This window comes from Marinoscillum sp. 108 (assembly GCF_902506655.1).
In the GTDB taxonomy this organism is placed as follows: domain Bacteria; phylum Bacteroidota; class Bacteroidia; order Cytophagales; family Cyclobacteriaceae; genus Marinoscillum; species Marinoscillum luteum.
The window spans coordinates 576,714-634,384 of record NZ_LR734808.1 but is presented as its reverse complement, the minus strand read 5'-3'; the positions used below and the strand labels follow the sequence as shown (position 1 = coordinate 634,384).

The 57,671-nt window shown below is 45.7% G+C and carries 45 protein-coding genes (2 of these 45 cut by a window edge); 27 read left to right on the top strand and 18 right to left on the bottom strand.

The genetic code is table 11. The features are described 5' to 3' along the window. On the top strand, positions 1 to 764 hold the 3' portion of the coding sequence (locus GV030_RS02660; RefSeq protein WP_159579530.1) for an efflux RND transporter periplasmic adaptor subunit. 436 nt of this gene lie to the left of the window's left edge; only the last 764 of its 1,200 coding nucleotides appear in the window; its start codon lies off the left edge, out of view; the stop codon is at positions 762 to 764. A gap of 81 nt (positions 765 to 845) precedes the next feature. Here GV030_RS02660 and GV030_RS02655 read toward each other — a convergent pair whose 3' ends face one another. Then, the gene (locus GV030_RS02655) at positions 846 to 2,111 is read right to left on the bottom strand and encodes a sodium:proton antiporter (protein ID WP_159579528.1); all 1,266 of its coding nucleotides are present in this window, start codon (positions 2,109 to 2,111) and stop codon (positions 846 to 848) included. Between the two features lie 310 nt (positions 2,112 to 2,421). On the opposite strand from GV030_RS02655, the gene GV030_RS02650 reads away from it, so the two are divergent. From GV030_RS02650 to GV030_RS02640, 3 genes are all read left to right on the top strand, one after another. Then, positions 2,422 to 4,269, top strand: coding sequence for an ATP-binding protein (locus tag GV030_RS02650; RefSeq protein WP_159579526.1), 1,848 nt, complete (start codon positions 2,422 to 2,424; stop codon positions 4,267 to 4,269). Between the two features lie 97 nt (positions 4,270 to 4,366). Beyond that, positions 4,367 to 5,908 (top strand): SDR family NAD(P)-dependent oxidoreductase, encoded by a 1,542-nt coding sequence (locus GV030_RS02645; protein WP_159579524.1) that lies wholly within the window; start codon positions 4,367 to 4,369, stop codon positions 5,906 to 5,908. Position 5,909: 1 nt separating this feature from the next. After that, a complete protein-coding gene (locus GV030_RS02640; protein WP_159579522.1) occupies positions 5,910 to 6,704 on the top strand; it encodes a tRNA pseudouridine(38-40) synthase TruA in 795 nt (264 codons plus the stop codon). A gap of 16 nt (positions 6,705 to 6,720) precedes the next feature. On the opposite strand, the gene GV030_RS02635 is transcribed toward GV030_RS02640, so the two are convergent. The 6 genes from GV030_RS02635 to GV030_RS02610 are packed head-to-tail and all read right to left on the bottom strand — an operon-like array spanning position 6,721 to position 12,359. Further along, positions 6,721 to 7,452: an outer membrane lipoprotein-sorting protein gene (locus GV030_RS02635; protein ID WP_159579520.1), complete on the bottom strand. Its 732-nt coding sequence runs from the start codon at positions 7,450 to 7,452 to the stop codon at positions 6,721 to 6,723. 32 nt (positions 7,453 to 7,484) lie between these two features. After that, entirely contained in the window at positions 7,485 to 8,759 is a 1,275-nt protein-coding gene (locus GV030_RS02630) for an ABC transporter permease (RefSeq protein ID WP_159579518.1), read from the bottom strand. Continuing rightward, a complete protein-coding gene (locus tag GV030_RS02625; RefSeq protein WP_159579516.1) occupies positions 8,756 to 9,913 on the bottom strand; it encodes an ABC transporter permease in 1,158 nt (385 codons plus the stop codon). Before GV030_RS02625 ends, GV030_RS02630 begins: the two co-directional genes overlap by 4 nt. After that, positions 9,910 to 10,623 carry an ABC transporter ATP-binding protein gene (locus GV030_RS02620; protein ID WP_159579514.1) on the bottom strand — a complete coding sequence of 238 codons (714 nt, stop codon included), beginning with the start codon at positions 10,621 to 10,623 and terminating at the stop codon, positions 9,910 to 9,912. Before GV030_RS02620 ends, GV030_RS02625 begins: the two co-directional genes overlap by 4 nt. A gap of 12 nt (positions 10,624 to 10,635) precedes the next feature. Further along, positions 10,636 to 11,769: a hypothetical protein gene (locus GV030_RS02615; protein ID WP_159579512.1), complete on the bottom strand. Its 1,134-nt coding sequence runs from the start codon at positions 11,767 to 11,769 to the stop codon at positions 10,636 to 10,638. After that, complete coding sequence (locus tag GV030_RS02610; protein WP_159579510.1) at positions 11,766 to 12,359, bottom strand: TetR/AcrR family transcriptional regulator; 594 nt, start codon at positions 12,357 to 12,359, stop codon at positions 11,766 to 11,768. Before GV030_RS02610 ends, GV030_RS02615 begins: the two co-directional genes overlap by 4 nt. 119 nt (positions 12,360 to 12,478) lie before the next feature. Between GV030_RS02610 and GV030_RS02605 the strand changes: the two genes are divergently transcribed. The 5 genes from GV030_RS02605 to GV030_RS02585 all read left to right on the top strand — a co-directional run bounded on the left by GV030_RS02605 (position 12,479) and on the right by GV030_RS02585 (position 18,507). After that, positions 12,479 to 12,856, top strand: coding sequence for a hypothetical protein (locus tag GV030_RS02605; RefSeq protein WP_159579508.1), 378 nt, complete (start codon positions 12,479 to 12,481; stop codon positions 12,854 to 12,856). A gap of 339 nt (positions 12,857 to 13,195) precedes the next feature. Continuing rightward, a complete protein-coding gene (locus GV030_RS02600) occupies positions 13,196 to 14,230 on the top strand; it encodes an SMP-30/gluconolactonase/LRE family protein (protein WP_255465039.1) in 1,035 nt (344 codons plus the stop codon). A gap of 10 nt (positions 14,231 to 14,240) precedes the next feature. Further along, positions 14,241 to 15,368 (top strand): redoxin domain-containing protein, encoded by a 1,128-nt coding sequence (locus tag GV030_RS02595; RefSeq protein ID WP_159579506.1) that lies wholly within the window; start codon positions 14,241 to 14,243, stop codon positions 15,366 to 15,368. A gap of 116 nt (positions 15,369 to 15,484) precedes the next feature. Then, on the top strand, positions 15,485 to 16,009 hold the full coding sequence (locus tag GV030_RS02590; protein ID WP_159579504.1) for a hypothetical protein: 525 nt from the start codon (positions 15,485 to 15,487) through the stop codon (positions 16,007 to 16,009). Positions 16,010 to 16,095: 86 nt separating this feature from the next. Then, positions 16,096 to 18,507 (top strand): TonB-dependent receptor, encoded by a 2,412-nt coding sequence (locus tag GV030_RS02585; RefSeq protein ID WP_159579502.1) that lies wholly within the window; start codon positions 16,096 to 16,098, stop codon positions 18,505 to 18,507. A gap of 41 nt (positions 18,508 to 18,548) precedes the next feature. Here the strand turns inward: GV030_RS02585 and GV030_RS02580 are convergent, their stop codons facing one another. From GV030_RS02580 to GV030_RS02560, 5 genes are read right to left on the bottom strand one after another with little or no spacing between them, the layout of a single operon-like run. Continuing rightward, positions 18,549 to 19,289 carry a LytTR family DNA-binding domain-containing protein gene (locus GV030_RS02580; protein WP_159579500.1) on the bottom strand — a complete coding sequence of 247 codons (741 nt, stop codon included), beginning with the start codon at positions 19,287 to 19,289 and terminating at the stop codon, positions 18,549 to 18,551. Between the two features lie 35 nt (positions 19,290 to 19,324). Further along, positions 19,325 to 20,332 carry a sensor histidine kinase gene (locus GV030_RS02575; protein ID WP_159579498.1) on the bottom strand — a complete coding sequence of 336 codons (1,008 nt, stop codon included), beginning with the start codon at positions 20,330 to 20,332 and terminating at the stop codon, positions 19,325 to 19,327. Continuing rightward, positions 20,329 to 20,958 (bottom strand): hypothetical protein, encoded by a 630-nt coding sequence (locus GV030_RS02570; RefSeq protein WP_159579496.1) that lies wholly within the window; start codon positions 20,956 to 20,958, stop codon positions 20,329 to 20,331. The genes GV030_RS02575 and GV030_RS02570 overlap by 4 nt, the downstream gene beginning before the upstream one ends. Position 20,959: 1 nt before the next feature. Then, positions 20,960 to 21,379 carry a DUF2141 domain-containing protein gene (locus GV030_RS02565; protein ID WP_159579494.1) on the bottom strand — a complete coding sequence of 140 codons (420 nt, stop codon included), beginning with the start codon at positions 21,377 to 21,379 and terminating at the stop codon, positions 20,960 to 20,962. 4 nt (positions 21,380 to 21,383) lie between these two features. Beyond that, a complete protein-coding gene (locus GV030_RS02560; protein ID WP_159579492.1) occupies positions 21,384 to 23,531 on the bottom strand; it encodes a carboxypeptidase-like regulatory domain-containing protein in 2,148 nt (715 codons plus the stop codon). Positions 23,532 to 23,814: 283 nt separating this feature from the next. On the opposite strand from GV030_RS02560, the gene GV030_RS02555 reads away from it, so the two are divergent. The 3 genes from GV030_RS02555 to GV030_RS02545 all read left to right on the top strand — a co-directional run bounded on the left by GV030_RS02555 (position 23,815) and on the right by GV030_RS02545 (position 28,645). Then, positions 23,815 to 25,623: an acyl-CoA dehydrogenase family protein gene (locus GV030_RS02555; protein ID WP_159579490.1), complete on the top strand. Its 1,809-nt coding sequence runs from the start codon at positions 23,815 to 23,817 to the stop codon at positions 25,621 to 25,623. A 105-nt stretch (positions 25,624 to 25,728) separates the two neighbouring features. Further along, positions 25,729 to 27,171: a TonB-dependent receptor gene (locus GV030_RS02550; RefSeq protein ID WP_255465038.1), complete on the top strand. Its 1,443-nt coding sequence runs from the start codon at positions 25,729 to 25,731 to the stop codon at positions 27,169 to 27,171. 82 nt (positions 27,172 to 27,253) lie between these two features. Next, on the top strand, positions 27,254 to 28,645 hold the full coding sequence (locus tag GV030_RS02545; protein WP_159579488.1) for a sodium-dependent transporter: 1,392 nt from the start codon (positions 27,254 to 27,256) through the stop codon (positions 28,643 to 28,645). Here the strand turns inward: GV030_RS02545 and GV030_RS02540 are convergent. Then, positions 28,642 to 29,427 carry a hypothetical protein gene (locus GV030_RS02540; RefSeq protein WP_159579486.1) on the bottom strand — a complete coding sequence of 262 codons (786 nt, stop codon included), beginning with the start codon at positions 29,425 to 29,427 and terminating at the stop codon, positions 28,642 to 28,644. The genes GV030_RS02545 and GV030_RS02540 overlap by 4 nt on opposite strands. A 159-nt stretch (positions 29,428 to 29,586) precedes the next feature. Between GV030_RS02540 and GV030_RS02535 the strand changes: the two genes are divergently transcribed. The 4 genes from GV030_RS02535 to GV030_RS02520 all read left to right on the top strand — a co-directional run bounded on the left by GV030_RS02535 (position 29,587) and on the right by GV030_RS02520 (position 32,821). Next, positions 29,587 to 30,489, top strand: coding sequence for a hypothetical protein (locus GV030_RS02535; protein ID WP_159579485.1), 903 nt, complete (start codon positions 29,587 to 29,589; stop codon positions 30,487 to 30,489). A gap of 122 nt (positions 30,490 to 30,611) precedes the next feature. Next, a complete protein-coding gene (locus tag GV030_RS02530) occupies positions 30,612 to 30,812 on the top strand; it encodes a hypothetical protein (RefSeq protein WP_159579483.1) in 201 nt (66 codons plus the stop codon). 18 nt (positions 30,813 to 30,830) lie between these two features. Further along, positions 30,831 to 31,412, top strand: coding sequence for a DUF4136 domain-containing protein (locus GV030_RS02525; protein WP_159579481.1), 582 nt, complete (start codon positions 30,831 to 30,833; stop codon positions 31,410 to 31,412). Beyond that, complete coding sequence (locus GV030_RS02520) at positions 31,409 to 32,821, top strand: Na+/H+ antiporter NhaC family protein (protein ID WP_159579479.1); 1,413 nt, start codon at positions 31,409 to 31,411, stop codon at positions 32,819 to 32,821. Before GV030_RS02525 ends, GV030_RS02520 begins: the two co-directional genes overlap by 4 nt. A 1-nt stretch (position 32,822) precedes the next feature. Here the strand turns inward: GV030_RS02520 and lysA are convergent, their stop codons facing one another. Genes lysA through GV030_RS02500 form a run of 4 tightly spaced genes read right to left on the bottom strand, consistent with a single transcriptional unit; the run spans position 32,823 to position 36,276 of the window. Continuing rightward, on the bottom strand, positions 32,823 to 33,962 hold the full coding sequence (lysA, locus tag GV030_RS02515) for a diaminopimelate decarboxylase (protein ID WP_255465037.1): 1,140 nt from the start codon (positions 33,960 to 33,962) through the stop codon (positions 32,823 to 32,825). Positions 33,963 to 33,975: 13 nt separating this feature from the next. Then, the gene (locus GV030_RS02510) at positions 33,976 to 34,566 is read right to left on the bottom strand and encodes a lipopolysaccharide assembly protein LapB (protein WP_159579477.1); all 591 of its coding nucleotides are present in this window, start codon (positions 34,564 to 34,566) and stop codon (positions 33,976 to 33,978) included. 32 nt (positions 34,567 to 34,598) lie between these two features. Next, complete coding sequence (locus GV030_RS02505; protein ID WP_159579476.1) at positions 34,599 to 35,402, bottom strand: DUF3108 domain-containing protein; 804 nt, start codon at positions 35,400 to 35,402, stop codon at positions 34,599 to 34,601. A 55-nt stretch (positions 35,403 to 35,457) separates the two neighbouring features. Then, positions 35,458 to 36,276, bottom strand: a complete 819-nt coding sequence (locus GV030_RS02500; RefSeq protein WP_159579474.1) for a 2,3,4,5-tetrahydropyridine-2,6-dicarboxylate N-succinyltransferase — start codon at positions 36,274 to 36,276, stop codon at positions 35,458 to 35,460. A 292-nt stretch (positions 36,277 to 36,568) separates the two neighbouring features. Between GV030_RS02500 and GV030_RS02495 the strand changes: the two genes are divergently transcribed. From GV030_RS02495 to GV030_RS21470, 4 genes are read left to right on the top strand one after another with little or no spacing between them, the layout of a single operon-like run. After that, positions 36,569 to 37,261 (top strand): metal-dependent transcriptional regulator, encoded by a 693-nt coding sequence (locus tag GV030_RS02495; RefSeq protein WP_255465036.1) that lies wholly within the window; start codon positions 36,569 to 36,571, stop codon positions 37,259 to 37,261. A gap of 16 nt (positions 37,262 to 37,277) precedes the next feature. Further along, positions 37,278 to 38,294 (top strand): metal-dependent transcriptional regulator, encoded by a 1,017-nt coding sequence (locus tag GV030_RS02490; protein ID WP_159579472.1) that lies wholly within the window; start codon positions 37,278 to 37,280, stop codon positions 38,292 to 38,294. A gap of 5 nt (positions 38,295 to 38,299) precedes the next feature. Beyond that, positions 38,300 to 39,073, top strand: a complete 774-nt coding sequence (locus GV030_RS21475) for a FeoB small GTPase domain-containing protein (protein WP_185155804.1) — start codon at positions 38,300 to 38,302, stop codon at positions 39,071 to 39,073. Between the two features lies 1 nt (position 39,074). Beyond that, on the top strand, positions 39,075 to 40,502 hold the full coding sequence (locus GV030_RS21470; RefSeq protein WP_185155803.1) for a ferrous iron transporter B: 1,428 nt from the start codon (positions 39,075 to 39,077) through the stop codon (positions 40,500 to 40,502). Between the two features lie 70 nt (positions 40,503 to 40,572). Here GV030_RS21470 and GV030_RS02480 read toward each other — a convergent pair whose 3' ends face one another. Next, on the bottom strand, positions 40,573 to 52,380 hold the full coding sequence (locus GV030_RS02480) for a choice-of-anchor D domain-containing protein (protein ID WP_159579470.1): 11,808 nt from the start codon (positions 52,378 to 52,380) through the stop codon (positions 40,573 to 40,575). A gap of 346 nt (positions 52,381 to 52,726) precedes the next feature. Here GV030_RS02480 and mnmE point away from each other — a divergent pair, with 346 nt between their 5' ends. From mnmE to GV030_RS02445, 7 genes are all read left to right on the top strand, one after another. After that, positions 52,727 to 54,082 carry a tRNA uridine-5-carboxymethylaminomethyl(34) synthesis GTPase MnmE gene (gene mnmE / locus GV030_RS02475; protein WP_255465035.1) on the top strand — a complete coding sequence of 452 codons (1,356 nt, stop codon included), beginning with the start codon at positions 52,727 to 52,729 and terminating at the stop codon, positions 54,080 to 54,082. Between the two features lie 242 nt (positions 54,083 to 54,324). Then, on the top strand, positions 54,325 to 54,678 hold the full coding sequence (locus GV030_RS02470) for a helix-turn-helix domain-containing protein (protein WP_159579466.1): 354 nt from the start codon (positions 54,325 to 54,327) through the stop codon (positions 54,676 to 54,678). Continuing rightward, positions 54,675 to 55,769: a site-specific integrase gene (locus tag GV030_RS02465; RefSeq protein ID WP_159579464.1), complete on the top strand. Its 1,095-nt coding sequence runs from the start codon at positions 54,675 to 54,677 to the stop codon at positions 55,767 to 55,769. The genes GV030_RS02470 and GV030_RS02465 overlap by 4 nt, the downstream gene beginning before the upstream one ends. Continuing rightward, positions 55,766 to 56,791, top strand: a complete 1,026-nt coding sequence (locus tag GV030_RS02460) for a DUF6617 family protein (RefSeq protein WP_159579462.1) — start codon at positions 55,766 to 55,768, stop codon at positions 56,789 to 56,791. The genes GV030_RS02465 and GV030_RS02460 overlap by 4 nt, the downstream gene beginning before the upstream one ends. Before the next feature lie 198 nt (positions 56,792 to 56,989). Then, positions 56,990 to 57,289, top strand: a complete 300-nt coding sequence (locus tag GV030_RS02455) for a helix-turn-helix domain-containing protein (RefSeq protein ID WP_159579460.1) — start codon at positions 56,990 to 56,992, stop codon at positions 57,287 to 57,289. Then, positions 57,286 to 57,582 carry a helix-turn-helix domain-containing protein gene (locus GV030_RS02450; protein ID WP_159579458.1) on the top strand — a complete coding sequence of 99 codons (297 nt, stop codon included), beginning with the start codon at positions 57,286 to 57,288 and terminating at the stop codon, positions 57,580 to 57,582. Before GV030_RS02455 ends, GV030_RS02450 begins: the two co-directional genes overlap by 4 nt. Continuing rightward, positions 57,569 to 57,671: the 5' end (the start) of a BT4734/BF3469 family protein gene (locus GV030_RS02445; RefSeq protein WP_159579456.1), read on the top strand. It continues 818 nt past the right edge of the window; only the first 103 of its 921 coding nucleotides appear in the window; it begins with the start codon at positions 57,569 to 57,571; its stop codon lies off the right edge, out of view. Before GV030_RS02450 ends, GV030_RS02445 begins: the two co-directional genes overlap by 14 nt.

The following is a 57,671-nucleotide window of genomic DNA, read 5'->3' as shown; positions in this document are numbered from 1 at the left end:
ATGAAAAAGTGGCCTCAGGAAAGAGTTTCCAGCAAGCCAAAAGTGCTTACCTATCCAATGAAGCCAGGATCAAGTCTATGGAAGCCCGTCTAAAGCTCATTGGGTTTGATCTCCAAAAGGTGCAGGCAGGTGAGATCTCTTCCAGTGTAAGGATCTACTCTCCAGAGAATGGCTCAGTCCGGGAGGTTTTCACCAATGTGGGCAAATATGTAGGCCCTCAGGATGCCATTATGAACATCACCAACTCCGAAGATCTCCATGTAGAACTCTCCGTCTTTGAGGATGACATTCCCCTGGTGGCAAAGGGTCAGCGTATCCGCTTCTCGCTGGCCAACAATCTCAATACCTGGCGCGAGGCCCAAGTATTTCTCGTTGGCAGTGGAGTCAGAGAAGATCGCACGGTGACGGTGCATGGTCACTTAAAAGAAGAATCGGCGGATTTACTGCCGGGCATGTATGTATCAGCCCGAATAGAAACGGGCACTCATGCGGTGTGGGCTGCTCCCGATGAGGCCATAGTGCGCTTTGGAGGCAGGCATTATGTCTTCACCTTCCTGGAAAAGAAAATGGAAAATGGTGAGCCGCATTATGCCTATGAGATGATCGAGGTGAATAAAGGAATCAGTGAAGATGGTTTTTCAGAAGTCTCATTGGCTGACCCTACGCTGGACCTCAGCACCATCGATCTGGTGACGCAAGGAGCCTTCACCCTGCTGGCTAAAGGTAAAAACAGTGAAGAAGACGGTCATGGACACGGGCATTGACTTCAAAACACCTGCCCCATAAATAAAACAGGCCGCTCAAAAGCATTTGAGCGGCCTGTCTTGTTATGTTTATTTCAAACGTTATGCTACCCGATTGACGAAGCGCTCTCTCATCATAATTGGTAAAGTGAACCCCTGAAACAGAATAGAGCACACCACCACCACATAAGTCATGGTGATCAGTAGTTCCTTTCCCGGAAAGTTATGCAGGGCCAATATCAGGGCGATAGGTAAACCACCTCTGAATGCACCCCAGGTCATTACTGGAATAGTGTTTTTATCAAAATCGAATCTGCCAGACATCAGTTTCACCGGAATGAAAATGCTCACCCACCGGCCGAACAACACCACATTCACTGCGATAAAACCAGCCGCAAAGAACTCCATACGCCAGTCCAAAACCAGCATTTCCAGCCCCATCAACACAAAGAGCATCACCGCCATGGTCTCTTCCATCAGGTTCCAGAATTTATAGACATAAGACCCCACAATTTCCTCACCTTTTTTCACCGGATTGGCGCCTCCTCTGCTGAGATAACCAATCAATAGACCCATAATCAACGAAACCATTTTAGAATAGATGCTAAAGAAACCTGAGATAAAGGATCCCACAAGAACCAGCGCAATGGTGATCAAAACCTCAATATGCACATCGTCATTATCGATGAATTTTAAGAGCCTGAAACCAATAAAGCCCATCAACACCCCGATGGTGATTCCTCCCAGAATCTCCAATAGTAAGATTTGGGCAAATGTGACGAACGTGATGTCCTGATCCCCGGTGACGATAGCCACGTGGTAGAGCACAAATGCCAATACCACAGAGAATGCCCCATTGAACAGTGACTCGCCTTCCAGCTTGATCTCAAGTATTTTTGGCAATGAAAACCTTTTGGTGGTGTTAGAGGATGAAATGGGGTCTGTAGAAGAAATCACCGCTCCAAAAACGAGGCTGTACATGTAGCTAATCTCTATATTCAGCCCATTGAGTACATAGTAGAGTATGGTCCCTATCACCAGAGTGGATATGATGGCACCAACAATGGACAGAATGATGATCGGAAGTTTTTGGGTTCCTAGCTTATTGATGTCCATGTTTAATCCTCCCGCAAAGAGAATCACACTAATGACCATTTGATTGAGAACATCCCGAAAATCAAAGGACTTAATCTCTGTCGCAATTTCCCACTGCGGAAACAAAATTTCAGTCATCAGTATTACCACTGAAAGGATAAGGGTGAGAATCATCAGTCCCAGGGACGAGGGCAATTTCAGGTAAAGCGTATTCAAAAAGATGAATAAGCCTGAAACGAAAATGATCAGGGCTATTAAATCGAATATGTGCATTTCACTAAATTTTTACAATTTTAACCTATAAACCCACAGCTGGCATTCAGAATATTTTTGTAAAGCAGACTCAGTAATAATACGCGCTATCCAGTACTTTTAATAGACTTATTTGATGAAAGGCGGCACATTAATAAGCTTCTTTTGCAACAATAGCACTTTTTTCATTCATAATATATACTAAGGTCGCTCAGGAAGGGTTCTTTCATACCATTATGGCCTATCTATAAGACCCTTTCGTATGGCTTCTATTTGAAACAATCATACCTTATATTGTCCTTTTTTCCTGACCAATCTAACCCAACCACCCATGCTCACTCAATTAGAGGAGGAACATAACCTGGAGGATATCCAAAACAAGATTATAGAATTAGCCCTCATTATTTTTTCTTCTCTGGGTATCATTTCTCTCATATTGAATGTAATCAGGGCTGTATACAAAAACATGACGGTGGTGCTCACCATTCATACCAGTGTGGTGATCCTTTTAGTACTTTTACTGATCTTCCGCAACAAGGTCAGCCACAACCTCAAAGCCGCAGGCCTACTCATTGCCATTTATGTGGTCATCACCGTGGGATTGTATCAGCTTGGCTTTGTCGCTTCAGCAAAAGCCCTCATTGTGGTACTACCAGTCCTCACCTCTTTTGTGCTTTCACATCAGAAGGCCATTCTGGTCTCACTCCTCCTGCTGATCACTTACGTCATCTTCGGAGGTCTTTTCGTTTCGGGGGTCTTCACCGATATCACTTATCAAACCAACTACACCTCACACAATGCAGTTTGGCTGTTGGACGGAGCAGTCATTTTTCTGGCCTCATTTACCCTTTTATTTGGGAGTCAGATTTACCGAAAGGCCATCTTGCACAACTTTTCGGTGATCCGCAAGCACAGTGCCGAACTGATCACCAAGGAGCAGAAATATAAAATGCTCTTCGAAACCTCTAATGACGCCATTCTGCTGTTTGATGAGGGGGTCTTTGTGGACTGCAACCAAAAGGCACTGACCTTATTTGATTGTACAGCTCGGGATATAATCGGAAAAACTCCGATTGACTTTAGTCCGGTGGAGCAACCCGACGGTCAGCTTTCAAAGGAAAAGGCACCAAAATTTATTCAGAAGGCTTTCGAAGGCGTATCACAGTCTTTCGAATGGCAGCATTGCAAACTCAATGGAGAAGTCTTTGAGGCCTCTATAAACCTTAGTCTGGTAGCGCTGGAGGAAGAAAATTATATCCAGGCTGTGATCAGAGATATCACCAATCAGAAAAACGCAGAACGAAAAATAGTAGCTTACCAAAAAGGTCTTGAAGAACTGGTGAAGGCACGAACGCAAGAGCTGGAAGCCGCCAACGAAGACTTTAGGCGTGCCAATCAGGAACTCACTACTCAGAAAGAAATGCTCAGCAAGACGCTTTCTGAGCTTAGGCGAACTCAGGAACACCTGGTGGAAACAGCCAAAATGGCCTCTATTGGTACACTTACTGCCGGAGTGGGGCATGAAATCAACAACCCACTAAACTTCATCATGGGTGGCCTGCATAACCTGGAATGTGCCATCAGGCAGCCGGAATCATTTGAGGATGATAATGAGCTCTGTGCCGTCCAGGAAGAAGGTCTTCAAACCATCAAAGAAGGGATCGGGCGCATTCACGAAATCACAAAAAGCCTGGATCATTTCAATAGGTCCAATCAAAAAAAATTGGGACTATGTAACCTTCACGCCATTATCAATAACTGCCTGCAAATCCTCAATCATGAAATCAAGTACAAGGGTAAGGTGCTTAAAACCTATCACCAACAGGACATTCTTTTTGTAGGAAATGAAGGTCAGTTGCATCAGGTTTTTCTCAACATCATCAGCAATGCCATCCAGTCCTTTGACAAAAATGGCTTGATTACCATCACCACGAAATTGCTTACAGAACAAAACCTCATCGAAGTGGACATCTCCGATAATGGAACAGGCATCTCTCCCACCGATCTGGACAAGGTTTTTGATCCATTTTTCACCACCAAAGATCCGGGACTGGGAAAAGGTCTCGGTCTGTCTATGGCCCATCGGATCATTCAGGAGCACAGTGGCCAGATCAACATCAGTTCCACCACCGATGGCACCCGCGTGGTGGTTCAGTTCCCTTCGAAATCAACGGCTTAAACCTCATTAAGAGAATCAACTATGCTGACGCAGATAGCTTCATATTTATGATCTAGCACTACCTTTGCGCCCATAAACTTCAACAATCCAATTACTTATGCGAGCAGACGCTGCTGCACCCATCACTCAGGAACAGATCAATCAGTGCATCACTGTGCTGGAGAGCCTTTTGGGAGATACCACCCAACTATTTGAACTCCCCGAAGAACAACGCATTGCCCTACTAAAAGCAGCTGGCGCCCTTACACGACCAGACAGGGCAGAATTTGACAAGCGAAGAAAAGATGCCAAAAAAGCCGCCAAGAGAAAAATGGTGGAACGGGATAAGCACATCCGTAAAACCACCGGTATTCGCAGTGCCCGGGAGTCTGTAGTTTTTGAGGCGCCCAAACTAATTTCCCTTACGGGGAAAGAGCACGAGGCAGCACCCGAGCTGGAATCACCCAGAAACTGCTACGTATGCAAAGCAGTGTACACCAAGGTCCACCATTTCTATGATGCTATGTGCCCGGAATGCGCAGATTTCAACTATGCGAAGCGTTTTCAGACCGCCGACCTCACGGGTCAGGTAGCCATCATCACGGGCTCCAGACTGAAAATCGGGTATCACATTACCCTCATGATGCTCAGAGCCGGGGCTACGGTAGTGGCTACCACCAGGTTTCCGGTGGACTCTGCCCTCAGATTTGCCAAAGAGAACGATTTTAAATCCTGGAGTCACCGCCTCAAAATCCACGGGCTGGATCTGAGACACATTCCCTCCGTGGAGATTTTCTGCAACTTCATAGAGCATCAGTATGACCGTCTGGACATCCTGATCAATAATGCCGCACAGACTGTGAGAAGACCGGCAGGGTTTTACAAACACCTAATGGCCAATGAGGAAATGAATACGAATGAATTGCCTCTGCTCACCAGAGGGCTCCTTTCCGACCACCTCTATTGCCTCTCTGAGCTGCAGGAACTGGCCCCTTCAAAAACTAAAAACCAGAACCTACCGGTGGCCTGGAATGCTCCGGAGCCTGGTATAGGGCTGCGTGCTTCGGCAAAACTCTCGCAGATTCCCTATAGCTTCGACAACTCCCTTCAGACCCAGGAAGTATTCCCTGAAGGCAAGCTGGATGCAGACCTGCAACAGGTAGACCTACGCAAAACCAACAGCTGGCGGTTAAAACTGGGCGAAATAGAAACCCCGGAAATGGTCGAAGTGCAGTTGGTCAACGCAGTAGCTCCATTTGTGCTTTGCAACAGGCTTTCCCGATTGATGCGCAAAGAAAACACCGGCAAAAAGCACATTGTGAACGTATCAGCAATGGAGGGCAAATTCCATCGATTCTATAAGGAAGACCGGCACCCGCACACCAATATGGCCAAAGCTGCCCTCAACATGATGACTCACACTTCAGCATCGGATTTTGCCAAAGATGGCATCTATATGAATGCTGTGGATACGGGGTGGGTGACGGACGAAGATCCGGCAGAATTGGCCAGACATAAAACGGAAGTTCATGACTTCCAGCCACCATTAGACATAGTGGATGGTGCCGCCCGGGTACTCGACCCGCTGTTTGACGGAATCAATACGGGCAAGCACTGGTGCGGGAAGTTCCTGAAAGACTACCGACCGATCGACTGGTAAAATGGCCTCCTGGACTCATTTCTATTTGATCAGAATCCAATTTCTGGGCCATAACTACCATGGCTGGCAAAAACAACCCTCGCTCCCGAGTATTCACGGGGCGATAGATGATACATTGAAAGTCATTTTAAAGAGTGCTCCCTTCAAAACATTGGGCTGCTCACGAACAGATGCCAAAGTATCCGCCGAAGATTATGTACTGGAGCTGTTTCTGAATAAAGCCATCGTCCCGGAGCAGCTTCTGCATCAACTCAGTAAACACCTCCCTGCGGATATTTCTGCCAGATCGGTAGCTCCTACACATCAGGGGTTCAACATCATTCAGGGCGCCAGAAGCAAAACGTATCACTATTACTTCAGCTTCGGAAGAAAGCCACACCCCTTTTCCTCGCCCCTCATACACCATGTGAGGCAAGACTTGGATATTGACAAGATGAAATTAGCCGCGAGAAAATTTGAAGGCAATCACTATTTCGGAAGGTATACCCAAAAACCTTCCGCGGAAACGGAACTCCAAAGGGAAATCTTATCTGCTCAGATCATACCCAACGAGTATGTAACTGGCAGTTTTATTCCACAGGATTCTTTTGCGTTTTCGGTCAAAGCGCACGGTTTTATACGCTATCAGGTACGGATGATGATGAGCGCTCTATTCGAAACCGGAAGAGGATTATGGAGCATGGATGACTTAGACCAGTCATTATCTATGGAAACAGACCACACGCACAAGGTCATGCACGTAGCTCCGCCCTCAGGGTTGGTACTCCATAAGGTAAATATGGACGAAACTTTTTAGCTCCATAGAGATACTCCTATTTCTTCAATGAGGCCTTACTGAAAATGTAATCCGGAATTTCAGGATTAATCTGAATACTCTTCACGATAAAATCCGTACCCTCCCCATCCTTCAGCACGTCTTTATAATTCATTTTTTTAGGAAACCATCGGTCCCCAATCCTCTCTACATTGGAGAGGGTTACGCGCTTCAGCAACTGACCACTTTTAGCATACATTTCTTCTTTCAGCGGCACAAACCTTTCCTGATCTATCCATAGTTTCTGCTGCTCATAGGTGGCATCATCCACTTTGGCCACCAGATCGAGTACCCAGGCGCTCCGGCCTTCCACCTCCTCTTCGTCAATCACTTTGGCGTCATACATCTCTATCAGTTTGCGGTCATCCATCATGTCCTCATAAGACAGGTCGGAACCCATGACCGATTGCTTCAGCATATGACCGGAAAGCTGGATCGTACGGTCTGTAGCGGGTGAGTAAATCCATAACCGATCGTCCATTCTTAGCATTTTGGTTCCCTTTTCCCTGTCAGGCGCCAGATATTCCGTAAAGGATTGATCATTTCCCTTTGAATACCCTTTGGAGGTCACAGTACGACTATTTCTCCTTCCGTGAATGACCATATCTGACTCCACAATCTGGGTGTCAGAAGTCATGTTGTAATCCACTTTCTCAAGGATTTTACCGGCATCCGGATTTGTCTGCAGAAATGCACTGCAAAGAATAAGTATTGCAAACGCTAGCTTCATTGTGATGTCTTCATTTTGTCTTAAAAACCATTTCAAACTTCTAGTTCTTTGAAAAGTGTGGCTGTTTCTCTTCTGTAAATGCCAATTCCGGAAAGCGCATTTCCCAGAACCATTGCCACCAACCCCGGAATAAAGCCAATATAGAGCAAGTCGGAGGTGAACGATGCTCGAAGTACGGAGGGCATCATCATGGTACTATCATCCAGCATACCTGTGATATCAATCCCTACCACCTGCAGGTAATACACCCCACCAAGGCCCACGATGGTACCGAAGACTGATCCTATGGCCCCGATTAGAATTGCCTCATAGATCAAGGTTCGATAGATATGGCCTTTTTCCTCACCCAGTGCCAGTCGGATTCCAAACTCCTGATATCGCCGCAATCCCCCCAGTAGGCCCGTATTCCACAATACAATGGACATAGCAAAAACGAAAATCACCACAAACAGGGTAGAAAAAGAGTCCACATAATCAAGGAAACTCGAGAGGTTATTTTGTGTCCTCAAGGGAAACATCTCCGGAGCAAATTCATCAGAATCATCAGCATACTGACCATTGAATGTTTCGCTCATGGCAATGGCGCGTGAGTCATCGTAAGCTCCACTCTTGAAATAGCCCAGCACCTCTCCTGCTCCATCTTCCATATCAAGCATTCGTCGGGCGTCGGTAATATCTACAATGATGGCTCCCCTGTCCAGCGCAGTGGTGCCAAACTTCACCGTGCCACTCACCACAAAGTTTTCGAAAGCCATGCTGCCATTCATAGTAGTGCCCATGTAGGTCACTTCGTCCCCAATCTGAATGTGCAGCTTTTCAGCAAAGTCGTGCCCAACCAAAGTCTCACCAGAGTGGCTGGGCATACTTCCCTTCACTATCGAAGAGGAAATGTTCATCCGCACGTCTTCACCACTCTCTGTGGAAAACAACGCCACGGCCGTCCCAGCTGCAGGACCCTGACCTTTGGATCCTCCCAGGTCATCAGGCACATCAATCAATCCTCCAAATTTGATCCTGTTCACCCATTGCATCTCAGGAAATTGCTTCGCCAGAGATTCATTCAACTCGCCTACTCCCAATAGCGCCAGATCATTGGGTAGCTGATCTTTATTTTCAGCGTAGGCACGAGACATTACTTTTACATGCCCGGTTTCAAATCGAGCATTTTGATCGATCATATCTCCCATCACTCCGCGCATATAACCACTCAGTAAAATGGTCAAAGCCACTCCGATGGTGATAATCATGACGGGTAAAACACTTCGTGTTTTATCCCCAAGGATTCCTTTTAAGAGAAATTTTATCATTGTATTTTACCTTTTAAGGCATCTACAGGGTTCATTGTCGAGATTTTCCTGGCGGGCAGAAAACTGACAATGGTAGCAGAAACCACCACCAGAGCCATTGTACCTAAAATCAGTCCTGCTCCATAAACAGGGAATATTCTTGCCGCCACTATTACTCCCGAGTTTTGAGAAGCAGTGGGCATGCCGATACCAGCCGTGGCCATATAAATGAATAAGGGAATGCCATAAATGCAACCTACAGCAGTTGCCAGCAGGCTGTACATGCTCCCTTCAATGGTGAACAGCCAAACCACCCTCAGACGAGTCATTCCCAGAGCGATGTAGGTTCCTATCTCCCTTTGCCTTCTGAAAATGGAAAGCACCTGAGTATCGAAAATGGCCAGCAGGGCAATGGCCAGCAGCAGCAAGTACATAATAGATCCACTCACTTTTTTCATTTCTATGATATCGCTCAGGTCCTGCAGAAGCTCCCCCTGCGACTTAAATTCCCAGCCTTCTACCTCCATCGAGTTTCTGGCTGTCTCTGAGATGTAAAGTGTTGCGTGATTTTGCAATCCGGTCATTTGCCAGAGCTGATGAATAGAAATCCACATCTGGCCATTATCTACTGCTGGCACATTGGTATCAAAAACATCAACCACTGTCGCCCTCCCAGCATCATAAGTTCCATCCTTATCCCGCCACCGGATGAGCACTTCATCACCCACTTCCAGATTGGTAGCCTCAGCCATCCGTTTCCCAATAATTACCGGGAGGTCGGCGCTACGCTCAGCAAGAAGCTGGGTAGGCAGTTTCAGGGTGGTTTGGCCCGGATCAATTCCCTTAAGGATCACCGACATCATGCGTCCTTCGGGATAAATGGAAGCCTGCCGCATCAGTACGGGAATCAAACCCTTATTTTCGTTGGTCTGTAAAGTATCATGACCGTCCTGCAAAGTGAATGGGTCATAGGGATCATAATCACCATTGAGTAGGTGTCCGCCACCGTACTCCCAGGCAATACCATCACGTCTCGCCTGCTCGTTCCACCCATCGATCATGCCATTGTAAAAAATGATTAAGACAAAGGCAAAGGACAATACGCTCACATTGAGCCAGGTACGCAGACCAGATCCAACAAGGTTTTTATAAGCTAATATGAAGGCTAGTTTCATGGCTTTGACATCTGGTGAGAAATGTGTTCGTCCTGATCGATTTTACCATCTTCCAGATGAATCATTCGATCCAGATAGCTCATTACTTTTTCATCGTGGGTAGAAAAAATAAAGGTCGTTTGGAGGGCTTTATTCAAATCCTTCATGGTCTGAATGATGGCATGAGCATTTTTCGCATCCAGATTGGCTGTAGGCTCATCGGCCAAAACGATATCCGGTTTTTTCACCATTGCTCTGGCAATGGCCACACGTTGACCTTCGCCACCCGAAAGTTTCGAAGGTTTCTTGTCTGCCATATCCTGAAGACCTACCCATTCAAGGGCTTGCATGACGGCCTTCTTCCGTTCCGCTGATGTTTTATTTTGGAGCAAAAGGGAGAATTCTACATTTTCATAGACCGTATAGACCGGCAGCAGATTGTACACTTGAAAGATGAAACCAAGGTGCAAATTCCTCAAAAGGGCTGATTCCTTATGGGAAAGATCAGAAATATTCCTTCCCATTACGATGGCTCTTCCTTCAGACGGACTATCCAATGACCCGATAATGTTGAGCAGGGTGGTTTTGCCAGACCCACTAGGTCCTACCAGTCCCGCAAATTCTCCCTTTCGAAACTCAAGGTTAATGTCTTTCAAGGCCGTAAACTCACCATCCCCCACGGGGAATCTTTTGGTGACATTTTCAATCGATATGATCTTTTCTTCGCTCATTTTAGTGATTGTTTAATGATTGTAAACCAACATCAGCCTTAGACCAGGGCCTGATATGGAATTTACCAGGTCATTTTCTTGTATGCCTTTTTGTATCCTGGGACTATAAAAGGGCATGATATACCCAACAAGGGCCTTGAATTGGTGTTCGTAATTCAGAAAAAAGGTAGGATCACCTGCTGCCCAGTTGTAGAAAAACAAGGCACTCAACTGATCAAAAAAGCCAAGTGGATATGCCATCATAGCTGCAGTGATATGCCCTCTGTGACCAAACCCAAGCAAACGCGAATCATACCCCGCTATGAGGTGCTCCACCACCATGTTCAGCCCATTCCCAATTCCAAAGGTGTAATCAGCCCCGAGGTTGAGGAAGGTTTGGTTGGTAAGGTCACCCAAATCCTTCTGTTTTCGAATGTGTGACACCTCAAACCACAACCCAACATTCACGTCCCATTTACCATCAACTCCCCACCTGTCTTCCGGAATCTGGGCAAATTGTGGTGCGTCCATTAGCAGCCGGGCGTCAGCTGTCCGATGATGATACGAAAGAGCAATCTCCCCTCGGGAAACAGGATATTGTACCCTGCCCCCAAACTCAGGATGTTGGGCATAAGTCCCGGAAGCATCCAACCCTCGTGCTTTTTCATTTCCATACAAACCCCAAAGCCAGATATTGGCATTATTGAGAAAATAATACCTCCCCAAAACCCCATAAACTCCATTGGTCAGCCGAAGAGGATCACGTGGATCGATCTGATTGAACCACTGAAGTGGCCTAAGCATGGTGGCAACCCCAAAATCAATTTTCTGTAAGCCTACCCGTACCTCAAATTGCTTGCCGGTATACCTGGCCCAAAGTCGGTAAGCGTTGATGCTGCCATTCCAGCTGCCAGTGTCGAAAGGCTGGAAAAATACCGAACCAGCTATATTCACTGAAGCTTCCAAATCGAAGGCTTTCCCTGAATCTAACTCAACCCCATAACCCAGCTCGGGGATATATCGTCCTCCTGAGAAAAGTGGGAATTGATTCTCCGGACTATAGCTCCCAACAGCAGAAACCTGCCCATCAAATTCAAGCCTGGGCTGTGCCAGAGCTATCTGCAGCGCTAATAGATAAACCCAACAAAAGAGTAATTTGCGTCTCATTCTGGTTGCTCGGAGGGGAATATCCCGTAAAAGAAGAAATTGGTAAGATCCATTATGGCGTCATGCTTATCCTCATACATGGAAAGAAACCTTTCGTCCATCATCTTGTCGTTGAGGCTATTGAGCATATAAAGGATGAATTCTAACTTGGTATCCCGGCGAATCCATCCATTTTGTTGAGCCATAAACAAATCATACATGATTTCGCTTAGCATCTCTTTCCGGCTTTCTTCAATATAAGCACTTAAAACTGAGTCTGTAGACTGGTAAATCTCTTGAATGAATTCCTGACTGATGTCAACAGACTGTTGGTGCTTTAGGGCAATCACCTTTGCGATCTTCTCCCGAAAGGGTATGTCCTGCTTCATGACGGCTCGGTATGAGTCCATACCCTCCGTGATAAATCCCTTGAGCACCTGAAAAGCCAGATCTTCTTTGTTTTCAAAAGACCGATAAAAGGTCATTTTGCTCACCCCGGCACTTTTGCAGACCTCCTCAACTGATATCCGTCTGACGCCATATTTCCAGAACAGTGTTCTACCCGTTTGCAGCAGAAGCTGTCGGCCATTTTTCTTATTTGATCCTCCCATTCGATATGTTACGACTATCAGTAAACATTACGATATTCGTAACAATAAGTTATAATCGTAACTTACATAGTTCCAACTAAAAGGAAAGTAATAGCGTCTTTAGAGCTAAAAATAAGTCCATGAAGAACCTGCTTTATCTTTTAGTATTCGCTGTGCTGGGATGTACTGATGACCAGCCGTCTCAGGAAAGTGATCAAGCCAATTTGGATCGATTGTGGTCAGAAATACACGCAATGGCGGAGAGCGTGACCTGTACCAGTGCCGAAGAATGGGACTTCAGCGCGGTAGGCTCCAAAGCCTGCGGAGGGCCAGTCAAATTCCTGGCCTACTCAGAAACCATTGATACGGTGAAGTTTCTTTCTCTGGTGAGCGAGCACCGAGATGCTCAGGAAGCTTTCAATATCAAATGGGGTATCTTTTCAGATTGCTCTACTCCACAGGAACCTTCAGGTGTGGCATGTGAAGAAGGTGAGCCTGTCTTGCAGTACGGGCAGTAATCCCCTAAAACCAGTTGCCCTTACCAACCTGACGCTCTTTCAGGTCAATCTTCCAAGTAATCAGTCTCTTCTGGGGCCCCTAAATGCATAGTCGCGTTGGCATGCAGGGGCCTCCACGGGAGTATCCTCCTCCATATACATATTCAAAAGCTTCAGTTTCGGAGAGCACTGCACTCATCAGTGTGGCCCCACCACAAACCGTAGTGGTGATCTGTAGGCCCTTGCCCTAATGGCAAAAGAAACCAGCACTGTACAGGTGATACCCCTATCCGAAACATCCTGTAAGCATGAGACCGCATTAATTGCCTAAATTTCATTTCTCAAAACTTACTAGTCCTTATGATGAAAACATATTCGGCCTTGTGCATCGCGGTGTGCTCCATGGTCATGGCCTGTACCTCTCCACCAAAGTCTGAAAGCTCAGAATCAACCGTGCCAACCACTTTTGAAACCACCGGCAGTATCGAAAGACTCCTCCCCGAACTGGATCTATTGATCCCGGCAGAAGCTAAAATCGAAGTGCTGGCCAGCGGATTTACCTGGTCCGAGGGTCCGCTCTGGCTGAAAGATCAAAATGCCCTGATCTTTTCAGATGTTCCCAAAAACACCGTCTACAAGTGGACAGAACAAGACAGTGTTTCGATCTATCTCCAACCATCGGGTTATGACGGTGACCGCACGGATAAGCACGAACCAGGAGCCAACGGACTGGCTTTGGATAATGAGGGTAATCTGATACTTTGCCAGCACGGGAACCGTCAACTGGCCAAAATGGCCACTTCTCTGGATGCACCAAAGTCTGCTTTTCTACCAATCACCTCTACGTACAGCGGAAAGCGTTACAACAGCCCCAATGATGTAGCCATTAGCAAAGAAGGTGTTTATTATTTCACTGATCCGCCTTATGGACTGGATGAATGGGATGAAAAAGAACTGGAATACAACGGAGTATACAAGATGGGAACGGATGGTCAGGTTTCCTTACTCATCGATTCACTCACCAGACCCAATGGCATTGCCCTTTCACCGGATGAAAGGAGCCTCTATGTGGCAGTTTCAGATCCAAAAGCGGCGAAATACTATGCCTATGAACTGGACATTGATGGCAACATTACAACCGGAAAAATCCTTCTGGATGTAACCCCATTGGTGGGACCTGAACGCAAAGGGTTGCCAGATGGCCTGAAGGTAGACAACTCCGGAAATCTATTTGCAACAGGGCCCGGTGGTGTGCTGGTGATCAGCCCTGAAGGCAAGCACCTGGGCACCATTATGACCGGCCAGGCCACTGCCAACTGCGGTTTCAATGCCGACAAAACAGTGCTTTACATGACAGCACATAGTTACCTGATGCGAATAAATCTCAAACCATAATTCCAACAACATGAAAATCACTTACCTCTTGCTCCTTTTGGTCATGGTCATCGGTGCTGAAGCTGTAGCTCAGGATCACTCCAAAAAAGTAGATCCTTTGCCCATCGGGAGTCTGGCACCAGATTTCACACTCCCTGCCACGGATGGCAACACTTATTCCCTTGCCGACTTTAAAAAGAAATACCTGGCCATAGTGTTCACCTGCAACCATTGTCCTACGGCCCAGGCATATGAAAAGAAGCTCATCAGTATCGTAGACGAGTACAGTAAAAAAGGCGTTGACTTTGTGGCCATTTCACCCAATGATCCGAATGCAGTGAGCCTTTCCGAGCTTGGCTACAGTGACCTTTCGGACGATCTGGAGGATATGAAGCTGAGGGTAAAAGAAATGAACTACAACTTTACCTATCTCTACGACGGAGCTTCACAACAGACATCCCTCAAGTATGGTCCGGCCGCCACACCACACGTGTTTGTGTTCGATCAGGACAGAAAGTTGGTCTACTCAGGACGAATAGATGATACGGAAAATCCATACATCACTCCAAGAACCACAGATTTGATCAATACACTTGATGAATTGTTGGCAGGCAAACAACCTTCTACCCCTACTACCAAGACTTTCGGGTGCTCCATCAAATGGGCCTGGAAAAACGATTGGCTGGCCAAAGAACGTGAGGGCTGGTCAAAAGAAGAAGTGACCATCCAACCCATTGCTGTGGATGAGGTGGCCGATCTGGTAAAAAATACCTCTGAAAAGCTCCGTTTGATTAATATATGGGCCACCTGGTGTGGACCTTGTGTGCAGGAGTTTCCGGATTTCGTAGACATCAACAGGATGTATCGCGGCAGAGACTTTGAGTTCGTGTCCATCAGTGGCGATAAATTATCCAAAAAGGACAAAGCCCTTGAGTTTCTGACCAAAAAGGAAGCTTCAAATACCAACTACATCTACTCCGGTGACAATATGTATGACCTCATTGAAGCCGTGGACCCCAACTGGCAAGGGGCATTGCCCTATACCCTACTGGTGGCTCCGGGCGGTAAGATCATCTATCAGGTAGACGGCACCATAGACCCTTATGAACTTAAGAAAGCCATTGTAGGCTATTTGGGAAGGTTCTACGCTGATAATTAAACGCTTCTAAAGACACCAGGCAGTGCGCGTCTGAGCACCAGACGCGCACTTTTTTATCCTCCCATCCAGTAACTCCTCTCTGGGATAATCTTTACATTTGGCAAAAAGTCTCTTCCTTGGGAAAAATACCAGCCATACTTTTACTCTGTGTCCTGAGCATACCGTTTATGGGTACGTACACCTGGCTCCGTGTGGAGAAATACCAGTTAAAGAGACAAATCAAAAGACAGCTCATAGCCCAAACCAATAAAAATGACCTGATCCTTCTAAAAATAGCCCATAAAGACAGTTCGTTGCTCTCCTGGGAACACTCCAAAGAATTTGAATACCAGGGCGAAATGTATGACGTGGTAGAAAGGCACCAAAATGGGGATACCACCTACTACAGGTGCTGGTGGGATCATGAAGAGACCCGACTCAACCGACAACTACAAGCGCTGGTCAACAAGGCATTCGGAAAAGATCCATACCATGAAGCCAACAGAGAACGGGTCGAAACCTTCACCAGTGGGCTCATATGTGTCCCCATTCCTATTTTTAAATTCATCACCTCAGCTTCGACCTTTCAAAGACAGACTCTTGAGATGACCCCTATCTACCGTCAGCAGAAACCACCTCTCCCTCCTCCCCAGCAATCCTGATCTTCTCGGTAAGCGTTCATGCAGGCAGCATGAGCCAGCACTCCTGTGTGGAGTGAAATCATTTTTTCAATCACAAAAAAAATCGAATGAAAAGATCAATCATGCTATGGTCATTAATGACCATGGCTTGTCTGGGATATGCCCAGGTAGTGACGGTGCAAGACCTGGAAACAGGCCATCCCCTGGAATTGGTGACCGTGGTGAGCAACCAGCACAATGCCCTACTCACCACCAACTCGCAAGGTCAGGTTAAAATCAATCCATTTATCAAAGCTTCCAGAATCGATTTCAGAATGATGGGATATAAGACCATCAGCGTGAGCTTTGATGAGCTCGAACTGGCTGGTTTTCTGGTGGAAATGAGCTCCTCACAAGTCTCACTCGATCAGGTGGTGGTATCGGCCACCCGCTGGAGCCAGACGGGCCAGGAGGTGCCATCCAAAATCATCACCATCACCCCGAAGGACATTGCTTTACAAAACCCACAAACTGCAGCGGATTTGTTGGGAGGATCCGGGGAAGTATTTATTCAGAAAAGTCAACAGGGCGGCGGTAGCCCGATGATTCGTGGGTTTTCTACCAACAGACTTCTGTACACTATAGATGGTATCAGAATGAATACTGCCATCTTCAGGAGTGGAAATCTCCAAAATGTAATCTCTCTCGATCCCTTTGCCACAGAGAGTGCTGAGGTGCTTTTCGGTCCCGGATCCATCATTTACGGCAGTGATGCCATCGGTGGAGTGATGGCCTTTCAAACACTTACCCCCCAATTTTCACTGGACGAAAAGCCACTGATCACGGGAAAGGCAGTGACAAGGTATGCCTCGGCCAACAATGAAAAAACTGGCCACTTCGATGTATCCATCGGTTGGAAAAAATGGGCCACCGTGACCAGTATTTCCAGCTACAACTTCGGCGACCTGCGAATGGGCAGCTATGGGCCAGAGGAATACCTGAGGCCTATTTATGTGCAACGCCAGGACAGTCTGGACGTGGTAGTCACCAACCCCGATCCCAAGGTTCAGGCCCCTTCGGGTTACACGCAGATCAACATGATGCAGAAGGTCAGGTTTAAGCCCAATGCCCGATGGGATTTCCAATATGGGTTTCACTATTCAGCAACCTCAGATTATGCCCGTTACGATCGGCACATTCGGTATAAAAATGGGTTACCACGAAGTGCTGAATGGAACTATGGACCGCAAATCTGGATGATGAATAATTTTACCGCGACCAACAGCCAAGTAAATCCTCTATATGATCAGATGACATTAAGAGCAGCTCAGCAGCATTTTGAGGAGAGTCGCATCGACAGGGATTTTAACGGAGACACCCGGGCTTCCCGGTTTGAGAAAGTCAACGCATTTTCTGTCAATCTTGATTTCGCAAAGGCTCCTGGCCCTAAAGCAAACATCTATTACGGACTGGAGCTGATCACCAACGACGTGGATTCGCGTGGAACGGATGAAGACATTACTACTGGTGAATCTGTGACTGGCCCTGCCAGATACCCAGAGTCTACCTGGTCGTCATACGCTGCGTATCTTACCTACCAGTACAATCTTTCAGGACAGTGGATGCTTCAGGCCGGAGGTCGATACAATCTATATGCCCTGGAGGCTGATTTTAGCAACAACCTCCCCTTTTATCCATTTCCTGAATCGGAGGCTTCACTCGCTGATGGAGCCTTTACAGGAAGCCTTGGCATGTTGTACCATCCAGGACAAACCTGGTCGGTGAGTGCCAATGCCTCCACCGGATTCAGATCACCCAATGTAGATGACCTGGGGAAAGTCTTCGACTCTGAGCCGGGTACTGTGGTCATTCCCAATACGGGTCTTTCCGCTGAGTATGCCTACAATGCCGAGCTGGGGATTGCGAAAGTGTTTAACGAAACGGTAAAACTGGACCTGACCGGGTACTATACCATTTTGGAAAACGCCATGGTGAGACGGAATTTCACACTGAATGGTGAAGATAGCATCATGTATGATGGAGAACTAAGCCAGGTACAGGCCATCCAGAATGCCGCAGTTGCCAATGTGCATGGCGTTCAGGCAGGCCTGGAGGTGAAGTTGCCAGCAGGTTTTGGTTTTTCTACCCAATACAATTATCAGAGGGGCGAAGAAGAACTTGATGATGGCACTAAAAGTCCCTCCCGACATGCAGCGCCCTGGTTTGGAGTGACGAAACTCACTTATGCCTCCGGAGGGTTGAATATTCAACTCTATGCGGTGTACAACGGAGAAAAGCGCTTTGCCGATCTGCCGGAAGAAGAAAAAGCCAAGGATTACCTCTATGCCATGGATAAAAACGGAGATCCTTATTCGCCTGCGTGGTATACACTCAACCTGAAGGCCATGTATCAGATCAATGATGCATTCACAGTTACCGGGGGAATGGAAAACCTGACTGACCAGCGATACAGACCCTACAGTTCGGGACTGGTAGCTCCGGGCCGGAACTTCATTTTGGCACTGAAAGCCAAATTTTGATAGTAACCCCGCGCCTTTGGCAGAGCCAAAGGCGCGGGGTTTTATCGATCCAGCCATGCCTTAAACTCAGACACACGCTCTCTGGCCACAATCACCTGCTCTTCTTCAAATCCCGCAATCACAATCTCCAAACGTGAGTTGGTGAAAGCAATGATGTCTTTGATACAGCTCAGGTTAACAATAAATTTTCGGCTGATCCGAAAGAACTGGTCTGCGCCTAAAAGATCTTCCACCTTATCCAGCGTATAGTCCACCAAAAATTTGCGTCCTTCTTTGGTAAACAGATAGGTAGCCTTATCCTGACTATAGATCAATTGAACATCCACGGTCTCCACTGTCTTTAAGTGTTCTCCCACTTTTACCACAAACCGCTCCTTGCCTTTCGGTTGCAACGATTTCAAAAGGCCATCAACTTGTTCATTTCCTTTGTTGGCATGCCTTTCGAATTTTTGTATGGCCTTCTCTAACTCCTCCGGATCGATGGGCTTGAGCAAGTAATCCACGCTGTTTGCTTTGAAAGCCTTCAGCGCATACTCATCATAGGCCGTTGTGAAGATAATGGGCACATCCAGTTTGATCTGATCGAAGATGTCGAATGAATTGCCATCAGCAAGCTGGATATCCATGAAGACCAGATCTACCCTGAGCGCTGGCAATGATATCACTGCTGACTCAACCGAGTCCATGGTCAGCACACACTGATAATCAGGCCTGGAGGCCAGCACTAATTTTTTCAGTCGCTCCGCTGCGAGTTTTTCGTCTTCTAAAATGATGTATTTCATATGTTCAATGTTGTAAAAACAATCATTTGCTCATTTCACCTTTTCATTTTCAATAAAGGGAGGGTCACTTCAAAGGTCTTTTGATCATTGCTAATCACCACCTCCTGGTCAGATAAGTATTGGTAGCGCGCTTTCAGATTGCTCAGACCGATCCCCGTGGAATCCTTAGTCAGCTTTTCCTGCACATTGTTTCTGACCATCACTGTATCATCCGATATAATAATTTCTACACGTAAAGGCTTCGCTGACGAAACCACATTGTGTTTGATCGCATTCTCCACAAGCATCTGCAAAGCCAGCGGTGGCACCATCCCCTCTCCATTTTTCTCAATGCTTAGATCAAAATTATCCCCAAATCTGATCTTCTGAAGGAAGCCATAGCTAGTCAGGAAGGCGAGTTCCACATCCAAAGGCACCATCTCCTGGTCCTTATGCTCCAATACATACCGATAGACATCTGACATCTTGCGAATAAACTCAACCGCCTTTCCCTGATCCTCATACACAAGTTCACTAAGTACATTGAGTGAGTTAAAAAGAAAATGTGGGTTCACCTGATTGCGCAAAGACTCATACTGAGACTTCAAACTCTCATTTTTTAATTTTTCCACCTTAAACAATGCTTCTTTCCAGTTGATGTAAAATGCACGTCCGTGAAAAAACATGCTGATAATCAAAGTGATAAGGATGGCGATGATAAAGTCCTGAAACCTGATATTTCTGATCAAATCGAGGAGCTCTGAATTGCTATTCCACCACTTGAATAACACAATCACTGCCCCAAAAGTGAAAATGGTGTAGGCCATCATGCACACCATCCCCACCGTGATCCTGGTGATTGGCTTTTCTACCCAGGAGATTTTTGTGTTCAGATAATCAACAATATATCCGTTGCCTTTACTCAGGGAAACCCAGATGGTGACAGAAACGGCCACATTCAATACCGTGAAACTTGATGTGAGAAAATTAAAGAGCGCGCCCACCAGCGCGATGATGAAGATCTCCTTTAATTCGCGGATGAGTGTTTTTCGGGTTATTCTCATTGGTTGCAGTGAGCCAAACTGGCCTCAGCCATCCCCTTACCCCAGGTGGGTAGTGTGGTGAGTTCATCTGGTGTTCGCTCAAATATATCGTAAGCCCTTTGAATATACCCACATGCCTTTTCAAATCCACTACCAAAAAACTGAGCGGTTCCGAATTCCATTTGCCCCATGAGCAAAACAGCACGTGGATTCTCAGGGTCCAAAGCAATGGCTTCACCAAAGAGCGCATAAATGGTAGGCGAAAGAGTTTGCCCCCTGGTGGCAGGGTCCACGGTCAAACGCATCATTTGCACAAAACCCTCCAGCGCCGCCAGCTCAGAATTCTTTTCAATCTTCTTCGCTTTCTGTACTAAAGCGAGCGCATCATTCAGCACTTTTTCCTTAGTGTCAGGGTTGGTCTCCCTTGTTCCCCAGAGCGTGAGACTAAGTGAATGATAATAAAGCGGCAACCATTCCTTACTTTCCTTTTGAGCAATACGCTCAAAATAATTGGCACAGCCCATATAGGCTTCCTGATCATCCGCCGCTTTGAGGAGGTCTTTTCCTTTAAGGACGGCTGCTTCATACTTAGACTGTGCGGCAGCACTTCCGGCTACCAACATGAGGATCATTAATACAGTTTTCATCTTAGTTTAAGTTAATGGTGTGAGTGTTATTGTTAGTAGAAACTTCTATTCTGGCATCGCTGTAAGAGGCAGGACCAAAGCGACTGGGTGCATTATTCGAAAAGGCATAGTCTTCCGTTGGGATCCCCATGAAATTGGCATCTAGCTGGCCATTCCCGTTTTCATCGTGGTAGATGGAAATGGCATATTCTCCACTGGGAAGCCCTTCAAAGGTTACACTTACTACCTCCAGGTTATCTATTTCAGCTCCCATTTCTCTACAGGCCTCTTTGAGATACTTGCCCTCACTGTTAAACAGCGCGACTCTAAGCTTGCCTTCCTGATGGGCAAATTGTTTGACATATACGGTAAAATTCACAGGGCTCTGTCCCACTGAAGGATACATATAGCTCAGAGCCAATAATAGAAGGATAGTTTTCATGATATTATAAGTTTTCAAGTTGATTGTTAAATGCACCGATAGTAATGAAGCAGCCTATGAAGATGAATCGCTTAGCCGGAAGGCGTATCGCTTCTGAGGCATACATTCCATTTTCTCCAGGCTGAGAAGCATAGTTGAAACCAAAGACCTGATCACTCCCCAGCAAGTTGGTAGCCGATGCATACAGCACGACTCTGGGCGTGGGCAGATAAGCCACATTGAAGCTGAGATCATGATAGCCATCTGTACGGCTCTCGTTGAAGCCGTCAAGGTTGGGGTTTTCATAAGGTCTGCCTGAAGTGAGGGAATAAGTGGCTCCCATTTGGCTTTTTAGCAGTGGAAAAAACCGCTTGATGACGAATGAAAAATTATGAGCTGAGGTAAACCCAGGCGCTGTTTTCTCAGGATAATTGAGGTACTTTCGTTCACTCTTCATCCAGGAATATGACACCCAATAATCAATGTTCTTAATTCCCCCTCGATCCCTCCAAAACACGTCCAGGCCATAGGCATACCCGTCTCCATCGCTACTGAACGTTGAGGGGTCATATGGGCTTTGGAAGCGGACCAGCTGATCGTAGTCCTTCAGATAGGTTTCTACCCTGAATACCTTGTTTTCCTTGATCCGTTGATAGTTGAGAATATAATGTGCAGCCTGCTGCTGATTCAGCTCATCGGTGAGTTTCAGATATTCTGATCCGGGGGCCTGATAGAAAAGGCCTGATGCCAACGACACCTGAGCATATTCATCCAGCTTATAGGCCATGGAAAGCCTCGGAGCCAGTCGCGCTTCTTTGAGAAGACTCAAATACGACAAACGACCGCCCACCCGCACCACGAGGTTTTGTGTGATGTATTGATCCAACTCCGCAAATGCGGCGGTATGCGCCTGATTGTAATCAAACTTCAGTGAGATACTGTCAGCAATGGTTTCTTCAAAATGCTGATAATAAAGCTCTACTCCAGTATTGAGGATGCTTTTAGGGGCAAACTCATGTACATATTTGGCTTTCAGGTGCTGATTAAATGTGGGCCGTTCGATGGTGGTTTGATTATAGATGAGATGATCTTCATTCCATGAGGAAGAAGCCCCCAGATATACATGATCCGTCTCTCCAACTGGCAGCTCCAGATTGGCACTTACAAAACCATTTTTGTTATTCACCCCTATCGCGTTCACTCCGCTAGGATTCAGGATCGTCTTTTGCTCTAATGACATACTGGAAGTATTGCCCATAGCCAGAGCTTTCAGCCTTCCTCCGTTGGAGAGGTTCTTTTTATAGGCCACATTGGTATTCCAATCCACAACACCTTGCTTCCAGTCTACCCGCTGATCAATCAGGTGGTTATATGGGTTGAGGTTGATATAGCCTACTTTGGCAAACAGCGACTGCTCCTCCCACGCTTTGGTAACACCCGCCTCCAGTCCTAAAGACATGATTGAAAGGTCTACTTTGCTCACCGGATCTACCTCCAGGGTATTCAGAATAAGCGCAGAAGAAAGTGCTTGCCCGTATTCCGCAGAATAGCCCCCGGTGCTAAAGAAGGTCCCTTTGAAAAGGAAAGGAGAAAACCTGCTCCGTGTCGGGATATTATTAGCCGAAGCACCATAGTAATTGGAAGCTTCCACACCATCCACGTAGATCTTAGTTTCATCGGCCGTACCTCCCCGCACAAACAACCTCCCCGACTCACCCACCGTCTGAGTACCTGGCAATGTATTCAGCGCGCCTGTGATATCCGCCGTAGCACCGGCAGTGGTAGCAATATCCAGACTCTGAAGCACCACTACCTTTTTCTTATCGCTAGCCTCAAAGGACCCAGCTGAAATGGTGACCGCATCTATGGTATTGAAGGCTTCTTTCAGCTTGATCTCAAAATGATTTTCCTGATCCGGCAAAAATGGAAGCTCTACACTTTCAAAACCCATAAAGGAAACCACCAATACCTGCGCTCCTGTCTCATAAGCGTCAAAATTGAAACGCCCGTTTGCATCGGTAGTGCCACCGTCATACGTATCCTTGAGATAGACATTCGCCCCGATCAGGGTCTCCCCTTTCTGATCAGAGACCACCCCACTGACAGTGGACTGTGCCAAAACCATGGTTTGAGAAAAAATAGCCAGGTAGATTGTGATTAGATATTGCCTCATCGCTTTCGTTTTTGATATCCCGAAAGTGAGGGCTTTGAGTGGATTCAGAAATTAAATGTTTCCGAACTGTAGAAAAGAATGGATGAATTGTAGGAAGCTCGGGTTATATTCATTTGATGTTTTTAGAGATATTCATTCTCAAAAAAAGGGCCATAGCAAGACAGCTCAGTTCTTAAATATTCTTTTGAAATTTATTATGCATGCATAACATATTTTTTATATCTTTGAGATAGTATGCATGCATAACATATTAACTCTATCAATAAAAGCATCTCATAAGACCATGGAAGCAGTAGCACAAAAATCAGCGATTAAAGGCGGCGAGTTCATCATCAGAGAAACATCAGCAGACGAAATATTCATTCCGGAACATTTCACAGAAGAGCAAAAAATGATGGCTGCTGCCACCCAGGACTTCATAGACCTGGAAATCACCCCTAATGTAGATCGAATAGACAGCATGGAACCGGGACTCATGCCCGCTCTAATGGAAAAAGCCGGCGAGCTTGGACTATTGGGAGTGGCTGTGCCCGAAGAGTATGGCGGGCTGGGTATGAATTTTAACACCAGCATGTTGATGGCCGACATCATTGCCGCATCGGGATCTTTTTCTACAGCCTATGGTGCGCACACTGGTATAGGCACGTTACCTATCCTATACTATGGCACAGAAGAGCAAAAGCAAAAGTATCTTCCCAAGCTGGCCTCTGGTGAATGGAAAGCTTGCTACTGCCTGACGGAACCGGATGCCGGATCTGATGCCAACTCAGGGAAAACCAAAGCAAAACTCTCAGATGACGGAAAACACTACATCATCAATGGTCAGAAAATGTGGATCTCCAACGCGGGCTTTGCAGACCTCTTTATTGTTTTCGCGAAAATCGATGATGACAAGAATCTAACCGCCTTTATCGTGGAGAAGGAATTTGGCGGCATCACCATGAACGATGAGGAGCGTAAGCTGGGCATCAAAGGTTCCTCTACCAGACAGGTGTTCTTTAACGACTGTACTGTGCCGGTGGAAAACATGCTTTCTGAAAGAGAAAACGGATTTAAGATCGCCGTGAATGTGCTGAATGTGGGTAGAATCAAGTTAGGTGCCGGAGTGATCAATGGCTGCAAAACGGTCGCCTCTCAAGCAACCAACTATGCCAATGAACGCAAGCAGTTTGGAGTATCTATCTCCAGCTTTGGGGCTGTTAAGGCCAAACTAGCCACCATGGCTACCAAGACTTACGCCATAGAATCAGCTGCTTACAGAGCAGGTCAGAACATTGACGATCGCATAGAATCGTTGATCAACGAAGGTATGGACCCAAGTAAAGCCAAACTGAAGGCTTTAGAGCAATTCTCGATTGAATGTGCCATTATCAAAATACACGGATCTGAGGTATTGGACTTCTGCGTGGATGAAGGGGTGCAAATCTATGGAGGTATGGGCTTCTCAGAAGAAGCACCCATGGCCCGGGCCTATAGAGACGCCAGAATCACCAGAATCTATGAAGGTACCAACGAGATCAACCGCATGCTCCTGGTAGGTATGATGTTCAAGCGGGCTATGAAAGGCGAACTGGACCTTTTGGGACCGGCAATGGCCGTAGGCAAAGAGCTGACGTCCGTGCCTTCTTTTGAGACTCCGGATATGAGTGCCCCACTGGCTGAGGAAAAAGATGTCCTCAAAAAACTGAAAAAAGCCGCACTGATGGTGGCCGGAAAAGCAGCTGAAACTTTTGGCCCTACCCTCAACGACGAGCAAGAAGTGCTCATGCACATCGCCGATATGTTGATTGAAATCTATGCTGCCGAGTCTACCCTACTGAGAACCGAAAAACTCATGGGTATCTATGGTGATGAAGGCAGTCAGCTGTATCAGCAAATGGCCAAACTCTATATGCACGATGCTGTTCAGAAAATCAGAAATCATGGCGAAGAAGCCGTGGCCTGCTTTACTGAAGGTGACGAACTCAAAGTTTTACTGATGGGTATGAAAAGATTCACAAAAATCAATTCCGTCAATACAAGGGACCTAAGAAGGGCCATCGCTGATAAAATGATATCAGAAAACAAGTTTCCTTACAGTCTTTACAAATAAAATTCTGTTGCACATTTTTAAAACAAAAGCCGGTCTCGCCGGCTTTTTTATTTATCTGGCTTTAAAGTTTACTTTGATTACCAGATCGCATAATTTTAACTGAAAATGGCGAGTATCGACATGGAATCCTTCAAGAAACTGACGACAAAAGAAAAAGCACTCTCCCTTAACCTGGATGATCGTATATATGGTACCATAGCAGAAATAGGTGGCGGTCAGGAGGTTGCCGATTACTTCTTCAAAGCCGGAGCAGCATCTGGCACCATCGCCAAAACCATGTCGGCCTATGACATGACCTTCAGTGATGCCATCTATGGAAAGAGTGAGCGCTACGTTTGTGAGGACAAACTCATGCGAATGCTCAACAGAGAGTACTCACTCCTCTCCCAACGTCTGACCCAGCGTGCCAAAAGGTCACATTTTTTTGCATTTGCCAATACGGTAGAAACGATTAACTACAAAAGAACCAATGAGGGTCATGGCTGGATCGGGCTGCGATTTCAGAAGCACCCGAATTCTGATCCTAATGACTGTGTCATCCATGTGATCCTCAAAGACAATGATCCCCTATGGCAACAGCAGGTACTCGGGATGGTGGGCGTCAACCTCATCCACGCCTGCTACAACTACGCTGAGCCGGAAGACATTCTTAATTCCCTCATTGATAATATCCACCACAGTCGTGTTGAAGTGGATATGTTCAAAATAGAAGGCCCGGACTTTCATCATGTGGACAATCGGCTGATGAGCCTGAAACTGGTGAAAAATGGCCTGACCCATGCCGCCATGTTTGATCCCAAAGGCAAGGTACTCCAGCCATCTGCAGTGCTTTATAAGAAAAACATTTTTGTACTCCGCGGACGGTTCAGACCAGTAACGCATGTGAATGTGGACATGATGCTCACAGGCATGCGGGCTTTTAGGAATGAGAGCGATGTAGAGATCAAAAACATCATGCCATTGGTAGAGCTCACGCTCAATGACCTCACCATGGAAGGTGAAGTAGACGAAACAGATTTTCTGGACCGTGTAGACCTGCTCTGCTCACTTGGTCAGAATGTACTCATCTCCAACTACCAGGAGCACTACAAGCTGGCTTCCTATCTTTCTAAATTCACAAGACACAAGAAGCTAGGCATTGTACTGGGGTACTATAACCTTCAGCGGATTTTCGATGAGTCCTATTATGAAAACCTCAAAGGAGGAATCCTCGAGTCATTTGGAAGGCTATTTGGTAGTAACGTGAAACTCTACGTGTACCCGGCCATTGATGCCAACTCCAAGGAAATTGTCACTTCAGAAAACTTTACTCCTGAGGTTCACCTGAAAAATCTCTACCAGTATCTCAAAGACAATGATCAGATTGAGGATGTACAGGGCGCCAAAACAGAGAATCTTCATATTATCTCTGATGATGTGCTTAGAATGATCGAAAATGGTGAAGTGGGGTGGGAAAAATTTGTCCCTAACAAAGTATCCGATGCCATCAAAGACCACCACCTCTTCAACTTTCCGTACGAAGTACCTTTAGACGAAGAAGACCTCTAAAATCACTTTCAAATGATTTTTCAAACCCGTCCTTTGCTTTGGGCGCTTTTGTTATATTTGACGTTTAAATTTTCTTAAGCGCATGTCAAACAGAGGATCATTCTCCAATAAATTGGGTTTCATTTTAGCAGCAGCCGGATCGGCAGTAGGGTTGGGTAATATTTGGAGTTTCCCTTTTGAGGTGGGTGCAGGTGGCGGTGCGGCCTTTTTGCTAGTCTACCTGTTCTTTTGCTTTATCCTCTGCTTTCCTGTGATGGTAACCGAGATTGCCATCGGAAGAAAAACACAGCTTAATCCCGCAGGAGCTTACGAAGCACTGGGTTTTAAAAAGTGGCGTATTTTGGGCCTTCTGGGCATCATCAGTGGGGTGGTGATTCTCTCTTTTTACAATGTAGTTGCCGGTTGGGCTTTTGGTTTTTTCATTGAACTCCTAACCGGGCATTTTGAAATAGGAAGTCAGTTTTCCACGTTCATTAAGGATGTCTTCAAGGTGGGACTCTATGCAATGGTATTCATGTTTGCTACCGCCTTCATCGTATCCAAAGGGGTATCTGGAGGGATTGAGCGGGCCTCCAAAATATTAATGCCAACATTGATTACCATGATATTAGGTTTGGTCGTTTATTCCCTGACACTAGATCATGCATTTGAAGGCATTAAATTCTACCTGGTGCCCGACTTTTCTGAGCTTACCCTGAGTGTCATGGGCAATGCCATGGGACAGGCCTTCTTTTCGCTTTCTCTGGGAATGGGTGCGCTGATCACTTATGGCAGTTATGTAGGTAAAAATGATAATATTGTGACGTCTGCGGCATTTATCACTTTAGCGGATGTTGGAATTGCTTTTATTGCCGGACTAATGATGTTTCCTATGGTAGCCTACCTCACTGATGGCACCATGGAAGGAGCCGGCCAGGGCGCAGGCCTGATTTTCACTGTGCTGCCTGGGGCTTTCGAAAGCCTGGGGCCCCTACTCGGCGTGGTAATTGGTTCCTTGTTCTTTTTGTTGCTCTCCTTTGCAGCCCTGACCTCCACCGTTTCCCTTCTGGAAGTACCCGTAGCATATATAGTAGACGAGAAGAAAATCAAGAGAAACCGTGCTGTATGGATCATGGCGACCATTATTTTCGTTTTGGGTATCCCGTCACTCCTTTCCAATGGATACTCAGGGTTTTTCTCCAGCTTCATCACCTATGTAGGTGCCGAGAATGCCACTTCTTTTATGGATTTTGCACAGAATGTGGCCAACGATACTTTCCTGCCTTTGGGTGGATGTCTCATCTCCATCTTTGCGGCTTATGCCTGGAAGACAAAGAATCTGAACGAAGAAATCGCTTTGGGCTACCCCAATTATATGGGATCCTTTATCCAGAAGTATCTTAATTTCGCAGTAACAATTTTGTGTCCGCTGGTTTTGGGAACCATGTTCTTATTGACCCTGCTGCAGACTTTTTTCGGTGTGACGCTTTTTTAGTCCTTTCGGAAAACCCCGGGATCTTTACTGTCAAAATAAATCACATAATCTCCGCTCGGGAGACTACTGATATCTGCCGTGGTACCCTGACCGGATAATACCAGATCTCCGCCGGCATCAAAAACCTCGTAGGAGGCAGCCCTGGACAGGTACAGTGTATTAGTGGCATTATAGGGCTTAAATGTCACCGGCTCAGGATAGAAATGAAAATCCACTTCCCGTGAAAGCAGATAATCTCCCTTCGGGGTGATGTACTTTATTCTCAGCTTGTTGGCCCCTTCTTCCAGCAAAGGTGAATAACTATACTCAGCACCCCCAAACTCACCTTTTGCTGGAATGGTATCCCCCTCTATCCAAATACCGAATTGATACTTTTCCAGCGTGAATACACTTCCAGACTTTTCGCCGCTTGTCTTCCAAACCAGTGCTGTATCTGCAAACCCAACTTCCCCGAAGGAAAATGTGCTATGAAAATGAATGGCGTCAGGGTTCAGTATGATGGGCTTACAACCTGGAGCATGTTGAACTTTGATGGAAAGTGGGGAAAACTTATCAATTCCATCGAAATCAAGTTTGAGAGCACTCACTTTATAATTTAAACCAAGTTTGCTTCCATTCACATAAATAGCGGTGACACAGAATAACTTGGATTCCCGATCGTAGGGATTTTGGATAAACAAAGTCTTCCCCTGATAAACCCCCGTAATATGCAACTCAGCAGACTCCTGAAGGAAATGGTCTGTGATAAAAAATAATTCTAGTAAGAAGGCAATCTTGAGCAAATCGGCGGATTTGGGTTAAGTGATGAAGTTAAAAAAAATTGTCATCAGATTAAATGAACATCACTTTTAAATCCAATTTACGTTGATATATATGTTCCATTAATTTGAAGTTACCTGATTATATTTTAAATTATATATAAACCTCTAAACACATCAACCATGCACTACCCCAAACGTTTCCCCCACCTGATATTATTACTTCTGGTCATTGCTTCCTGTAGCCCGGAAAAGCCAGCCACCAATGAGGAAAAGGTTTCGTTTGAAGGCTCCTGGAATCTCGTCGCTTACATTCCCCACTCGGAAGGTCTTACTGAATGGAATACCTACAGCGACGACATTCTTTATCAAAAGCATTTGACCTCAGATCATTTCACATGGATTAAATACGACACTAAAAATGAGCAACTGCTGGGCATGGGAGGAGGAAGCTACAGCATCAATACCGGGCAGTACGTGGAAAATATTGAATTCTTCTTCCCTCCGGGCAGCTCAGAACTTGGTCAGGCCATTCCATTCAACTTTGAGCTCACTGATGGTATCTGGTACCACACAGGGTATGCCAAGGAAATGGACATGGACATGGAAACGGGCGAGATCGTGGTAATAGACTCCAATAAAATTGAAGAAAAGTGGATAAAAACCAGCCTCCCTCCTAATACCAACACCAGTGTGATGGGTACCTGGGAGTTGACCTCATACCTCGATGCCAGTCAGAAGGAATTTATGGAATATCCTGAATTTATTGGATACATTAAACTGATTACTCCTACTCATTTCACCTGGATCTATTTCGATAAGGATGCTGATGAGATCTACGCCTCAGGTTCGGGAAGTTACCGATATGAAAATGGGAAATACTCTGAAACGATCGACATGATCTATCCTACTAATAGCGGACAGATCGGAGAAACGATCACCTTCAAATCTGATATTGAAAACAGCAAATGGAAACATGCCGGGTACCTTCCCAATATCATTATTGATAGCACAAATGGTGACATTGTAAGGGATTCAATATTAATTGATGAAGTTTGGGCACTTCACTCAGATAAATCCATGTAATCAAGCTGAAAAATTTAAAACTTATGGTTACCTTTTATCGTTAAAACGTATTCAACCACAGGAGCCAGACTAAGAAGTACAATTTATTCACCGAATAATTAAACTTGATTGACGAGATTATCATGAAATTTATATGGTATAACCCCGATTTGGATGCTTATCAAAAAGGAACCATGGAGGACTATTCTCACTTAATAGGCTCAAGTGAAAATGGCGATAGGTTTGATATCCTCTATGAGTTTGCAGATTCGTCAGATCGGCTGATTGACAAAATTCTAGGTTCGCTCAACATTGTGAGAAGTCAAAAAGTGGCTACTAACTAAGTCACTCTGTCCATCCGTATGTCTAATCGCATTTCCTCTCCGGATAAATCTTCTCTATTCCTTCTGCTTTTTTCTTTTCTTTTCTCATGTCATCCCAAAGTCGTTGATTTCGTCAACACCAAGTCTAACTTCAATGCATTTGACAGCTATTTGGTGGTTAATTTCAAGGCCAATCAAACCGATATCTCCGAAGAAGGCCGAAAGATTCTTTCTGAAATAGAACAAAACATTCACCTAGAAATGAACAGACGAGCTTACCGCCCCATCAACACCAACCCGGACCTGGTGGTGAGGTATGAGCTCATTTCTAACCAAGCCATCAAGACCCAACAAAACAACTACGGATACTCTCCGTATTCCACTTTTCCCTCGCAAAGCTATATCACCGTAAAAGCGGTACTGGAATCGGCACTGCTAATAGAAATCACAGACGTGAAAACAAAAAAACTGGTCTGGCAGGCAAGTGTGGACATGGACAAGTACACCAAAAAAAGCAAGCAGGAAGAAATCATCAAAGATGCTGTCACTAATCTCTTCGATACTTACCTTTACCGGGCAAACTCGAATACTCCTGACGAATCTTTGATATCAGCTAAATGACAGACTTTGGTTTCCTCTCCCTGCTACCTCCCATTCTTGCCATTTTTCTCGCCATCAGAACCAAACAAGTCATTGTATCCCTCGTTTTCGGGCTACTACTAGGCTATGTCATCATTGCAGGAGGTAACGTTTTTGAGGGGATTCTATCTACAGCAGACCATTTGGTACAGGTATTTGAAAGCGCAGGAAACACACGCACCGTCCTGTTCACGTTGCTGATTGGAGCCCTCATTCAGCTGATTCGCTACTCGGGTGGCATCAACGGTTTCGTTGGAAGAATTCAGAAGTCCATTTTGAAAAGCAAAAACCCGAAATCAAAACTACAAGTGGCTGCAGGACTTACTGGTTTTTTTATCTTTATAGAATCCAATATTTCTATCCTGACCGTGGGTACGGTCTTTCAATCACTTTTCGACAAGTTTAATATTTCCAGACAAAAACTGGCCTACCTGGCAGATAGCAGTTCGGCCCCTTCCTGCATCCTGTTTCCGCTGAATGCCTGGGGCGCCTACATCATAGGTTTACTGTCGGTATATGAGGGAGTGGCTCCATTTAAAACGCTTCTTTACTCCATTCCTTTCAATTTCTACCCAATACTTACATTGGCGCTGGTATTTTTCCTGGCAGCCACCAATAAAAGCTATGGACCGATGAAAAGGTTTGAGCAGAACACTGTTGATACTCCTTCAAATCAGGAAGAGCTACCGGAGGGAAAAGCGCGAAACATGCTTCTTCCTCTTGGAATCATGATCATTTCCATGCCTCTGTTTCTCATTTATACCGGCTGGTCAGCTGAGACGTCTGGTTCTTTTGGCACTAAAACCTGGGATGCCATAGCCAATGCCTCGGGTTCTGCGGCCGTATTGTATGCTGTGATCTCCGCAGTAGTTTTTGCCGGAGTATTTTATGGCTTCCAAAAGAAAATTAGTCTTGGAAACTTCATAGAAGAAAGCATGACCGGAATGAAAGAAATGCTCTCTATGGCCATCCTCATGGTACTCGCATTTGCTATTGGCACGCTCTGCAAAGAACTTGGCACAGGCGTGTATGTGGCTTCGGTCACCTCCTCCTGGCTTTCACCCTCGCTCGCTCCGGCTATTATATTCCTCACAAGCTGTTTTATTGCATTCAGCACAGGTACCTCCTGGGGCACTTTTGCAATCATGATTTCAATCGCTGTACCTCTGGCTCAGGCCATCGACCTGAACATCTACCTGGCCGTGGCAGCTGTACTGGGTGGTGGTGTATTTGGAGACCACTGTTCACCTATCTCAGACACCACACTCATCTCCTCCATGGCCTCTGGATCAGATCACATAGAGCATGTACAGACGCAGCTACCCTACGCCCTCTTCACTGGAGGGTTGTCCGTAGTAATGTATCTGATCATCGGTTTTTTGGTTGCTTAAATTACTCTGAATAATAAGCCGGCGCCAGGTCACGCGCGTTGTAGCTGTTTTTCATGGTTTCACCATAGGCACCTGCCGAACAGATCATCAGGATATCTCCACGTTTGGTTTCTGGCAGCGTGATGGCCTTCCCGAAAGCATCTGACGATTCACAAATGGGTCCTACCACATCATATTGTCTGGTGTTTTGAGCTTCAGAGAGACTCACAATTTTATGGCTAGCCTGGTAAAGTGCTGGTCGCATCAGATCAGTCATGCCCGCATCCAGTATCAGGAAGTTTGAATGATCGCTTTCCTTGAGGTAAAGTGCTCTGGTAACCAACGTACCACACTGCCCTACAATGGATCGCCCCAACTCGAAATGCACCTCCTGATCGGGGAGCAACGTTAAGTGCTCATGAAACACCCGGAAATAGGACTCAAAATCCGGTATTGGATGCTCCTGAGGATTCTCATAATCAATCCCGAGCCCCCCGCCAACATTCAGGTGTGGAAGTGAAAAACCGGCATTCAGAAGTTCCTTTTGTAGGTGATTAACCCGTTCGCAGAGATTTTTAAACCGATTCAGATCGGTAATCTGGCTACCAATATGGTAATGCAACCCAATGAAATGAACATTCGATAGGGATTTAAGTAAATCCAATGATTCCAGCAATTGCTCTCCGGAAATCCCAAATTTATTTCCCTTGGCACCAGTGGTAATATAGTGGTGCGTGCCTGCCTCTATTGCCGGGTTGATGCGAATGGATACATTAGCTTTCTTTCCCTTCTTTCCGGCGATCTCATCGATCACCTCCAGCTCCTGGATGGATTCTACATTGAAGGAGAAGATATTTTGATCAATCGCATAACCGATTTCCTTATCCGTTTTGCCCACTCCGGCCAAAACAATGTTACTTGATTTAAAACCATGCTCCAGGCCTATTTTAACCTCGTTGCCACTTACACAATCCACGCCCAAGCCGGCCTTTTTTATTCGCTCCAGAATGGGTGTATTATTATTAGCTTTCAATGCATAGTGTACATGGTATCCATACCTATTGGCTGAAGAAAGGGCCTTCAGGGTAGCATCTAGTAGTTCGAGATCGTAATAATAGAATGGCGTTTCTCTCGCTGAGAAAAAAGAGCGCAAATTTTTCAAAGGTCTCTTAAGTTTATTTACAGTACTTTTTAAGGATGGCTTTAGCCTCAGGAACGTCGAGGTTAACAGCTCTGCGTATGTCATCACAAGCAGACTTGGACTGCTTCTTATGGATTTTGAGTGCTCCTCTGTAGAGATAAGCCTCACCATACTCTGCGTTGATATTGATGGCCAGCGTGTAAGACTCCATGGCGCTGTCCACATACCCCAGCTGATGCTTTGCCCTGGCTACCAAAAAATGTCCCTGAGCAGAATTTTCATTGAGCTCCAAGGCCTTATCCGCAAAAATCACAGCTTTGTTATAGGCCTTTTTAGAATAGTACAGCTTTGACAAGCTCAGGTTGGCATTCAGGTTCTGATTGTCCAGGCTAAGTACCTGAAGAAAATCCTGCTCAGCCAAATCCAGCTTACCGATTTCTTCATAGGCACGCCCTCTATTATAGAGGTGATTAATGGCAGAAGGATTGGTCTCTAATGCCTTGGTGTATTCTTCAATGGCCTGCTCAAACTCCCCTCTCCCATATAGCCTATCACCGCTACTGGAAGTTTCTCCACCGCAGCTCGTTAGAAAAAAAGTGATAAGCATGAACACCAAAAATCTCATAACACATGTTTAGCTGGCAAATATAGAACTGACTATTGATAATCAGGCCCATATTTTATATTTCTATAACCCGTAAGGTCACAATATGCTTTGCCAAAAAACATCTCGGCTTCAATTCTGAGGGGCAAATGATTGGTATCTGCAGAAATCCAGGCCACTATCCCTTGTTCATTTGGGAAAATATCGCTCGGCGGCACCAGAAAATTCACCTTATAGGCCTGTAAAAGCCCCACCTTGGAGTCTATCTCTTCTTTTCCATTGAAGACCAGTTCAAAATTGTAGAGCTCATCTTCATAGAATGTTTTGATCCGAATGGTGTCCCCTTTTCGATATTTCTCGAATTCCACATTTCTGAGAAAAAGGTATGAGCTCATCAGATCATACACATCCCCTTTGATCTCATACATGCGCTTCGGGTTGCGTTTTTCCTTCCTCGGGTCATAGCGCATCACTTCCACCTTTCCCTGAGCGTGATCAAAGTAGGTTCTCTCCTCACGCACGTATTTCCCCTCTTCGATGTTTCGATACGCATGCATCGGAAGTAAATCCTCCTTCTTCACATAGGCTCCCCAGCGATCGTCCACATGGGTGAAAACTCCCAGAAAGCCAGCGGTCTCGCCTTTGATCTCCACCTTGTAACAGTCCTCATTCTTGTAAGAATGAAAATTATCATCGATGTCCAGAGAAGCTTTGCCCACAGTAAACCAGCCATAGCTGAGCTTAAAATCAAGATGCTCGCCCGTCCTGAATTTGTAGTTGGCCGTAGGATCTTCATTTTCCGTAGGCTGCGCTTCCAGAAAATAACAAGAGAAAAGAATTAGAATGAATGAAAGCATAGAGTGAATCTGTTCGCTGAACATTACCGTAACAACTTATGTGCCAGAAAAACGATTACACGGACACGTTATTTTCTCTCAGTGCAGTATTCAGTGAGGTTTTTTTATCGGTACTTTCTTTCCTTTTTCCAATGATCAGGGCACATGGCACCTGATACACTCCCGCAGCAAAAGTTTTAGGTATGGTACCTGGAATAACCACTGATCTCTCTGGTACATAACCACGATGCTCTACAGGCTCTGGCCCTGTTACATCTATAATCTTAGAACTGGAAGTCAGCACCACATTCGCTCCCAAAACGGCTTCTTTGCCGATACGAACTCCCTCTACCACAATACACCTGGAACCGATAAACGCATTGTCTTCGATGATGACCGGCGCTGCCTGAACGGGTTCGAGAACACCGCCAATCCCAACACCACCACTAAGGTGTACATTTTTACCAATTTGCGCACAGCTCCCCACGGTTGCCCAGGTATCCACCATGCTGCCTTCATCCACATAGGCACCTATGTTCACATAAGACGGCATCAGCACCGTGTTTTTATTGATGAACGAACCATACCTGGCAATGGCATGCGGAACCACTCTGACACCAAGCTGGTCATAGCCAGACTTAAGCTTAATCTTATCGTGAAACTGAAATGGGCCCACCTCTATCAACTGCATCTTCATTAATGGAAAATACAAAATCACGGCCTTCTTCATCCATTCGTTCACTTGCCATTCTCCGTTCTCCAAAGGCTCAGCTATCCGCCGCTTCCCCATGTCCAGATCATCTATCAAAGTCTTGATGGCCACTGACACTTCTTTGTTTGTGATCAGAGATCTGTCGTCCCATGCCGACTCTATGATTTCGCGTAATTCCTGCATATATCCGTCACTGCTATTTTAAAAGTAAAACCAAGGAAGCAATATTAATCAGGTAAGTCAGATGCCAAAAACAATTTGAAATTTATTTTGCCAATTCTTGAAAACCCGATGCGAATATTTTGCTTACCAAGCTTGATCCAGGCACAAAACCTTACACCATTCACTCAGTAACAAAGCCTTGAAGCATCCATTGAATAAAGTTCAAATATCAAATCAATGAAAGAGCAATAACAATTTGATTTATAATTAGTTAAATACCCAGACAAAACACATGTTAAAAATATTTTTAGATATGTCTAAAAATATTTTTACCTTTGATTTCATGAAACTAAGTCTTGCAGAAGAGAATTATCTCAAAGCGATCTACCATCTATCCGATGGCGGAGATTTGGGAGTTTCCACCAATGCCATTGCAGAAGAACTGAGCACAAAACCAGCCTCCGTCAGCGATATGATTCGGAAACTTTCGCAGAAAGATGTGGTAGACTATCAAAAATATAAAGGCGTTCAGATTTCTAAAAAGGGAAAACAAATGGCGCTTCAGGTGATCCGAAAGCACCGCCTTTGGGAAGTCTTTCTGGTGGAGAAACTAAACTTTACCTGGGATGAAGTACACGAGGTGGCCGAGCAATTGGAGCACATCAAGTCACCAATACTCATCAGTAGATTGGATAAATTTCTGGGCTACCCCACCATGGATCCTCACGGTGATCCCATACCCAATGAGCACGGTGAGATCAAGGAGAATCCGCAACTCCCGCTCACAGAGCTGAGCATAGAAAGTAAGGGGATCGTGGTGAAAGTGCCGGACGGAGATCCCTCTCTACTCAGGCATTTGGATAAAATAAAAATGCGTCTTGGGTCCATTATTCAGATCAAAGACATTGTAGAATATGACCAGTCTGTTCTCATTCAGATCGATCAATCCTCTGAGGTATACATCTCTGGAGAAATTGCTAAAAACATCATGTTGGCTGTGAAATGAAAATTGATTTAACGAGATGACACCAAATCCAATTTTAGCACTGATCGTATTCTTTGCAGGTGGGGCCCTCATATACCTGGGTTGGAAGTACAAGCTCTGGGCCAGGGTATTTCACGACTCTGAGCGTGATCGGAAAACGGCCATGGAGGATGTGCTGAAGCAGCTCTACCATGTAGAATACAGTGGCAGAAAAGCAACACTTAATGCCATGGCAGGCGCTCTGAAACTATCCGATAAGAAACTGGTAAGTCTGATAGAAGAAATGTCTGCCCTCAACCTGATACGTGCCCAAGCGGACACCATCTCCCTTACCCGGGCTGGTAAGGATTATGCCCTTCACATCATTCGCGTGCACAGGTTATGGGAAAAGTATCTCTCCGAGCGCACGGGTATCGACAAATCCGAATGGCACAATCGCGCAGAGCAAATGGAGCATACGATGACCTCAGAAGAAGCAGAAGAGCTGTATCATGAGCTCGGGAGCCCACGCTTTGATCCTCATGGGGATCCTATCCCGATGAAGACCGGAGAGATCATTGAATCCAATGCCATCCCCCTTTCCGGAATTCGCGAGAACGCCCTGGTAAAAATCGTGCATATCGAAGATGAACCTGAAGTCATCTATGAGCAGATCATCGACAAGAAGCTCCATATGGGTCAACAACTAAAGGTAACAGAGATAGATGATCACAGGGTCAGGTTCTTTTCTGAGGGACAGGAATATGAACTTTCTTCGATAGTAGCCAGTAACATAGGAGTAAGAAAATTGAGCGAAGAAGAGGTGTTTGAATCTGGCAAGGTTCGCCTTTCTTCTCTACGTCAGGGAGAAAAAGGACAAGTGATCGGTATATCCTCGGAGTGTAGAGGTGCCAATCGTCGCAGACTTCTCGACCTGGGATTTATCAAAGGCACGTCGATAGAAACAGGTCTGGAAGGCCCCATGAAAGAGCCTAAGGCATACCTGATTCGCAACACCCTGATTGCTCTGAGAAATGATCAGGCGGATTTGATTTTAATAGAAAAAACGAAATGACACCTATGAATGACGTAGTGGACAAGGGCTGTGAGACATGTGCATTTTACAATGCAGCCCAGCTCAAAAAATTGGGTATCAACGTAGATAATGCAGATTTCGTGGTGGCCCTGGCCGGAAATCCCAACACCGGCAAGAGCACTGTCTTTAATGCCCTCACAGGCCTGAGACAGCACACCGGAAACTGGGCCGGAAAAACCGTAACCCGCGCAGAAGGTGGCTTTCTTTACAGTGACAAAAGATTCAAACTTATTGATCTGCCGGGTACTTATTCCCTGCTCTCTACCTCTGAAGACGAAGAGGTGGCTAGAAATTTTATCCTGTTTGGCCGGCCGGACGTGACGGTGATCGTGGCAGATGCTGCCAGACTGGAACGAAACCTAAACCTTGTGCTTCAGGTGCTGGAAATCACAGACAAAGCCGTTCTATGCCTGAACCTGATGGATGAAGCCACCCGACATGGAATCAAAATAGATGAGCGCACACTGGCGAAGGATTTGGGAATTCCCGTGGTGGCTACCAGTGCCCGATCCAATGAAGGCATTCCCGAATTGATACAAACCATTTATGAAGTGGCCTCTAATCAAATCGTATGTAAACCTCATCGCATCAAAAGCTTACCCGCAGAGGTAGACCAGGCGGTGGATGAATTGAGTAAAAAAATACTCAAAACCTACCCGGATCTTCCCAATAGCCGGTGGGTAGCCATGCGACTGCTAGATGGAGATCAGCAGATCTTGAACGCGTTAAAAAACGGTGATTTTGTAAGCACTACCTAAAATGGAGAAGTTAAAGAACGAAACGGACGAAATATTGACCTTTGCCTCCTCTCTCAGGTGGAAGATGGGCGAAGACTATCATGATAAACTTACAGAGGGAATCTACTCAGATGCCGCTGCCATTACCAAAAGGGTGGAAATCAAGAAAAACGAAAAAGAATCCTATCACTTCGATAGGATGCTTGACAAGGTGCTGACCAGCCGTACGTTTGGGTTTCCCATTATGGCGCTGATCCTGTCTGTGATACTCTGGATAACTATTCAAGGCGCCAACTATCCATCGAGCATGCTCAATACCCTGCTGCTGGAGATGGTTTATCCATTCCTCAAGGGTCTTTCAGCTCAATTGGGAGTGGTATGGTGGCTGGATGGCTTTATTCTGGATGGTGTGTACATGGCCGTGGCCTGGGTGATCGCAGTGATGCTCCCTCCTATGGCCATCTTTTTCCCTCTGTTCACCTTGCTGGAGGACTTTGGCTACCTTCCTCGTGTGGCTTTTAATCTGGATGGGTTGTTCAAAAAATCAGGTGCTCATGGCAAGCAGGCGCTCACCATGAGTATGGGCTGGGGCTGTAATGCTGCTGGTGTAGTGGCTACCAGAATCATCGACAGTCCAAGGGAGCGACTCATTGCCATCATCACCAACAACTTTTCGCTTTGCAATGGCAGGTGGCCAACACAGATCCTTATAGCCACCATCTTCATCGGCGCGCTGGTACCTGCCGGATGGTCAGGTCTCATCTCCAGTGCTGCAGTCATTGGGATTGCTTTTCTGGGCATTTTCTTCACATTCTTCACTTCCTGGTTTCTTTCCCGAACCATGCTGAAAGGTGAAGTATCTACTTTCACCCTGGAGCTTCCCCCTTATCGGCCGCCACGTTTTTGGAAGACCATTTACACTTCACTGATTGACAGAACGATCATCGTATTGTGGAGGGCCATCGTATTTGCGGCGCCCGCAGGGGCCGTCATTTGGCTGATTTCAAACATTAGTATTTCGGAGATCACTCTCGCCGCATATGCCATAGACTTTCTAGATGAGTTTGGCTTTTTGATTGGGTTGAATGGAGTTATACTTCTGGCTTACGTAGTGGCCATTCCCGCTAATGAGATTGTGATCCCAACCATATTGATGCTTACCGTTTCGCATTTTGGCATTGTGGACATGGGAGCTGGTGATGGAGTGATGTTTGAACTGGACTCCACTACCGAAACAGCTAATATCCTCAAGACCGGTGGATGGACGCTGCTCACAGGGATCAACCTGATGCTTTTCAGTCTGCTTCACAACCCCTGTAGCACCACCATTTATACCATTTACAGGGAAACCAAAAGCTGGAAGTGGACTTCTGTAGCGACTTTCTTACCGATCGTATTCGGTCTGATTGTATGCTTTCTGGTTGCCCAGTTTTGGAGGATTTTGTTTTGATACTGAAACCATGGAAAAGAAAAGGCCTCAGGACGAGGCCTTTTCTTTTCCAAATGTGAGCTAAAAACCACTACTCGAGGATCAATTTCCTAATCAGCTGCCCTTTTACATCTTCAATGATCAAATAATAAACACCCCGGTCAAAATCACTCAACTCCAGGCCTATCTCCTGTCGTCCTTCACCCTGAACGAACACCAACACTTTACCAGAAGTATCCAATAACTTCAGATATCTTATAGGTCTCCCGTTCTCAATACTCACGTGACCATCTAAAGAAGGATTGGGATAAATAAGCAACTCATGATCTGAATCAAGACCAAGCAGCCCTATTTCTACCTGGTCGGTGATCTGTATGGAAACAATGGCTATATCCGAACTTGTGAGGTCACTTACCTGAACGATAAATGAAATGTTTCGATTGACCTCAAAATCCAGTGCCGTAGAATCATCAATGGATAACACCCCACTCTCCATATCCAAAGCAAATGTGCGATCGCTGTTTCCGGAAATGATCTCATAAGTGAGAACGTCCTCATCTTCATCTGTTGCCACCACCGTGCCAACCACTATCCCGGAACGGGTATTTTCCTCCACTGAAAAGCTCTGATCCAAAATCACCGGCTCATGATTCTCTGGTGTTTCATCAAGATCAACCACATGAATGGTAACGGTAGCTGAATCAACTGATAAATCATCACTTACAGTTACAACCAACTCAAAAACTGGACTCACCTCAAAATCAAAAAGGCTGGAATCGTTGATGAATAATACCCCCATTGAGGTTAATGTGACTGGATTGCCTGAGTTACCCCGAATGATGGAAAAGGCAAGCGCATCACCGTCAGCATCGGTCGCAACGACCTCTCCTATTTCATGACCGCTAGGGCTGTTCTCTAACACCGAGAAGGATTGATCCAAAATGATCGGCACGCCATTTTCATTTACGTCCGTCAGATAGATGGTAATCAAGGCAGTGTCTGATTCTGCACCATCACTTACTGTCATCGTCAGCTCAAAATAAGTATTGACTTCATAATCCAAACGTGAAGAATCAGCAACCAAAAGTTGTGAATGTAACAACTCAAAGGGGGATTCTTCACTATTCAGAATAGTGAATATCAATGAATCATTCTCTTGGTCTACGGCCGTCAGCTGACCAACCTCATAGCCTTTAGGGCTGTTCTCTGGGATTTCAAAGGTTTGATCAGAGAATGATGGGCTGGTATTTTCATTAATATCTAATAAGGTAACAGTCACTCTGAAAGTGGCTTGCTCAGATAGATCAGTAACGATCACATCAAAGTACAGCTTCTCTTGTTCCTCAAAATCAATTAGCGAAGGATCTTTTACCGTCAATTCACCACTGACACTCACCTCAAAAGCTGCCGAACTAATATGGGAGTCCATCTCAAAGATCAGAGAATCTCCGTCTTCATCCGTGGCGGACAAATACCCAACAAGAGTACCCATAGGGCTGTGTTCGAATACCTCAAATGTCTGATCCATTGCCACTGGTCGATCGTTCACGTTTGTGAGGTTAACGGTAACTATAGCGGTATCGCTCAAAGCGTAATCCTGGACTACCACGATCAAATCAAAAGACTTTTTGATTTCAAAATTGAGTAAGGAAGAGTCTTTAACTGTCAAGATCCCGGATTCGAACACTTCAAATACCAGCTGGTTATCACCAATAATTTCGTATTGGAGAGAATCGCCATCCTCATCCTCCCCCACGAGATAACCCACTGAATAGCCGTAAGGACTATTTTCAGGAATCCCGAAAACCAGGGTTTCTATTGTGGGGCGGTCATTCAAATCTGTAACATCTATCCATACCTGAGCCGTGTCCTGGTATTCTCCATCAGATACTTCAATGGTCAGTTCGAACAACGGGTTTTGCTCATAATTAAACATGGCCGAATCATTGATCAGCAAACGACCATCACCCGACAGCTCAAAGGCTAAAGATTCATTGCCAGAAACAATACCATAGCTAAGTGTATCGCCATCTGAGTCGGAACCCTGCAACACATCTACGAGATATCCTACGGGGCTATTTTCTGGAACAGATAACCTAAAACCATCCAACTCTGGAGGTGTATTGGAGATTGGAATTCCAGTTCCGCTTAGAGAAACAAGCACTTTAGACTCATTAGGGTCATTACTTAGTATTTGCAGGGTACCGGAATGAGTAGCCACTGTGGTAGGGGTATAAGTCACAGTTAAACTATGGTCTTCACCCACTGCCAGCCCAAGTTCGGTGGTCTCCACGGTAAAATCCGGATAATTAGAAGCTATGGATCCCACCAGCAATGAATCATTACCAAGATTGGAAATGGTGAGTAAATGCTCGCTGGTTTGTCCCACTTCTACCTCCCCAAAGTTGATCTGAAGTGAAGACAACATAATGTCCGGGATTCCTGATACCTGAAGGGATACTGGCACGACAATCTGCGGGCTAGCAAAATCATTGGAACTTATCTCAATATTGGCCTGGTGCCTACCAACTGTCATTTCGGCACTGGCAAAACCCACATTGAACTCAGCAAAACCACCTGCTGTAATGGTGTCTTGTGTATGATCTACAGATAACCATTTAGGTCCGATCTGTAGGGTTTCAAGGTAAGCGCTCATCACAGAAGTCATCGTATGGTTATCGTAATACCTACTGCCAGTACCTGCAAAAAGTAAGTAGTGAATACTTCGCACATTTGATAACCCATTTACACTATGGTCGTCGTAGTTGGTATTGGTGCTAAATTGATGTGTTGCATCTCCATTATCCTCCACTATGATCAAGTGGTTTATCGAGGGGTCTCCGGAATTATAAACCCTCTTCACAAACCCGAGAAAAGTCCTTCCTGCCACGTCCATTTCTATGACTGCTCCATCCACACTACCCAATCCATCTGCACCCAGGTTACCACTAACGTAAAAAGTCGTCACCTCCTCCAGGTTGGCTGCTAATACAAACAAACCTGGCTTTTTAAGGGTGAAATACTCTCCTGATCCGAATGCATTACTGGTTGTGATCAGATCGTTGGAATAGGGAATGTAACTCCCCAAATTGGTGCCCAGGTAATTACCACCGTCATACATATCTCCACCTCCATCATTGATCCCTGTTCCTTCCACTCCGTCGGAGAAGTCATAGCGATTGGATATCAGACCCGTGATGGATTGAAATTTCTCATTAAGACTCTTTTTGAGGTTTACCAGGTCTACGTGATCTGTGGCCTGAACGGTATTCTGCAACGGACTCCTGGTGTGCTGTCTCCAATATTGGGAGAGATCTGGTGCAGAAGTCTCGTCTTTGGATACCTGATCATCGGCGCTGGTAAAAACAGGACTAGTCTCTACCTTCACCTGTCCTTCCGGCTCACTCACCTTTAAGCTAATAACCAGATCAGCACCACTACCTGTATTTTCGATCCTTAGATTTTGTGAAGTCTGCTCCCCTAAGATTAGGCTTTCGGAAAGCGAACCAGGTGCAACTGAGATCTCCGGAGGAAGGATACCTTCTCCCGACAAGCTCACGGTTATCACCCCTTCGTCAGGGTCATTACTTACTATAGTGAGCGTGGCGTTCACTATGCCGGAGGACTGAGGGTGATACTTGATATAAAACTCCCGCTCCCCTCCGGGAGGGATGGTAAGTCCACCTCTGAAAGTTGAAAAATCTGAATGATCTATGCTTGACGAATGAATAATCAATTCATCAACCCCCACGTTGGCTATGGTCATCGACTCTATGGCAGAATCGCCAACAAAAACCTGGTTAAAATCCACGGCAACACTCAATGGATCTATATCAGGTGCGGAAGTCACCTCCAGAGCAACCGGCACCCTGGTGGTAGGTGTTACCGGGTCATTGGTTATCAGCCTAATTTCCTTTTGGTATAGCCCTCCTGCCAAACCGTAAGCGTTGAAGTTAAGCGCTAAATGAGTGCTCTCCCCGGCATCAAGAACGCCTTCATTCACCCCAGCAAACAACCAATCGCCCTGATAATACTTTCCAGCCTTCAGCACCAACGCATCACTGTTCCATGCGTTCCAGTACAACTTACCCTCATCATGAGCCAGACTATAGGCAAAATCATCGTTAGGTATTCGGATGGTATCATTTATGTGCATGGCTCCATCCGAAATGGTCAAGGGGTATATATTACTCTCCCCATTAAAAGTGAGCGTCCAAACAGTACCATTGGACCAGGCCAATTCCGTCACCTCAGCATTTATCCCCACATAAGTATTGAGGATGGTTCCATCGAAATCGACCACATAAAAAGGCTCATTATACTCAATAGCCTGGGTCAGTATAAAATGAGTCCCATTAAAAGCGATTGCTGGATAATTAGAAAATGGAACTGAAAATGAACCAGCGAAACTCCCACCGGAATCATAGGCCCGAACCAATCCATCATAACTTCCAATCCACAACAAACCTGCTGCATAGGTGATGCCATAGGGGCTAGAATGAAGCGGGAAACTTTCAACTACTTGTCTGGCGCTTAAGCTGTACTTATCCAGCCTCGCTTGGTTATAATTTACAGTGTAAATGGTATCTCCTTTTACGTAGATTCCCGTGGAACTCGAAGTGAAGTTTGCAAGAGTATCCAATACCTCCCCTTCGATTGACCCAAAGTGTGACCCTCCGGCCTCAGAGGATAACTCTGGCACATCCACCTGTGGAGATGGAGCTCCATAAAAGCCTACGGGTGTAAGTGCCACAGCACCTCCATTATTTATTTCAAGAGACCACTCCAACTCGCTACCACCGGTATTCTCCAGGGTTAGGGTTTGTGTGCTTTGCAAGCCAGTGAGTAATGACTCTGACAGACTATCCTGATCGACACCTGCAATAGGTGGATGCACGGCCTGTCCCAGCAAATACACAATATAGGGTACTTCATCCGGATCATTACTGGAGATACTCATCTGCACAGTATCATCAGCAACCACTTCCGGACTATAGATAATCTCCAGGGTTTGAGTCTGCTTTGGCAGCAAGTAAAAAGAAGTAGTATCCACGGCAAAAGAAAGGTGATCAAATACCACGTCTGACACATAAAGTGTATCCGTTCCCTCATTCTCAATTTGGAGGGGCCTGGAATTGCTGGTACCGACAAATGTTTTCCCAAAATCAACCGTATCCTGATCAACTTCCATATCAGGAATACCGGTCACAAACAGGCCTACAGGAACACTGACAACCGGAGATGCTGGATCGTTGCTCAAGACATCTATCTCACCAGAATAAAGTCCACCGTACAAACCCTTTGCATTTAACAATACTTCAAAGTCACGATACTCACCAGCAGGGATGGTATCAGCTTCTGGTACCTTCAACCATTTCTGACCAGATAATGAGAGGGTATAGGATGTGATATTCCCCAACAATGGAGCTGAATTAAAACCACTCAAAGCCAAGTACTCAACGGTCATTCCTGTCACAATCACATGCCCCGATCCATATGAATACTCCGCCGTGGTAGGCCGTGTGGAATACTCCGTGGAGGTGATCACCGTTGCTCCCTCTGGCAGGTCAGTCAGATAAGTATGATTTGCAGAATTCCCCTCCAAAACGAGTGGTAAATCTTTTCCTATGGGATGATCAGGTGCGTCTAAAGTATTGCGATTATCAGCGCTTCCGTGAATAATATTAACTCCTCCAACAAGGCTCACATTGCTGCCTTGAGTGGCCAATTGATATTGAATTACTCCACCATTTTCTACATAGTCTTCAAAGCGTTCACGGTTATTACTGATCGTCTCATAGTACTCGTAGTTCTGATCTCCTGTGGTGATTATCAAATCATAGGGCTCCAAATCATGACCACTCAAAACCTGAGGATAGATGGTCATAGCTGTAATTCCAAAAGTCTCTTGCATGAAAGATCGCATATCCATACCCCATGCGCTCGAATTTTGAATGATAAGTACCCTTGCCGTGTCCGACAGGTAACTACCGAAATCCTGAGATAAGCTAGTGGGATCATGCGTAGAAGAAGGTGCCCTGCTCTGTGTCAATGGTTTTGTGATGGTCTGGGCATGTATTCTGCTCTCGAATTGCACAACCAGCTCGCTGCCTCCTGCGGTATTATCAACTGTGAGGGTTTTTATGACCGTCTCATCGGTCATCAGAGCCGCTGAGATGCTGTCAGGGGAAACGGTCATCACCGGTGGGTTCACCCCGGTTCCTGTGAGTGAAACAAAGGTAGAGTCTCTATCCAAATCATTGGTAGCCAGTAAGAGGCCCCCCTCGAAAACACCTGCCGAATCAGGATTAAAATAAACAGCCAGCTCATAGGATGCTTCCGGGGCTAACAAAAGATAGGCTGTGTCAATGGCAAAAACAGAATCCAACAAAGACAAGCTTATTTCCAAATCATCTGTACCCTCGTTACTGATCAGAATGGACACTTTATCTGAGTATCCCACATAAGTATCGGCAAAGGGTAAACTGTCAGAATTGATACTAAGCACAGGCGCTCCGGTTACCTCCATCACTACGGGTATGCTCAGCTCGCTGCTGGCCGGATCATTGCTGAGGATGTTGATATTAGCTCTGTATTGACCTCCAAAGAGGTCTTTTGCACTAAAAGTCAATGGAACTTCCTGAAGTTCCCCTCCTGCGATGGTGTCCATCGCTACCCCCAGAGAAAGCCAGGAGCTTCGGTTGGCACTTGCCACTGCATTTGCGATCATTCGGGCTGCATTGTCATCATAGTTGAAGAAATCATAACCGATGTATACCACATCTCCCCGGCCTACATTTTTGTGAGCGACCACAGAATGATCATAATATGATACAATATTCGAAGCGGCAGAGTCCGCAAGAGACATCAGGAATGTTCCATCCTGGGATAAAACAGCTCCAGATATTCCCTCAGTGAGGTAGTGCATCGAGTCTTCCACTGTCAGCACCTCAGAATAGACCGGCATAAAATATTCCATATGCATAAGACCAGAACCATCAATAATGTTATAAGCAGATGGGTTTCCACAAAGTATGATAGCGCCTCCTCGTTCGGCAAAAGCTGTTAGAACCTCAGCCCATGAAGCTCCAAGGTTCTCAAAATAAGAATTAGAGGCATACTCCTGCTCGGGAATGAGGAAGACATCCACTGTATCCAGCATTCCTGCCAGCACCGTAGCAGAAGTAATGGTGGTACTGCTCAATCTGTAATCCGTAAAGTATTGAGAGATGGCATTTAAGGTATGCAGGTATTCCTGATCCATGTCTGCATAGGTAACCCACGACAGAATATTCACTTGACCGGAGAGCGCTGACATAGTTTCCATTGAAATCGGGCCCGATTTGGACATTCCCTGGTTATTCCCAGAACCATCAGAAGGGGACATTTGGATCAGGTGCTGATTGGCCTTGAAAAGCTCCGTCTCCTCTAATTCAAAGTGGATTTCGGCTTTCCAGATCAAGTCACTCCCCCCGACCGTATTATCAATGGTAAGGATCTGTGTAGCACTGTCACCAGTGTAGAGTGCTTCATGGAGGCTGTCAGGGCTCACATTCATCACTGGTGGATTCACCCCTATACCCGATAGACTTACAAGGGTAGAATCCTGATTAGGATCGTTAGAAATCAACCAGAGTGACTGAACATAACTTTTGGCGGTGTCCGGCTGAAAGAATACCTGGAGGTCATAAGCTTCACCCGGCCCAACAGACACATGCAAGGTATCTGTAATAAACGTACTGTCACTAAAAGCCACGTCAACCGTGAGGATATCAGTTCCTTGGTTAAGTATGGTCACTGAGAGCTCCTTTTCGTACCCTGCATAGACACTTTCAAACTGTAGAGAATCATTGATAACTTTAATAACAGGCACGCCGGTTACTTCCATGTGTACAGGAATCGTACGGTTTTGCTTGGCAGGATCGTTACTTTGTACAGTGATACCCGCCCTATACACCCCACCATACAAATCCGTGGCATTTAGCTTGACCGGAATATCCTGAGATTCACCAGCCCCAATTGTACCTGACTCAGTTTCCATTGTCAACCATGCACGCTGGCCCCGTGCTCCCGCTACAGCATTGGAAATCACCCTGGCGGCATTGTCATTATAGGCATAATAGTCATAACCAATATACACTACATCCCCTCGTCCAATTCGCCTGTGGGCCACTGCAGCATAGTCAGAATAACTAATCAGGTTGCTCGCGAGTGTGTCCGAAAGGCTCACAACAAAGGTGGCATTTTGACCCGTAACATGGCCAGTAACCCCTGCGGTGAGGTAGTGTGTGCTATCCTCCAATGTCAATGCATTGCCGTAGGCATTAGCAGCATAAGCCATGTGCATCAAGCCCGATGCATTTAAAATCTCACCTGATTCATGGTCTCCACAGAGAATAATCGTGCCACCACCCTTCACAAAGGATCTAATCACCTCAGACCATGAAACTCCCAAATCATAAAAATAAGAAAGACTCCCTCCATCTTCTTGCTCGGGGATAAGAAAAACATCCACCGTATCCAGCATATTTCCCAACTCCGCTGCAGACGTGGTAATGGTAGTACTCAGCTGATAGTCTGAATAGTACTGCGAGATCGCGTTGATCGTATTGATATATTCCTGATCCATGTCCACAAAAGTGGTCCAGGCCAGAATGCGCTTATTCCCTGAAAGGGCCTGCATACTTTCCATAGGGATAGGGCCGGCAGTGGCCATCCCTTCATTGTTACCCGATCCGTCAGACGGCACCAGGTGCGCCATATGTTCATGAGCTTTATAAAGCTCCGTGGCTTCCAACTCAACAATCCACTCCGATTCCCAGGTCAGATCCGATCCCCCTTCGAGGTTATCGAGGGTAAGTACGAGCGTTGTGCTATCCCCGGTGAACAGGGCTGCTCCTAGGCTGTCCGGACTTACCCCAAATACTGGCGGATTTATTCCCCATCCCGTGAGGTACACGTAGATAGAGTCCTGATCGAAATCATTGGTGACGAATAGTAAAGCTGAGCTAAAACTGCCCACCGAATCAGGCTGAAAATAAACTGGCAAATTGAACCCTGCAGAAGGTGAAATGCTCAGGTGTGTGGAATCCGTGCTGAAATACTCATGCTCAAAATACAAATCGAGCTCCAGGTCATCGGTCCCTACGTTGCTGATAAACAAATTCAAACTATCAGAGAAGTTCACAAAGGCATCCTCAAAAAACAAAGTGTCATGAGAAAGCGCCACATCAGGTGCACCCGTAACGAAAAGGGACACCGGAATTTCTTCCAATTGTCTTTCAGGGTCGTTGGTCATCAGCATAAGGTTGGTTTCGTATACTCCCCCATACAAACCGCCAGCATCCAACGTGATCGCCACATAAGCCGTATCACCCATAGCTACAACGCCTTCAGAAACACTCGTATACAACCAATTACTGTTGCCAGCGGACGCCACGCCCTCCTTTGGATCAACTGTCCTTTCAGGAGCAGCTACTTGCCCACCCTCCACACTCCATTCGGATGCAGCTAGCACTATAGGTGTGTTAAAGTCCGTCACTTTATCAGCGTACCAGCATCCATCATACATGCCACTGGTCATTAAACCCGACATGAAATCACCCTCCCGAAGGCCTGCGTATCTTGTGCTGGATTCAAATACCCATACAATGGAGTCTCCATCCATACTCCATAGACCATTGGCGCCCTCGCTGGTAGTGAAAGTATGATCTTCGAAAAAATTCATAACCACACCGCTTACTCCTCCATCGCAGAACCAGTCATAGGTCACAAGCCACTCTCCCAAAAAATCATCCACTAATCCGGTGGACAACTCATACTCCAGGTCTGAAAATCCACTGTTATGAATGGCCAAAATAGTTTCAGAAACCCCACCGGTGTACAGTGAGTCCGCAATGCTATCTGGTGATATGACCAGGGTGGGTGGTTCGGCCCCCGAGCCGCTGGCAAAGATGGACACTGTATCTATGTTGGAATAAAGTGTAAAAGTGGCGGAAGTATCCAGTGTTTCTGTTGGGGCGAAACTAAACGTGATGGTTTTCGAGGACAGTTCTCCAAGAGAAAAGGATGTATCCGAAACGGCAAAAACATCATTGTCAACATTAATATCGCTCACCACCAGCAAACCACTCCCCTGATTGGCCACCACCACCTCTATGGTTTCGGTAATCCCCACAGGCACCTGACCAAATACCACAGAATCTGTGACAATCATCAATGGCTCTGAAGAAGCCACACCAACGGCATTCCAGGCAGCAACTACTGCCGCATATTCATCACTGCCTGCTCCATATAAGTCCAATGCTGCCTGCTCTGATCCTATACGTGCATCTGCATAGTCTGAAGTAGAGGTTAAGTAGACTGTGAGGTTTCGGTAAGCGATCTGTTGTGCAGCCTCTAAGCCAATCCCGTTCACCTGGTAGCTGTAGCCATTGTCATTGGTACCTGTACCTCCTTCTACCAACAGGTAATACCAAAAATTCTGGACACCACTGTTGTAATGCACTCCACCATTGTCCCCTGAGCCATAATACCAAAGATCTCCGTGATAGGTATCCGGCTGACCCTCAGCATTCGGGTTACTCATGGAGCGGATCATGCTCACTCCGTCATAATATATCTCGTCACCCAGGTTCCAACTGGCCGTTTCGGGAAAAGTGGTAAACTCAATCGACTGACCAAAAATATCACTGAAGGATTCATTTAATGCCCCTGACTCGTACGAATAGACCAGGCCCGCGCTGTACTCCGTGACGGCATGGGAAATCTCATGCCCCACAATATCCAGAGAGACCAGCGCAGAAGCACTCGCATTTCCGTCGCCATAGGTCATTCTCGAACCATCCCAGAAGGCATTGAAGTACCCATTTGAGTAATGCACATAGGACCTGATGGCCGCCCCATCGTCATCATAACTATTCCTACCAAAATTCTCCAAAAAATAGGCATAGGTGGCCGCCGCTCCATAATGAGCACTCACCCCTGCTCTGCTATTGCTCTGATCAAAATAATTATCTGATTCTGAAAAAAGTGTGGCGCTTCCATAGCTGGTACCGTGCTTCAAATCATAAGTATATATTCCTCCTCCTGTGGAATCGTCTGACAAGAAATAGTTGGCTCCATCAAAATCCATAATGATTGGCACCACCCCATTATACAAAGACAGTCCGGTACCGGTGGTCGTAGCGGTATGAATTTTATTATAAAAATTGATCACCTCGCCAGTATGTGCATCAATCTCTACATTGTATCTGCCCAGGGGCTTTTGTGCATAGATATCAAACTGATAGACGAGATTCAATGCTTCCGCCTTATCATACCGCTTTCGGCTTAATGCCAGTTTAGATTCAGGAAGAAAAGATGCCCGGGCGTTTTTACTCTCCCGCTTCAGGAATCGCTCATTTTCTTCATCCTGCCACATATATACCTCAGCGCCCACCTCATCCAGGGCAAGCTGCAGTGCAGCCTCTCCACTCAGTGTGGGCAGGGTGTTCACGACAATCTTACGCTCAATGCTCCCATTAGCAGAAACGGCCGTCTCCCCCTTCGCATGCACGATGTAGTCTGCTCCAAGCACCTCCAGCCCTTTATACTCCTGCACGTACCTGAAGTGCTCTTCACCCTTATGATTCGCGATTTTTGCTTTCAGACGAAGTGTGGACTTTTCGGGCAAGCCCAGCAACATGCCCAATGCTGGCAGGGAGTCCATCTTCAGGCTTTTCTCAAACCGGATAAACCGTGGTGATCCGGCCTTGTCCAACAAAACCTCTTTGGCTTTCGGGATTTTCCGGCTGGCGTTTCCCCCTTCCGGGAGGCGCTGACTATGAGACAGTGTAGCTACAAACAACAAAAGAAACGATGCTGTGAAGCGAATATGAGCGGCGGAACACAAATTCACAAATAGAATAGTTAAGGTTGGCGGTTTTATTCTTTTACAAATATGAGGTAAAATACACCCCTCTTTTATAAGATAAAAGGAAAACCGCCGCATTTCACCCGTAACGACCACCGTCAGGTTCTATTTCAAGATCCAAAACGAGAAAAGCTCTCCAAAATATGAAGAGCCTTTCCGTATTTAGCTGGTTCCTAATGAGAAGCCCCCAGGATCATTCCACATGTGTACCAAAAGACATTTTGAAAATCACCGGGATTTCTCAAGGATAAAGTTTATCCCTATCGCTGAGTTATACAATACCTAGTTTTAAGTAGTTCTGCCATGGTCTGACTAATTTTGGCGCATGAATATGAACGATACCATTATTGCCCTGGCTACCGCCCCGGGAGTGGGTGCCATTGGAGTCATCAGAGTCTCCGGACCGGCTACCATCGCCATCGTCAATAGTGTATTCAGGGGCAAAGACCTCACTGAGGTACCCAGCCATACCATCCACCTCGGAACCATTCGTGATGAGGAGAAAATCGTAGACGAGGTGCTCATTTCCATCTTTAGGGGCCCCAACTCCTACACGAAAGAGGATGTGATCGAAATTTCGTGTCATGGCAGTCCCTATATCATCCAGCAACTCATTCGCCTGCTCCTCACCAAGGGTGCACGTCTGGCCAAAGCCGGGGAGTTTACTCAGCGCGCCTTTATCAATGGGCGCTTCGACCTGGCGCAGGCCGAGGCAGTGGCCGACCTGATCTCCTCAGAAAACGAATCCATGCACCAGGCCGCCATGAACCAGATGCGCGGGGGATTCTCTCAAGAAATCTCTAAACTCAGAGAAGAGCTGGTGCATTTTGCCAGTATGATTGAGCTGGAGCTGGATTTTGGTGAGGAAGATGTGGAGTTTGCCAGTCGTGATGACCTCAAAAAACTCATTTATAGCCTGAAAGGGCTAATCACCCGCCTGACGGAGAGTTTCACGCTGGGTAATGCCATCAAAAACGGCATCCCTACGGTGATCGCCGGAAAGCCCAACGCGGGTAAGTCCACCCTGCTCAATGCTTTGCTCAATGAAGAGAAGGCCATCGTATCGGATGTACCCGGAACCACCAGGGATGTCATTGAAGACGTGATCAATGTAGACGGCATAGCTTTCCGTTTTACGGATACGGCTGGTATTCGCACCACCGAGGATAAGGTGGAGGCCATTGGTGTAGAGCGCACCTATGCTAAAATGAAAGAGGCCTCCGTAATTATCTACCTGATCGACCTGATCAACGACACGAAAGAGGACATTGAAAAACAACTGGCTTACCTCAAAGCCCTCAAAGTCCCCTATCTGCTGATTGGAAATAAAATGGACCGGGCAGACGCCAACCTATTGAACGCACTGGAGTCAGAAAACGCCCTGATGATCTCTGCCAGCCAAAAGGAGAACCTCGAAAACCTCAAAGAGGCCTTAAAAACCTTGGTTTCCCTGGATGACTTCAAGACCGGAAACACCATAGTGACTAATCTGAGGCACTACGAAAGTCTGATGGAAACCAACAAGGCACTGGATCAGGTGATCGATGGCATTGACCGGCAAGTGACCAACGACTTTGTGGCCATGGACATCCGCAACTCACTCTTTCACCTGGGGCAGATCACTGGAGAGATCACCACCGATGATCTGCTGGAGAACATCTTTAGCAAGTTTTGTATCGGAAAGTAATTACTTTTCTTTTACTTAGCTAAACCCTTCTTTTAGTGCATTTTAAGCGGTTTTTACTTCTTTTATTTGTTGCTAATCTTCCCTTATTTTCGTATATTTCGTTTCTAATTTGTTGCTATAGAAACAATTTTTGTTGTTAGCAACAGATTTACAGAGCACCGGAGAGATTATGTTACATACAGATACAAACTGATACAATCAGATACGTACTGATACATTTTCTCCCCTTTTAAAGAAACGTCATGAGCAGCAACATTCGAGTTCCTAAAATCTGTCAGCACTGCGGCAATGAGTTCATTGCCAAGACCACAGTGACCCAATTTTGTGGTGATCTATGTGCCAAACGAGCCTACAAGAAAAGGCAGAGAGAAAAGAAGGTTCAGGAAATTCCCTCAGTTGCTTCTCAGAAATCCCAACACAATCAGCAAAAGCTACAGGACAAGGATTTTCTCAGCATATCCGAAACCTGTGAACTACTTGGAGCAAGTAGAATGACCCTTTACCGCCAGATAAAGAGCGGTACTATCAATGCTGCCAAAATCGGGAGACGTACCATTATCAAGAGAACTGAAATCGAAAAACTGTTTCAAGCATGAAGGTTACACTAAGAAAACGCAATCAAGGTGGCCAGACCAGTTTATACCTGGACTACTATCACCAAGGGAAACGCAAAACGGAGTACCTAAAACTCTACCTCGACCCTAACGCCAAAACCAAAGAGCAAAAGGAAGTCAACAAGAAAACGCTCCAACTGGCTGAGACCATAAGAGCACAGCGACAAATCGAAATCCAAAACGGTGTTTATGGATTCCGTGACAATGAGAAGCTGAAAGGTAGTTTCACCGCCTACCTTGAATTGCTTGCCAATAAACGCAAAGACAGTCCGGGCAACTACGGAAATTGGGATAGTATGATCAAGCACATGAAGGCATTTATACCACAGGATATTTCCTTTGAGTTCGTGAATCGTGAGTTTGTCCAGGACTTCAAAGAATACCTTGACAAGAAAGCCACCGGACATGGAATCCAGAAACTTTCTCAAAACTCCAAGTACTCCTATTTCAACAAACTAAGAGCTGCACTAAAGCAAGCGGTGAAGGATGGTATCATTCCACACAATCCAGCAGAAGGAGTTGAAGCATTCAAGCAAGGAGAACCGGAAAGAGAGTTTTTAACACTGGAAGAGCTGCAAGCAGTTGTTAAAGCTGAATGTGAAATACCTCAGCTAAAAACCGCTTTCATTTTCTCATGCCTTACTGGCCTTCGTTGGTCAGATATAAATAAGCTTCTATGGTCCGAAGTGCAACACTCAAATGATATGGGCTACTACATTCGTTTCAGACAGAAGAAAACCAAAGGAGCGGAAACACTGCCTATCTCAGAGCAAGCCTTCGGTTTGCTTGGCGAACGCCAAGACAAAGACGAGCGAGTGTTTAAGGGATTGAAATACTCTGCCTGGCATAATCTCAAATTACAACAATGGGTAATGAGAGCTGGTATTACCAAGACGATAACCTTCCATTGCGCCCGTCACACCTATGCCACCTTACAGCTTACCGCAGGAACTGACATATACACGGTCTCAAAATTGCTTGGCCACAGGGAGTTGAAAACCACTCAGGTCTATGCCAAGATCATTGACGACAAGAAGAAAGAAGCAGCTAACAAAATCAAGTTGGATTTATGAGCACCGAATTAGACATATACAACCGCATTCTATTCCTCGACCTTCGGCCTTGGATGATTAGCAATGTTTCTGAAATGAAGTTTAAACAGGATTTAAACGACCTTGAAAAGACCTATTATCAAGTACAACCGAGCTTTGAACTTTCTTTTCTCAATCCCCTATCCAACAAGCGGAAATACTACACCTCACTCATTGACCATGAAGCAATCCGCTTTCTCAACAACCTCCACAAAGCAGTTGAAGAAGCTGTCAACGATAACGAAAAGAAATACCATGTTCATTGGGCTTTGACCAGAACATTACCACAAAAACTCAAAGAGCTTGCTCAGGTATTAATTGAACGCCAGTACCAAGAAGAGCAATACCAACCCAAGACAGGATTATCCAGCCAGGACAAAGTCTTGGCTGATGAATCCTTTATCATTCATTACCTAAAACATGAATTGGTTAGGTTGTACATGGAGATTCAGGAAGCCTACCCAAGTTTGCTAAAGCAAGATCCGCTAACCGAAGAAGAAATCTATTACACCTACTTTGAGCAAACAGCACCTCAACCAAGTGTAATCGTTGAAGCAACCAAAAAACCACTGGCCAAAGCTGCACCTATCAAACCTGATTCGGTTGAAACCTCCACATTTCAGCCCATATCAAATGATGTTCGCCCTGAAAAGAAAGGCATTTTGACTTTCAGTACCATTATCAAAAACCCTAATCGCTTTGGCAGTTTTGAGAGCAAGCTGCATGAGTACGGTTACATTGATGCTGACTACAACTTCACAAATAAGCATGGAGCCAAGAACGAACTGGCATGCATCTACCTCCACTTAATCAATAAAGGCTACTTCAACAAAAGGCAGTTTCCGGGAAACAAGGAAATCAAGGATGTAGCTATTCGCAAGTTCTTAGATCACCGCTACGCTACTGATATTGACAAGCAATTCAGAACTTATCGGAATGACCCTGATGCTGTAGCGGATTATGTAGATACTCAGTTCTGGCTTACCCAATTACCCAATTGTTGAATTGCGGTAATTTGCCGTCAATTTACCAATTCAAATTTCCACTCTTTTTCAATAACCCTTGTAAATCAACCACTTACAAGGAATGAAATTTCCATTTCTAAGGCTACCAAACCCTTCTACGGAACTTTGTCAAGTCCTTGATAATCAAGGATGACATTTGGCCAGATGTCCATTTCTAATTCTCTAATAATTAAGAAAATGGACGAAATATTAGAACGTCTCAAAATTATCGAGAAGCATGTTTTAGATCAAAACCTGATTCTCAAAAACGTACTGAACTTCAATGAAGCATGTCAGTACCTTGAATTGTCGCAATCGCACCTGTATAAGTTGACGAGTGCGGGTAGTATTCCATACTACAAACCCAACGGGAAAAAGCTCTATTTCAACCGTGCTGAATTAGACCAGTGGTTGCTTCGCAACCGCAATTCCACGCAGGATGAAATCGATCAGCGAGCTGCCGATTACTTAATCAAAAAAGGGAGAGTGAAGCTATGACAGAGATTATTGATTTAATCCTGAAGCTCTCTCAGGAGATTAAGACCATAAAGGCATACTTGCAGCAATACCAAAAGACACGACTGGAGAGATTCAATGAATCGTGGATTGATGGACAAGATGTAATGCAGTCGCTCCATATCAGCAAGCGAACCTTGCAGACCCTTCGGGACAATGGAACACTACCATACAGCCGTGTAAATGGCAAATTCTTCTACAAGCTCTCTGACATTGAAAAGATGTTGGAAGCCAATTACCAACCTTCAAAATCCACAGGTCATGGAAATAAGTAGAGAAGCCATTTTACACAAGACGCACTACGGCCTGAATATCTATGCCTATGTGTTGCGCCAATACTATCAAGGTGAAACAGTCCTTTCCC

Excerpts from the sequence above, each read along its gene's own strand:
- GV030_RS02490 (WP_159579472.1), top strand. The coding sequence starts at position 37,278 with ATGACACCAAATCCAATTTTAGCACTGATCGTATTCTTTGCAGGTGGG.
- GV030_RS02635 (WP_159579520.1), bottom strand. The coding sequence starts at position 7,452 with ATGAAGCTAGCGTTTGCAATACTTATTCTTTGCAGTGCATTTCTGCAG.
- GV030_RS02460 (WP_159579462.1), top strand. The coding sequence starts at position 55,766 with ATGAGCACCGAATTAGACATATACAACCGCATTCTATTCCTCGACCTT.
- GV030_RS02535 (WP_159579485.1), top strand. The coding sequence starts at position 29,587 with ATGCACTACCCCAAACGTTTCCCCCACCTGATATTATTACTTCTGGTC.
- mnmE (WP_255465035.1), top strand. The coding sequence starts at position 52,727 with ATGAACGATACCATTATTGCCCTGGCTACCGCCCCGGGAGTGGGTGCC.
- GV030_RS02450 (WP_159579458.1), top strand. The coding sequence starts at position 57,286 with ATGACAGAGATTATTGATTTAATCCTGAAGCTCTCTCAGGAGATTAAG.
- GV030_RS02645 (WP_159579524.1), top strand. The coding sequence starts at position 4,367 with ATGCGAGCAGACGCTGCTGCACCCATCACTCAGGAACAGATCAATCAG.
- GV030_RS02575 (WP_159579498.1), bottom strand. The coding sequence starts at position 20,332 with ATGAGAATAACCCGAAAAACACTCATCCGCGAATTAAAGGAGATCTTC.
- GV030_RS02565 (WP_159579494.1), bottom strand. The coding sequence starts at position 21,379 with ATGAAAACTATCCTTCTATTATTGGCTCTGAGCTATATGTATCCTTCA.
- GV030_RS02505 (WP_159579476.1), bottom strand. The coding sequence starts at position 35,402 with ATGCTTTCATTCATTCTAATTCTTTTCTCTTGTTATTTTCTGGAAGCG.
- GV030_RS02630 (WP_159579518.1), bottom strand. The coding sequence starts at position 8,759 with ATGATAAAATTTCTCTTAAAAGGAATCCTTGGGGATAAAACACGAAGT.
- GV030_RS02545 (WP_159579488.1), top strand. The coding sequence starts at position 27,254 with ATGTCAAACAGAGGATCATTCTCCAATAAATTGGGTTTCATTTTAGCA.
- GV030_RS02470 (WP_159579466.1), top strand. The coding sequence starts at position 54,325 with ATGAGCAGCAACATTCGAGTTCCTAAAATCTGTCAGCACTGCGGCAAT.
- GV030_RS02655 (WP_159579528.1), bottom strand. The coding sequence starts at position 2,111 with ATGCACATATTCGATTTAATAGCCCTGATCATTTTCGTTTCAGGCTTA.
- GV030_RS02555 (WP_159579490.1), top strand. The coding sequence starts at position 23,815 with ATGGAAGCAGTAGCACAAAAATCAGCGATTAAAGGCGGCGAGTTCATC.
- GV030_RS02510 (WP_159579477.1), bottom strand. The coding sequence starts at position 34,566 with ATGAGATTTTTGGTGTTCATGCTTATCACTTTTTTTCTAACGAGCTGC.
- GV030_RS02560 (WP_159579492.1), bottom strand. The coding sequence starts at position 23,531 with ATGAGGCAATATCTAATCACAATCTACCTGGCTATTTTTTCTCAAACC.
- GV030_RS21470 (WP_185155803.1), top strand. The coding sequence starts at position 39,075 with ATGGAGAAGTTAAAGAACGAAACGGACGAAATATTGACCTTTGCCTCC.
- GV030_RS02455 (WP_159579460.1), top strand. The coding sequence starts at position 56,990 with ATGGACGAAATATTAGAACGTCTCAAAATTATCGAGAAGCATGTTTTA.
- GV030_RS02530 (WP_159579483.1), top strand. The coding sequence starts at position 30,612 with ATGAAATTTATATGGTATAACCCCGATTTGGATGCTTATCAAAAAGGA.
- GV030_RS02500 (WP_159579474.1), bottom strand. The coding sequence starts at position 36,276 with ATGCAGGAATTACGCGAAATCATAGAGTCGGCATGGGACGACAGATCT.
- GV030_RS02620 (WP_159579514.1), bottom strand. The coding sequence starts at position 10,623 with ATGAGCGAAGAAAAGATCATATCGATTGAAAATGTCACCAAAAGATTC.
- GV030_RS02595 (WP_159579506.1), top strand. The coding sequence starts at position 14,241 with ATGAAAATCACTTACCTCTTGCTCCTTTTGGTCATGGTCATCGGTGCT.
- GV030_RS02610 (WP_159579510.1), bottom strand. The coding sequence starts at position 12,359 with ATGGGAGGATCAAATAAGAAAAATGGCCGACAGCTTCTGCTGCAAACG.
- GV030_RS02650 (WP_159579526.1), top strand. The coding sequence starts at position 2,422 with ATGCTCACTCAATTAGAGGAGGAACATAACCTGGAGGATATCCAAAAC.
- GV030_RS02585 (WP_159579502.1), top strand. The coding sequence starts at position 16,096 with ATGAAAAGATCAATCATGCTATGGTCATTAATGACCATGGCTTGTCTG.
- GV030_RS02605 (WP_159579508.1), top strand. The coding sequence starts at position 12,479 with ATGAAGAACCTGCTTTATCTTTTAGTATTCGCTGTGCTGGGATGTACT.
- GV030_RS02520 (WP_159579479.1), top strand. The coding sequence starts at position 31,409 with ATGACAGACTTTGGTTTCCTCTCCCTGCTACCTCCCATTCTTGCCATT.
- GV030_RS02570 (WP_159579496.1), bottom strand. The coding sequence starts at position 20,958 with ATGAAAACTGTATTAATGATCCTCATGTTGGTAGCCGGAAGTGCTGCC.
- GV030_RS02525 (WP_159579481.1), top strand. The coding sequence starts at position 30,831 with ATGTCTAATCGCATTTCCTCTCCGGATAAATCTTCTCTATTCCTTCTG.
- GV030_RS02615 (WP_159579512.1), bottom strand. The coding sequence starts at position 11,769 with ATGAGACGCAAATTACTCTTTTGTTGGGTTTATCTATTAGCGCTGCAG.
- GV030_RS02550 (WP_255465038.1), top strand. The coding sequence starts at position 25,729 with ATGGCGAGTATCGACATGGAATCCTTCAAGAAACTGACGACAAAAGAA.
- GV030_RS02495 (WP_255465036.1), top strand. The coding sequence starts at position 36,569 with ATGTCTAAAAATATTTTTACCTTTGATTTCATGAAACTAAGTCTTGCA.
- GV030_RS02640 (WP_159579522.1), top strand. The coding sequence starts at position 5,910 with ATGGCCTCCTGGACTCATTTCTATTTGATCAGAATCCAATTTCTGGGC.
- GV030_RS02600 (WP_255465039.1), top strand. The coding sequence starts at position 13,196 with ATGATGAAAACATATTCGGCCTTGTGCATCGCGGTGTGCTCCATGGTC.
- GV030_RS21475 (WP_185155804.1), top strand. The coding sequence starts at position 38,300 with ATGAATGACGTAGTGGACAAGGGCTGTGAGACATGTGCATTTTACAAT.
- GV030_RS02580 (WP_159579500.1), bottom strand. The coding sequence starts at position 19,289 with ATGAAATACATCATTTTAGAAGACGAAAAACTCGCAGCGGAGCGACTG.
- GV030_RS02625 (WP_159579516.1), bottom strand. The coding sequence starts at position 9,913 with ATGAAACTAGCCTTCATATTAGCTTATAAAAACCTTGTTGGATCTGGT.
- GV030_RS02465 (WP_159579464.1), top strand. The coding sequence starts at position 54,675 with ATGAAGGTTACACTAAGAAAACGCAATCAAGGTGGCCAGACCAGTTTA.